This is a genomic window from Paenibacillus sp. GP183 (genome assembly GCF_900104695.1).
Taxonomy (GTDB): Bacteria; Bacillota; Bacilli; order Paenibacillales; family NBRC-103111; genus Paenibacillus_AI.
In genome coordinates, this window is record NZ_FNSW01000001.1 from 4,919,356 (window position 1) to 4,977,026 (window position 57,671).

The 57,671-nt window shown below is 47.9% G+C and carries 54 protein-coding genes, 1 tRNA gene and 1 pseudogene (2 of these 56 only partly in view); 51 read left to right on the plus strand and 5 right to left on the minus strand.

From position 1 onward, the window contains the following. Positions 1-2,540, minus strand: the 5' portion of a protein-coding gene (locus BLV33_RS24410) for a DEAD/DEAH box helicase (protein WP_090797866.1). Its footprint begins 1,858 nt before the window's first position; 2,540 of the gene's 4,398 nt are visible here — the first part of the coding sequence; the start codon lies at positions 2,538-2,540; the stop codon falls past the left edge of the window. A 279-nt stretch (positions 2,541-2,819) separates the two neighbouring features. On the opposite strand from BLV33_RS24410, the gene BLV33_RS24415 reads away from it, so the two are divergent. The 10 genes and pseudogenes from BLV33_RS24415 to BLV33_RS24460 all read left to right on the plus strand — a co-directional run bounded on the left by BLV33_RS24415 (position 2,820) and on the right by BLV33_RS24460 (position 10,247). Beyond that, a complete protein-coding gene (locus BLV33_RS24415; protein WP_090797867.1) occupies positions 2,820-3,041 on the plus strand; it encodes a helix-turn-helix domain-containing protein in 222 nt (73 codons plus the stop codon). 218 nt (positions 3,042-3,259) lie between these two features. Next, positions 3,260-3,583 carry an ArsR/SmtB family transcription factor gene (locus BLV33_RS24420; protein ID WP_253187156.1) on the plus strand — a complete coding sequence of 108 codons (324 nt, stop codon included), beginning with the start codon at positions 3,260-3,262 and terminating at the stop codon, positions 3,581-3,583. Between the two features lie 3 nt (positions 3,584-3,586). Continuing rightward, positions 3,587-3,987, plus strand: a pseudogene (locus BLV33_RS24425) (SRPBCC domain-containing protein). Between the two features lie 65 nt (positions 3,988-4,052). Beyond that, a complete protein-coding gene (locus BLV33_RS24430) occupies positions 4,053-4,481 on the plus strand; it encodes a hypothetical protein (RefSeq protein WP_090797870.1) in 429 nt (142 codons plus the stop codon). A gap of 171 nt (positions 4,482-4,652) precedes the next feature. After that, positions 4,653-5,315 carry a DUF6483 family protein gene (locus tag BLV33_RS24435; protein ID WP_090797871.1) on the plus strand — a complete coding sequence of 221 codons (663 nt, stop codon included), beginning with the start codon at positions 4,653-4,655 and terminating at the stop codon, positions 5,313-5,315. 70 nt (positions 5,316-5,385) lie between these two features. Beyond that, on the plus strand, positions 5,386-6,396 hold the full coding sequence (locus BLV33_RS24440; RefSeq protein ID WP_090797873.1) for an MBL fold metallo-hydrolase: 1,011 nt from the start codon (positions 5,386-5,388) through the stop codon (positions 6,394-6,396). Positions 6,397-6,424: 28 nt separating this feature from the next. Then, complete coding sequence (locus BLV33_RS24445) at positions 6,425-7,387, plus strand: phosphatidylglycerophosphatase A family protein (protein ID WP_090797874.1); 963 nt, start codon at positions 6,425-6,427, stop codon at positions 7,385-7,387. 298 nt (positions 7,388-7,685) lie between these two features. Beyond that, positions 7,686-8,768, plus strand: a complete 1,083-nt coding sequence (locus BLV33_RS24450; RefSeq protein ID WP_090797875.1) for a GerMN domain-containing protein — start codon at positions 7,686-7,688, stop codon at positions 8,766-8,768. A 113-nt stretch (positions 8,769-8,881) separates the two neighbouring features. Then, complete coding sequence (gene rph, locus BLV33_RS24455) at positions 8,882-9,640, plus strand: ribonuclease PH (protein ID WP_090797877.1); 759 nt, start codon at positions 8,882-8,884, stop codon at positions 9,638-9,640. Next, positions 9,624-10,247 (plus strand): XTP/dITP diphosphatase, encoded by a 624-nt coding sequence (locus BLV33_RS24460; protein ID WP_090797879.1) that lies wholly within the window; start codon positions 9,624-9,626, stop codon positions 10,245-10,247. Before rph ends, BLV33_RS24460 begins: the two co-directional genes overlap by 17 nt. Here the strand turns inward: BLV33_RS24460 and asnB are convergent. Then, a complete protein-coding gene (gene asnB / locus BLV33_RS24465) occupies positions 10,244-12,088 on the minus strand; it encodes an asparagine synthase (glutamine-hydrolyzing) (protein ID WP_090797880.1) in 1,845 nt (614 codons plus the stop codon). The genes BLV33_RS24460 and asnB overlap by 4 nt on opposite strands. Positions 12,089-12,266: 178 nt before the next feature. On the opposite strand from asnB, the gene BLV33_RS24470 reads away from it, so the two are divergent. The 3 genes from BLV33_RS24470 (at position 12,267) to BLV33_RS30525 (ending at position 13,021) form a co-directional block, all read left to right on the plus strand. After that, complete coding sequence (locus tag BLV33_RS24470; protein ID WP_090797882.1) at positions 12,267-12,617, plus strand: hypothetical protein; 351 nt, start codon at positions 12,267-12,269, stop codon at positions 12,615-12,617. A gap of 139 nt (positions 12,618-12,756) precedes the next feature. Beyond that, positions 12,757-12,870 (plus strand): DUF4023 family protein, encoded by a 114-nt coding sequence (locus BLV33_RS24475; RefSeq protein WP_090797883.1) that lies wholly within the window; start codon positions 12,757-12,759, stop codon positions 12,868-12,870. Between the two features lie 16 nt (positions 12,871-12,886). Continuing rightward, on the plus strand, positions 12,887-13,021 hold the full coding sequence (locus tag BLV33_RS30525; protein WP_290439066.1) for a hypothetical protein: 135 nt from the start codon (positions 12,887-12,889) through the stop codon (positions 13,019-13,021). An 85-nt stretch (positions 13,022-13,106) separates the two neighbouring features. Here BLV33_RS30525 and BLV33_RS24480 read toward each other — a convergent pair. Continuing rightward, a tRNA-Arg gene (locus tag BLV33_RS24480) sits at positions 13,107-13,180 on the minus strand. Between the two features lie 146 nt (positions 13,181-13,326). Between BLV33_RS24480 and BLV33_RS24485 the strand changes: the two genes are divergently transcribed. The 21 genes from BLV33_RS24485 (at position 13,327) to hemY (ending at position 37,212) form a co-directional block, all read left to right on the plus strand. Continuing rightward, positions 13,327-14,214 (plus strand): hypothetical protein, encoded by an 888-nt coding sequence (locus tag BLV33_RS24485; RefSeq protein WP_090797885.1) that lies wholly within the window; start codon positions 13,327-13,329, stop codon positions 14,212-14,214. Between the two features lie 121 nt (positions 14,215-14,335). Further along, entirely contained in the window at positions 14,336-15,637 is a 1,302-nt protein-coding gene (tig, locus tag BLV33_RS24490) for a trigger factor (RefSeq protein WP_090797886.1), read from the plus strand. Between the two features lie 214 nt (positions 15,638-15,851). Further along, positions 15,852-16,451, plus strand: a complete 600-nt coding sequence (gene clpP, locus BLV33_RS24495; RefSeq protein ID WP_090797888.1) for an ATP-dependent Clp endopeptidase proteolytic subunit ClpP — start codon at positions 15,852-15,854, stop codon at positions 16,449-16,451. 5 nt (positions 16,452-16,456) lie between these two features. Beyond that, complete coding sequence (gene clpX, locus BLV33_RS24500) at positions 16,457-17,725, plus strand: ATP-dependent protease ATP-binding subunit ClpX (RefSeq protein WP_090797889.1); 1,269 nt, start codon at positions 16,457-16,459, stop codon at positions 17,723-17,725. Between the two features lie 101 nt (positions 17,726-17,826). Next, the gene (gene ispG / locus BLV33_RS24505) at positions 17,827-18,924 is read left to right on the plus strand and encodes a flavodoxin-dependent (E)-4-hydroxy-3-methylbut-2-enyl-diphosphate synthase (protein WP_090797891.1); all 1,098 of its coding nucleotides are present in this window, start codon (positions 17,827-17,829) and stop codon (positions 18,922-18,924) included. Positions 18,925-19,089: 165 nt separating this feature from the next. Beyond that, the gene (locus tag BLV33_RS24510) at positions 19,090-19,881 is read left to right on the plus strand and encodes a divergent polysaccharide deacetylase family protein (RefSeq protein WP_253187157.1); all 792 of its coding nucleotides are present in this window, start codon (positions 19,090-19,092) and stop codon (positions 19,879-19,881) included. An 88-nt stretch (positions 19,882-19,969) separates the two neighbouring features. Beyond that, positions 19,970-21,688 (plus strand): ATP-dependent protease LonB, encoded by a 1,719-nt coding sequence (gene lonB / locus BLV33_RS24515; RefSeq protein WP_171909286.1) that lies wholly within the window; start codon positions 19,970-19,972, stop codon positions 21,686-21,688. A 99-nt stretch (positions 21,689-21,787) separates the two neighbouring features. Beyond that, positions 21,788-24,124 (plus strand): endopeptidase La, encoded by a 2,337-nt coding sequence (lon, locus tag BLV33_RS24520; protein ID WP_090797893.1) that lies wholly within the window; start codon positions 21,788-21,790, stop codon positions 24,122-24,124. A 26-nt stretch (positions 24,125-24,150) separates the two neighbouring features. After that, the gene (gene yihA / locus BLV33_RS24525; RefSeq protein WP_090797894.1) at positions 24,151-24,753 is read left to right on the plus strand and encodes a ribosome biogenesis GTP-binding protein YihA/YsxC; all 603 of its coding nucleotides are present in this window, start codon (positions 24,151-24,153) and stop codon (positions 24,751-24,753) included. 241 nt (positions 24,754-24,994) lie between these two features. Continuing rightward, positions 24,995-25,582, plus strand: a complete 588-nt coding sequence (locus tag BLV33_RS24530) for a non-ribosomal peptide synthetase module (protein WP_090797896.1) — start codon at positions 24,995-24,997, stop codon at positions 25,580-25,582. A gap of 244 nt (positions 25,583-25,826) precedes the next feature. Then, positions 25,827-26,228 carry an adenosylmethionine decarboxylase gene (speD, locus tag BLV33_RS24535; RefSeq protein ID WP_090797898.1) on the plus strand — a complete coding sequence of 134 codons (402 nt, stop codon included), beginning with the start codon at positions 25,827-25,829 and terminating at the stop codon, positions 26,226-26,228. A gap of 101 nt (positions 26,229-26,329) precedes the next feature. Beyond that, positions 26,330-26,863 (plus strand): S-adenosylmethionine decarboxylase, encoded by a 534-nt coding sequence (locus BLV33_RS24540; RefSeq protein WP_090797900.1) that lies wholly within the window; start codon positions 26,330-26,332, stop codon positions 26,861-26,863. Positions 26,864-27,016: 153 nt separating this feature from the next. Continuing rightward, complete coding sequence (gene hemA / locus BLV33_RS24545) at positions 27,017-28,423, plus strand: glutamyl-tRNA reductase (RefSeq protein WP_090797901.1); 1,407 nt, start codon at positions 27,017-27,019, stop codon at positions 28,421-28,423. A 44-nt stretch (positions 28,424-28,467) separates the two neighbouring features. Next, the gene (gene ccsA / locus BLV33_RS24550) at positions 28,468-29,298 is read left to right on the plus strand and encodes a cytochrome C assembly family protein (RefSeq protein ID WP_090797903.1); all 831 of its coding nucleotides are present in this window, start codon (positions 28,468-28,470) and stop codon (positions 29,296-29,298) included. Positions 29,299-29,303: 5 nt separating this feature from the next. Continuing rightward, positions 29,304-29,963 carry a precorrin-2 dehydrogenase/sirohydrochlorin ferrochelatase family protein gene (locus BLV33_RS24555; protein WP_171909287.1) on the plus strand — a complete coding sequence of 220 codons (660 nt, stop codon included), beginning with the start codon at positions 29,304-29,306 and terminating at the stop codon, positions 29,961-29,963. A gap of 43 nt (positions 29,964-30,006) precedes the next feature. After that, positions 30,007-30,960 carry a hydroxymethylbilane synthase gene (gene hemC / locus BLV33_RS24560; RefSeq protein WP_090797907.1) on the plus strand — a complete coding sequence of 318 codons (954 nt, stop codon included), beginning with the start codon at positions 30,007-30,009 and terminating at the stop codon, positions 30,958-30,960. Positions 30,961-30,974: 14 nt separating this feature from the next. Then, positions 30,975-32,516, plus strand: a complete 1,542-nt coding sequence (gene cobA / locus BLV33_RS24565; protein ID WP_171909380.1) for a uroporphyrinogen-III C-methyltransferase — start codon at positions 30,975-30,977, stop codon at positions 32,514-32,516. Positions 32,517-32,549: 33 nt separating this feature from the next. Continuing rightward, positions 32,550-33,545, plus strand: a complete 996-nt coding sequence (hemB, locus tag BLV33_RS24570; RefSeq protein WP_090797910.1) for a porphobilinogen synthase — start codon at positions 32,550-32,552, stop codon at positions 33,543-33,545. A gap of 163 nt (positions 33,546-33,708) precedes the next feature. After that, complete coding sequence (hemE, locus tag BLV33_RS24575; protein WP_090797911.1) at positions 33,709-34,779, plus strand: uroporphyrinogen decarboxylase; 1,071 nt, start codon at positions 33,709-33,711, stop codon at positions 34,777-34,779. Continuing rightward, on the plus strand, positions 34,776-35,705 hold the full coding sequence (hemH, locus tag BLV33_RS24580) for a ferrochelatase (RefSeq protein ID WP_090797913.1): 930 nt from the start codon (positions 34,776-34,778) through the stop codon (positions 35,703-35,705). Before hemE ends, hemH begins: the two co-directional genes overlap by 4 nt. Before the next feature lie 22 nt (positions 35,706-35,727). Further along, positions 35,728-37,212, plus strand: a complete 1,485-nt coding sequence (gene hemY, locus BLV33_RS24585; protein ID WP_090797915.1) for a protoporphyrinogen oxidase — start codon at positions 35,728-35,730, stop codon at positions 37,210-37,212. Here the strand turns inward: hemY and BLV33_RS24590 are convergent. Beyond that, the gene (locus BLV33_RS24590; RefSeq protein ID WP_090797916.1) at positions 37,177-37,836 is read right to left on the minus strand and encodes a Crp/Fnr family transcriptional regulator; all 660 of its coding nucleotides are present in this window, start codon (positions 37,834-37,836) and stop codon (positions 37,177-37,179) included. The genes hemY and BLV33_RS24590 overlap by 36 nt on opposite strands. Positions 37,837-37,912: 76 nt before the next feature. Here BLV33_RS24590 and hemL point away from each other — a divergent pair, with 76 nt between their 5' ends. Then, complete coding sequence (gene hemL / locus BLV33_RS24595; protein ID WP_090797918.1) at positions 37,913-39,211, plus strand: glutamate-1-semialdehyde 2,1-aminomutase; 1,299 nt, start codon at positions 37,913-37,915, stop codon at positions 39,209-39,211. A 77-nt stretch (positions 39,212-39,288) separates the two neighbouring features. On the opposite strand, the gene BLV33_RS24600 is transcribed toward hemL, so the two are convergent. After that, on the minus strand, positions 39,289-40,767 hold the full coding sequence (locus tag BLV33_RS24600) for a phosphodiester glycosidase family protein (protein WP_253187158.1): 1,479 nt from the start codon (positions 40,765-40,767) through the stop codon (positions 39,289-39,291). Positions 40,768-40,926: 159 nt separating this feature from the next. Between BLV33_RS24600 and BLV33_RS24605 the strand changes: the two genes are divergently transcribed. The 16 genes from BLV33_RS24605 to minC form a co-directional block, all read left to right on the plus strand. Further along, complete coding sequence (locus tag BLV33_RS24605) at positions 40,927-41,817, plus strand: RluA family pseudouridine synthase (RefSeq protein ID WP_090797921.1); 891 nt, start codon at positions 40,927-40,929, stop codon at positions 41,815-41,817. Between the two features lie 118 nt (positions 41,818-41,935). Beyond that, positions 41,936-42,895: a LysM peptidoglycan-binding domain-containing protein gene (locus BLV33_RS24610; protein WP_090797922.1), complete on the plus strand. Its 960-nt coding sequence runs from the start codon at positions 41,936-41,938 to the stop codon at positions 42,893-42,895. Between the two features lie 137 nt (positions 42,896-43,032). Then, on the plus strand, positions 43,033-44,079 hold the full coding sequence (locus tag BLV33_RS24615; RefSeq protein WP_253186956.1) for an ogr/Delta-like zinc finger family protein: 1,047 nt from the start codon (positions 43,033-43,035) through the stop codon (positions 44,077-44,079). Between the two features lies 1 nt (position 44,080). Then, positions 44,081-44,671: a hypothetical protein gene (locus BLV33_RS24620; protein WP_090788281.1), complete on the plus strand. Its 591-nt coding sequence runs from the start codon at positions 44,081-44,083 to the stop codon at positions 44,669-44,671. Between the two features lie 537 nt (positions 44,672-45,208). Next, positions 45,209-47,878: a valine--tRNA ligase gene (locus tag BLV33_RS24625; RefSeq protein ID WP_090797924.1), complete on the plus strand. Its 2,670-nt coding sequence runs from the start codon at positions 45,209-45,211 to the stop codon at positions 47,876-47,878. A gap of 68 nt (positions 47,879-47,946) precedes the next feature. Further along, positions 47,947-49,317 (plus strand): bifunctional folylpolyglutamate synthase/dihydrofolate synthase, encoded by a 1,371-nt coding sequence (locus BLV33_RS24630; protein WP_090797925.1) that lies wholly within the window; start codon positions 47,947-47,949, stop codon positions 49,315-49,317. Positions 49,318-49,324: 7 nt separating this feature from the next. Beyond that, positions 49,325-50,713, plus strand: coding sequence for a UDP-N-acetylmuramate--L-alanine ligase (murC, locus tag BLV33_RS24635; protein ID WP_090797927.1), 1,389 nt, complete (start codon positions 49,325-49,327; stop codon positions 50,711-50,713). A 160-nt stretch (positions 50,714-50,873) separates the two neighbouring features. Further along, positions 50,874-52,154: an SPOR domain-containing protein gene (locus BLV33_RS24640; protein ID WP_090797928.1), complete on the plus strand. Its 1,281-nt coding sequence runs from the start codon at positions 50,874-50,876 to the stop codon at positions 52,152-52,154. 118 nt (positions 52,155-52,272) lie between these two features. Further along, positions 52,273-52,515, plus strand: a complete 243-nt coding sequence (locus BLV33_RS24645) for a DUF4321 domain-containing protein (RefSeq protein ID WP_090797930.1) — start codon at positions 52,273-52,275, stop codon at positions 52,513-52,515. A 38-nt stretch (positions 52,516-52,553) separates the two neighbouring features. Beyond that, positions 52,554-53,267, plus strand: a complete 714-nt coding sequence (locus tag BLV33_RS24650) for a Maf family protein (RefSeq protein ID WP_090797931.1) — start codon at positions 52,554-52,556, stop codon at positions 53,265-53,267. Between the two features lie 105 nt (positions 53,268-53,372). Beyond that, positions 53,373-53,816, plus strand: a complete 444-nt coding sequence (locus BLV33_RS24655) for an RrF2 family transcriptional regulator (protein ID WP_090797933.1) — start codon at positions 53,373-53,375, stop codon at positions 53,814-53,816. A gap of 183 nt (positions 53,817-53,999) precedes the next feature. Then, complete coding sequence (gene radC / locus BLV33_RS24660; protein WP_090797934.1) at positions 54,000-54,689, plus strand: RadC family protein; 690 nt, start codon at positions 54,000-54,002, stop codon at positions 54,687-54,689. A gap of 70 nt (positions 54,690-54,759) precedes the next feature. After that, entirely contained in the window at positions 54,760-55,794 is a 1,035-nt protein-coding gene (locus tag BLV33_RS24665) for a rod shape-determining protein (protein WP_090797936.1), read from the plus strand. 23 nt (positions 55,795-55,817) lie between these two features. Next, entirely contained in the window at positions 55,818-56,681 is an 864-nt protein-coding gene (gene mreC, locus BLV33_RS24670) for a rod shape-determining protein MreC (RefSeq protein WP_253187159.1), read from the plus strand. Between the two features lie 4 nt (positions 56,682-56,685). After that, a complete protein-coding gene (gene mreD / locus BLV33_RS24675; protein ID WP_090797937.1) occupies positions 56,686-57,219 on the plus strand; it encodes a rod shape-determining protein MreD in 534 nt (177 codons plus the stop codon). Positions 57,220-57,290: 71 nt separating this feature from the next. Further along, positions 57,291-57,671, plus strand: partial view of a septum site-determining protein MinC gene (minC, locus tag BLV33_RS24680; protein ID WP_090797938.1) — the 5' portion only. Its footprint extends 273 nt past the window's final position; 381 of the gene's 654 nt are visible here — the first part of the coding sequence; it begins with the start codon at positions 57,291-57,293; the stop codon falls past the right edge of the window.

A 57,671-nucleotide genomic window follows, 5' to 3' on the forward strand; every position in this document is an offset into this window, starting at 1 on the left:
TGCCCTGCAAGAGGGGAAGGAAATGGATGGTGCTCCACCGTTACTGAGATTCGCTTTGATTCTATTTCTTCCAATAAGAACTTCACACTCTGTATGTCCAGGTGCTCTTCCAGACATTCTCTCATAGCTTCCTCAAATAAAGGAAATTGTTCCTTATAAGGCAGGGCCTCTCGCAAAAGCTCTTCACTTCGCAGGCGTCTCTGCCAGGCAGGCATGCGGGTGAAGCTGCGAGAGAGGAGCAGGGAAGTCTCTGCCAACTTGCGGAAGGATGCGGCAAACATGGAAGATTCCGCAGCAGCATCGATCACGAAAGCCTCCAATTGATCAAGTGAAAGAGTAAGGATACTTTGTAGAATGGCTTCATTGTATTCCTGAAAAATAAGCTCAATCCCGTTGTCTTTGGCATTGATATACATCGGCGCCAACCCTTGCTGCTTTAGCTTGCGATCCATCGCCATCAGCCAGGTGCGATTAACGGTACGTCCAAATAAACTGTAGATATTTAGATGCGTCTGATTGTGTTCATCGGCAAAAGTCTCTATAACTATATTCAAATCAGTTGGCACAGAGCCAACCGCAAGCTGTCTGCGCACCAAATCCACCAGATTCCTGCCTGCCTCTGCGTCAAAGGCATACTCCTTTCCAAGCCAATCCACTGTATCGAGCTCAGCTTGTGTAAGAGAAATGGTCTCGGCAGCTCCGGGATTCGGAGCCTCTACCCCGGCGGCACCGGAGCAAGCCTGCGAGCTTCGCAGATGGTCGCTCACGGCTCTCCAGAGCTCGCCGGTTTGCTGGCCAAGCTCGAACGACCGGCTGCCCGCTTCCCCGCGCCAGAAGGGGATCTCGCTAAAGCGGTTGGCGGCTTCACGTACGTAGACGCGATCGTGCTGGATTCGCACGATTTGCCAGGAAGCCGTGCCCAATTGGAAGACGTCGCCTATCGACGACTCGTGAATGAACTCTTCATCCAGCTCACCGAGATGAAGGCCGGTTTCGTTCAGATGCACGGGATAAGCAGTGCTTTGGGGGATCGTTCCGGCCCCGGTGATCGCCGCCATCGTGCTGACGCCTAACGGCTGCAGACGGCCGGTTTCCCGGTCCCATGCGATCAGCGGCCGCACGAATGGAAAGAACCCGGCGAGCACCTGCAGCATCGCCGTAAGGCGCTCGCGCGGCAGCGTGCGGTAGCTGTCGCTGTGCGACAGCACGCGGGTGAGCCGCGTGAGATCCCAATCATCACTCAAGGATACCATGGCGACGATTTGCTGCGCCAGGACATCAAGGCCATTGCGCGGAACGCGTATGGCCTCGATGTCCCGCGCTGCGATGCGCCGGCTGAGCACAGCCAGCTCAGGCAGGACCCCGCGGCTGCGCGCGAGCAGCACCCCGCGGCTGACGCCGCCGACGGCATGGCCGGCGCGGCCGATGCGCTGGATGCCTGCGGCAGCGGTGAGCGGCGAGTCGATCTGGATCACCAGATCGACATGGCCGACATCGATGCCGAGCTCCAGCGACGAGGTCGCGATCAGGCAGCGCAGCTCGCCGGCCTTGAGCTGGCGCTCGACCTCGAGCCGCTTTTCACGGGCGACGCTGCCGTGGTGGGACTTGGCGATCTGGTGGCCGACATGGTCGTTGATCCGCAAGGTAAGCCGCTCACAGAGCCTGCGGCTGTTTGCAAAAACAAGCACCGTGGTGCTGCCTTCCATCAGCTGCAGAATCCGCTCGACAATCGGCGTCCAGACGGCCTCCTGGTCGGCTTGAGGCCGGGCTGGCTCCGGCATCGTCACCAGCAGCTCATAGCGCTTGTCGGCGAGGCTCTCGACAATCGCCACCTCCCGCGGCCGGTCATCCTCCCAGCCGCCCAAAAACTGCGCTACCCGCTGGATAGGCTTCTGTGTGGCAGAAACGCCGATCCGCTGCGGCGGACGGGCACACCACACAGCCAGCCGCTCGAGGGTGATCGACAAGTGCATGCCCCGCTTGTCTGCGGCAAGATCGTGGATTTCATCCACGATGACCTGCTCCACGGTGCGCAGCATCTCGCGGGCGCGCGGCGAAGTGAGCAAGAGATACAGCGACTCCGGAGTCGTCACCAATAGATCCGGCGGCTGCCTCAGCATCGAGGCGCGCGTGCTCTGGCTGGTATCACCGGTGCGAATGCCGACGGTTATCCCGGGCCAATGGGTTTCTTCTGCTCCAAGCGTGCTCTGGGCACCAAGCTCTTCAATCTCTTCAAGAAAATGAAAGACATGCTGATGAATATCGTTATTTAGCGCTTTTAATGGAGTCACATATAACACTTTTACACCGGATGCTGCAAGGCTGGAGGAGATTTTAAGCTTGGCGATTCGATCCAGACAGGGAAGAAGCGCAGCTAAGGTTTTACCTGAACCCGTAGGCGAAGAAATAAGCGTGTGAGCGCTTTCGCCAATTTGGGTCCAAGCCTGGATTTGTACATCGGTCGGTTCGTGAAAACGGCCGGTAAACCATTCGCCAAGTACGGGATGAAAGCCAAACCTCTGAATGTCTGTGATCTTCATAATATCTCCTCTCCTATGAACTCCGATTTTCTTCTCATCCCTATTTCGCAATGAAAGCCATTAAATTATATCATAATTGGAACAATTTGAAATTTAGGGGGAGCAGGCCCGTACTCACAGTTGTCAAGATGCATCGTGAAAGGGTTTTTCTTGCTGAAGCAACGCCTATTTTTGCTTACTGCCGCACCATTAATAATCACGACTCATAAAATAAATTTGACTGTATCCCTTTACCTTGTAACTCCCAACTACCCGAGCAAGGAGGGGTGACACTAATCCATGAGCAGCGACCACAAAAGTAAATTTTTACTAACCAATCGGGAACGCGAGGTCTTTGAACTCTTGGTCCAAGACAAGACGACAAAGGATATTGCCGGGCAGCTTTTCATCAGTGAAAAGACAGTTAGGAATCATATTTCCAATGTGATGCAGAAACTAAATGTTAAAGGTCGTTCACAAGCGGTTGTCGAGCTAATCAAGCTTGGGGAATTAAAGATATAACTCCCTAGCGATGTCCAATAGGTTCTGCTCAGCTCTCTTAGCCCTCTCCCTCCGGATGGGAAAGAGGGCTATTTATATGGAAGTATTAGAAACACTATTGGGCATAAAATAATTCATCAAGGGACAACTTGACATGACACCAAATAGTGTCGTATTATATATAATAAATAGGAAACCATTAAGTGTCTTAATTCATGAAGAGCAAGGGGAGGGTGATATTGAACGAGATTGGACCTATAAGGGATGTTTATGACGCCGTTGCCGATCCAACTCGGCGTAAACTGCTTCGTCTGTTGGCAGACGCGGAAGAATTGCCTCTCAATGAGTTAACGATTCATTTTCAAATGGGTCGTACTGCAGTTTCCAAGCATTTGGCGATCCTGAAGGATGCCGGTCTCGTAACCAACCGAAAGGTTGGGAGGGAAACGCGTTATCGGCTGAATCCTGCCCCATTGAGAGAAATTGAGGATTGGGTATCGTTTTACAGGAAATTCTGGAGTGAAAGAATGGTGCTTTTAAACCAAATCTTACAGGAGGAATAAAACATGAATTTGAAAGTTTCACAGGATTTTCAATATACCAGCCCGATCGAGAAAGTATGACTCGCCTTAACGGATGCAATACGCTTGCGAAATGGATAATGGCTAATGATTTTAAACCGGTCGTCGGGCATAAATTTCAGTTTCGGACTGACCCGACTGAGTGGTGGGATGGAATTATTGATAGCGAAGTTCTCGAAGTGGACGAGCCTCATAAGTTATCTTACACTTGGGTTAGCGGCGGGATAAGCACTGCGGTTACATGGACTTTGCAGCACTCGGACGGAACGACCCATCTGCATCTTGAACAAACCGGATTCGAAAGTGAGGATCAAGCCTTCAACAGCGCGAAATATGGTTGGATGAAAATGGGCGGCGAGCTTGAAAAAGTGTTGGCAGAACTGTAACACGAACGACATCCTGTTGGCGCAATATGTAAAATGAAGTGATTACTCGGAAAGGAAAATCAAATATGCTAAGTATGAATAGCTATACTCAAGATTATGTTGATGAATGTCGCAAGAAAGTTGAATTACAGCTTTCAACCTACAAAAATATGGTTACAACCGCGAAGAAGCAAAATGATTCGAAGCTTAATTCGGCAATTGAATCTTTTGAAACTAATTTCTTCAATCACATGGTTTTAGTATTAGATCATTATTTTGTTCATAGAACCAGAACGTTAGAATTGAAGGACGGCAATCCATTAAATGAAGTTAGGATGCTGTGTGACTCTATCATGCTTTATGATAATAAAATGACCAAGGAAACAAAATCAATGATGTATGATCCGAACAAGTCTGTTTTAAAGTATAAAATCGGAGATGAAATTAAATTGAAAGAAGAAGATTTTGAACTTTTGTTCAAGGCTTTTTTTAGTGAAATGGAAAAAAATTTGTAAAATGAATAAGTTTATCGTCCAGTTACGCCATTCTCGATATTCGTATTGAGAATGGTTTTTTTTATCGGACAAAAAAGCAGCAGGGGAAGGAAGCCGCTTGTTATCGAGCTTCGCTATGTAATATGATATGCTGATATTAGGAATTACGAGTTCTAAGAGGGGGCTTTCCGCTTGTTCAAACGTGATTACTTCATGCGCCAAATCGAGCAATTAGCTCTTGTATTACATCATATTTTATTTCATAAAGAGCAAAAGCAATTTGAGGATGCAGAGCGCTTGCTCGATGAAGCTTGTCGTCATATTTTGGGACTTAATCTCAGATCGCTGCGGGCTTTGTCGATTCCTGACATACTTAAGCTGCTTACTTATAATGAAATAACGGATACAGGCAAGGCACTGGTCCTGGCAGACCTGCTTAAAGAAGAGGGAGACCTCCATCAAGCCCAAGATAATCCCTATGAAGCTTATATAAGTCGGGTCAAGGCACTTGACCTGTTGCTGAACCTGCATCAAGATTATCGCGATGGGGATGAGCTTTTGGATCAAGAGTTAAAAACGCGCATAGATGATCTGCTGGCCCAGTTCGGCAAGCTTGATCTGCCTATACCGGTTAAGGAAAAGCTGCTGGCTTATTATGAGGAAGGCGGAGCCTATGCCAAGGTTGAGGATGTGCTCTTTCATTTGTTGGAGGATGAGCCGGGACGAGCGGGAATTCGCGAGTTCGGCATTTCTTTTTATCAGCGGCTGCTTGGCAAGGAAACTGCACAATTGGCGCGGGGGAACTTCAGCCGCGAAGAGGCGAGTGAGGGATTGTCTCTCATGCAGCAAGAATGAATTTGGGCTATAGTTGTGGCATAATGTGAGAAGGCAAAAATTGGACTAATCGAAAGGAAACTATACAGCCATGATACATACAATTGAACATACCGACAGCATTCTGCAAATCAAGGTCCCGCTGCCGTTCCCGCTGCGCTGGGTCAACAGCTACCTCGTGTCGGGCAGTGCCAGCTACACGCTGATCGATCCCGGGCTGCACACCCCGGATGCGCAGCAGCTATGGCTCGCTGTGCTGAGCGAGCGCGGCATTGCCTTTGAGCACATCGAGCAGATTGTGCTCACCCACCACCATCCCGACCACTACGGGATGGCCGGCTGGTTCCAGGAGCGCACGGGCGCGCCGGTCCTCCTTTCGGAGGCCGGCTGGCAGCAGGCGCAGCTCCTGTGGGGCGAGGATCAGCCGATGTCGGCGCTGATCCTGCGCTTATTTGCCCGGCACGGTCTGGATGCCACCGGGCTGGAGGCCATGACGAAGCATATGGATGGCTTCGTCCAGTGGGTTTCCCCGCAGCCGCAGATCACGCTGCTGCGGGAAGGGCCTGTGCGCCTCGGGGACCGGGTGTACGAAGCCATCGAGACCCCCGGCCATGCCGAGGGTCATCTTTGCTTCTACGACGCCGAGGCGGAGGTGATCTTTTGCGGCGACCACGTCCTGCCGCAAATATCGCCGAACGTGAGCTTCCTCCCGGAGGTGGAAGCTAATCCGCTCGGCGCGTACCTCAGCAGCCTGCGTGAGGTCAGCAGGCTGCGCGTGAAGATGGCTTACCCGGGGCACCGGGAGCCTTGGCCCTTGTTCGGCGAGCGCGCGGCCGAACTGATCCGGCACCATGAGGAGCGCCTCGCGCTCATGGCTGCGTACTTGCGGGAGCCGCACACCGCGTACGAGGTGTGCACGGCGACGTTCGGGGCGCAGCTATCTACGCACCAGCTGCGCTTTGCGCTGTCGGAGACGATTGCGCATCTCGTCCTCCTGGAAGCGGAGGGACGCATTCGCTTGCAATCGCTGGCTCCCGCCGAATCCGCAGATTCAGATGCGAACGCCAATGCGGAGGTCATTCGCTATATAGCTGTTTCATAATGATGGATGTTGGACTGGAGGATATACCTTGAGAACTTTTTTGAAGGATAAAACGGAGATCTTGAATGAAATGAGGGAAGAAATTTTCCGATCATTTCCCCAAGTTGATATAGAAAATGCAATAGCCCGCCTTTTGGTGGAAGTCCGAGGGATCAAAAAAATCCCCTCGGAGCTCATTACCAACACCTTGCTTGGCGTTATGAGCAAAACGGAAACCTATAATGTGATGTCTACTCTCCTTGAGCTTGAGAAAAAAGTAAAGCACGATCCTGAGCTGCATGCCAGTATGAAGGATCCATCCTATAATCTGCATCGTACCATCGCCATGTCCATCTGCGGACTTTATGGCAGCGGAGCAAGCTCTTTATTCGGTTTTTTAGATTGCAAATTCCGTTTCTTTTTCCCCAACAAACGGCCCAAATCCTTTCTATCCAAAGGAATTTGCGCCATTGTCGCTTCCGCGGCAACGGTGGTCATTTCAGAAAACGTGAAAGAGGATTACACACAGATCAATCTGGAACTGCTCGCTTCCCGCGGCGTCCATCTTGATGACTTGGTTGATATTTTGGATGGTCTGCAGCGTCCTTACAGCCCATCATTGGATCGCCAGGTTTGCGTGGACCATACATTGGCCGTGCTGAAGAAGCAGCAGACATTCCATGCCATCCAACTGGCGATCAAAATCGATGTAGGGGTGGAAAAAGGGGAATTTAAAGACCAATACAATCATATCGTCGGCCATGATGAAGGGCTGTTCGGCGTTGATGAGTCGATCGCAATGGCGATTCCGCTCATGTATGGCACGATCGCGATTACAAATTTCGGCTATCTGGACAAAGCCAAGATCGGTATCATCCAGGAGCTCGACAGCGATCAGTCGGAAGGCATGTGCAACACCTTCATCGACGACATCGTATGCGGAATTGTAGCGGCAGCATGCGGCCGTTTGGCTCACAACAATATCCCAACCTTCAATAAACCTGTCCAGTAGACAATCCAACCTCTATCCGAATGAAGTCCCTATGAAGCGGGGCTGTCCCAAACGCCATGAAATTGGCTTAGGGACAGTCCCGCATATTTGTATTCAGAGGTGTGGCACTGAAGACAATCGGCAGAATTCTGTGGTTCCATCTTTGTGTTATAAACTATCGGATGTTGCTTGAAAGTTACCTTTTCCAACTCCAGAACTCTGGAAAAAGGTTTGTCTCTTTTATAGGACAAAAAGTAGTTATAAATCGGACAAAGTATCGTATATATAGTACTAGCAATTTCAAAGGAGGAAAAAGCGGATGTTACACCGACCATGGATTCGCATTGCTGCTTTGACAGGGGCAATTGTTTTACTGACTACCGGCTGCTCGCTGTGGGGTTCCAAGAAAGCGAATCAGATCGATCCACCGCAATCGGGAACGGGAGCGGAGGCGGTATCTAAAACTGTTTCAGGAACTGGTTCAGGTAGTGGCTCAGGAACTGGTTCAAGCAGTGGTTCAGGAGCTGGTTCGGGAACGGTGACCATTAACATGGCAGACAGCCAGAATCAAATGACCTTATTTGCCAAGGATGCCAAAGGTTTTGTTGCCCCAATCAGTTTGAGTCTACCCAAAACACAGTCTCCGGCAAGAACCACGCTGGAGTACATGGTGAAAGGCGGACCAGTGGACAGTCTATTGCCCTCGGGCTTTGAAGCTTTACTGCCAAAGGGAACCATCATCAAGGGCGTCAATATTATCACTGAGAAGAAACTGGCTGTTGTCGATTTTTCCAAGCAATTTTTAAGCTACACTCCAGGGGATGAGCGCAAAATACTGGAAGCGATCACCTGGACATTAACCGGCTTTCCCGCTGTAGAAAAAGTTCAGCTTTGGGTAGAGGGCAAAGTGTTAAAGGAAATGCCTGTCGGAAAAACGCCGCTTGATCAACCTATCGGCCGTACGATGGGAATTAACATCGAGAAATCTGAAGATGCAGACTTTGGCCAATCCACACCAGTCACTCTTTATTTTCTGAATCAAAATGATCCAAACTACAAATATTATGTACCTGTCACCCGAATGGTCAAAAGAACGGACGATGTCGTTACAACAACCGTCCAGCAGTTGATTAAAGGGCCGGATGCCAAAAAAGGTCTCAGCCCGGTGATCCAGCCAGGTACGGAAGTACGCAGCGTCAAAAAAACCGATAATCTGATTACCATTGATTTCTCGGGTAAATTGCTCGGTTCGGATCAAAAAGCATCAGTGGATACCTTGCAGTCCATCGTTTTATCCTTAACCGAGAATACAGGGATCAGCAAAGTGCAAATTATGATTGACGGCGCGGTAAAGGATGCTTCCGTTTCCAGACCTTCTCATGTAAATCCAGTGAAGCTTTAAAGTCCATTAATATTTGAAAGGGGGAGCCGGCTCTCCCTTTTTTGCTTGTTTAAGTGCTTTTCGCTGGTTACTTTGATACAATGAAGCATAATCGTTCTGGAGGAGGCAAGTACATGAGAAGTGATGGAAGAGCAAATAACGAGCTTCGACCGATGAAAATTACTCCCCATTATATAAAGCATGCAGAAGGTTCCGTACTGATCGAAGCAGGCGATACCAAAGTCATTTGTACGGCGACGGTGGAAGATCGGGTTCCTCCTTTTATGAAGGGCCAAGGCAAGGGATGGATAACGGCAGAATATTCGATGCTGCCCAGAGCTACACAGGTTCGAAATCAAAGGGAAGCAGCAAAAGGTAAGCTGGGCGGGCGGACGATGGAAATTCAACGATTAATTGGCCGCGCGCTCAGGGCGGTTGTTGATTTAGAGGCACTCGGGGAACGTTCAATCACACTCGATTGCGATGTGATTCAAGCCGATGGTGGGACGAGGACGACATCTATAACGGGTGCTTTTGTTGCTATGGCATTGGCCGTTAACAAGCTGGCTGACACCAAACATCTGTCCAGATTTCCCATAACGGACTTCCTTGCCTCCGTTAGTGTCGGTGTTATTGCTAACAGCGCCCGTTTGGATTTGCACTATGATGAGGATTCAATTGCTAAGGTGGACATGAATGTGGTGATGACAGGTCAAGGCCAGTTCGTGGAGGTTCAAGGGACTGGCGAGGATGCTCCTTTCAGCCGCCGAGAGCTGGATGAGCTGCTTGCCTTGGCGGAGTCGGGGATTCAGCAGATGATTGAGGAACAACGAAGGATTTTAGGTCCTATTGGCGATCGTATACGAGGTACCCAGCATGCGGCTTCAGAGTAATCTTGTTGTTATTGCCACTCGTAACCAAGGAAAAATGAAAGAATTTGCCAAGCTGTTTGGACAAAATGGCATTCGTGTGCGCAGCCTGGATGATTATTCGGATTTGCCGCCAATCGTCGAGGATGGCGCTACCTTTGCCGAAAACGCCAAAATCAAGGCGCAAACGATATCGGCCCATTTGCATGTACCCGTTTTTGCGGATGATTCCGGATTATGCGTCGAGGCATTGGGCGGGGGGCCAGGCGTTTACTCCGCGCGCTATGCCGGTGAGCATGCTACCGATGAGCAAAACAATGAAAAGCTGCTGCGCGAGCTGGAGAAGGTGACTGACCCCACCGCTGTTCTGCTTAGTCCAGCAACCTTTGTTTGCGCATTGGCGCTAGTCGACACGGCTGCGCACGAGACCATTGAAACCGAGGCTGCATGCAGCGGCTTCATCTTGAACGAACCCAGAGGAAGCGGAGGGTTCGGATACGATCCGCTTTTCTATATCCCCTCTATAGGCAAAACGATGGCTGAGCTGAAAGCAGATGAAAAAAACGAAATCAGCCACAGAGCCATGGCGCTGCGCCAATTTTTTGCTTTAATCTCGGAAGAGAGGGATTAACGTATAGACACCTTATAAGTCCTAAGCCATGTATCAATTTGAGCCAGATAAGCAAACATCTGCGGACCTGTCATCAATTGGCCGAACCAGGGCAAGTTATACGTAGACGCTTCGGAGCTTGCCAATTGGCGAACTTTAGCTGCATTGATAAAAGACAGCAGAGGGGAAGTCCGGTCATCGAGGATCTCCAGAACCCATTTTCGCACGGCCTCGAGGTAGTTCGGATTGTGGGTTTTCGGATATGGACTTTTTTTGCGGCTCAGCACATCTTCCGGCAGCAAGCCTGTCATCGCTTGGCGTAGAATTCCTTTCTCCCTGCCTCCGGCAGATTTAATATCCCAAGGTATATTCCATACATATTCAACCAGGCGATGGTCGCAAAAAGGTACGCGTACCTCAAGTCCGACCGCCATGCTCATCCGATCCTTGCGATCCAGCAGCGTCGGCATAAATCGGGTAATGTTTAAATAGGACATTTCTCGCATCCGGTTTTGTTTCTCGTTCTCGCCCGCCATTCTGGGCACCTCTGCTAGAGCTTGTTGATACCTGCTGCTTACGTATTGTTCTGGTTTAATCCAGTCTATGAGTTCGGGTGAAAGTAGATCGACACGATTTTGAAGACTTAAAGACCATGGAAACGTATTGGCTTGCAGGGCATCTTCCCGATAAAACCAGGGGTACCCTCCAAATATTTCATCGGCTGCCTCTCCGGAAACAGCAACCGTGTGTTCTTTTTTAATCTCTTTGCAAAACAAATAAAGCGATCCGTCCACATCCGCCATTCCCGGGGTATCCCGTGCATAAACGACTGTTTTCAGCGACTCTACCAGCTCAGGAGTGTCGAATTCGATGTTATGGTGATGGGTATTTGCAAATGCACTCATCTTTTTGATCCATGGTGCATCGGAGTTAGGTTGAAAAGCGCTGGCCTGAAAATGCTTGTCATTGTCGACATAATCAATCGAATAGGTATGGAGCTGATCTTGACCTGTTTCCTTATAATGATTAGCGGCTATCGAGGTGAGAGCGCTGGAATCCAGTCCTCCGGACAGCAGGGTGCAGATGGGAACATCAGAAACAAGCTGGCGCTGTGCCGTATCTATCAGAAGCTCCCTGATGCGAAGCGCGGTATCATTCTCATCGTCGGGATGAGGGTTGCTCTCAAGCTTCCAATAAGCTTTGATCGATAATCCATTGCGGTCATACACCATGCAGTGCCCCGGTTTTAATTCAAAGAGATTTCGATATATCCCATGCCCGGGTGTTCGAGCAGGCCCCATGGCAAATATTTCGGCAAGGCCTTCGGCGCCCACTTCTGTTTTGAAATCCGGGTGCGCGAGGATGGATTTTGGTTCCGAACCGAACAAAAACATTCCGTTCCAGTGAGCATAAAAAAGCGGTTTTACTCCAAGGCGATCCCTTGCCAAAAAGAGTGATTGCTCTTGTTCATTCCATGCTCCAAAGGCAAAGATTCCGTTGAATTTATCAATGCAAGCCCGCCCCCACTCGATAAAAGCGTTCAATAAAACCTCAGTGTCGCAGTTGGTTTTAAACTTGTAACCGCGCTGTTCCAGCTCTCTTTTTAACTCAGACGCATTGTATAATTCTCCATTATATACAACGGTATACGTATTTTCGCCTTGTTTTCGAATCATCGGCTGAGCGCCATTTTCAGGATCCATCACACTCAGACGCCGATGGCCCAAAGCGCAGTGTTGGGAGATCCATGTCCCGTATGCATCGGGCCCGCGAGCCATCAATGATTCTGACATATTTTCTAGAATAGACGGGTACTGGGTCAAGTCCTTCCGCCAATCTATCCATCCCGTAATTCCGCACATAGACTTCATCCCTTTCCTAAAGAGAGCGTGATGATAAAGGCTATGCAAACAGCCCTCATATAATGTCTGTCCAGCAGTGCCCATAAATTTCTCAGGGGTCCGGTTTTGTGTTTCATGGGCTGGACTGATACAATATAGGCATCCGAGCAATTATGACAAAAGATTTGGGGAGATTTCAATGAAACAAAGATATTCGAAAGCACAAATGGATTATCGGGCATCCAAAGAGCATTTTCTGCAGGTAAGCGAGCAGAGCGATAAACGGATTGCTTCTCTGCAGGAAGATGGCAATGAAGTTACTCAAGAGGAAATGGAAACCATCATCGAACGAACCGGACTCCATCGCGCTTATAATGATCTCATTCAGGCAGAAAACGTTTTAATCAATTGGAGTCAAACCGCCATTCGCAATGAAAAAGAATTCATGGAAAACCGTGAAACCTTCGAAGCCCTTTATGAAAAGGTGAAAACCGATCAAGAAGCGAGAGGCTCGCTTATTCATTTGGCCATGAAGTTAAGATTGGAATAAAAGGATAGTGAGATGCAGTCCGGCAGTTTCATGGCCGAGGCTGTATTTTTTTGTTGCCGGAGAGATTTCCAAAGGGGAGAAAAGTAATTCGGGGGACACTAAAGGAGTGTCGCAATCTACTTCTGGGAGGGCAAATGGCATGGACAGTCATTTCATTTCTAAACTTCATGAGAAGCAGAGAAAAGCCGAGAAGAACTTGAAGACGCAAGGGAAAAAGCATCCGGAGAAACAGCTGCCGACTCATCGACATTAGGGAAGGAGGGCACTTCATGCGCGGTAAAAAAAGTCTGGAGCAGCAGATGCAAAGCACACTCGCCAACAGCAAAGAAGCTCAAAGAAGCAAAGCCAACCTGAAGAGACCGAGCGAAACAGGCTTTCACGAACCGAATCGGCCTTCCATTTAACGGTTTTAGCGTTCACATTTTTGCCATTTAAAGCCGCAAAACAAGAACCACGACAGGTTGTCGTGGTTCTTGTTTATAACTATGACGTCCCAGGAGGGATTCGAACCCCCGACCGCACGCTTAGAAGGCGTGTGCTCTATCCAGCTGAGCTACTAGGACAGGAGCAAGAGTTATAGTATCACATCGATTTTACAAAAGTCAACCCTGAGATCCGAGGTTACTTTTTGCATTCCAATGTGCAATCCGTTACACTGTGACCATTGATGATGAAGAGTTTGGGGTGGATTATCATATCAGAGAATTCGATGGAAAATGTCATCCTATTTCCTAAAACCATTGACTTTTATGAGCAAGAATTGACACGATTTCTGCAGCTGGAACAATATGGGGAGGCACTGGGGCTCCTTGCTTTTCTTTTGCAGTTTCCTGATGTGGAAGCGAATAAACACGGCCAGTGGGAAGCGCTGCAGGAATGGCTGCAAACGATGGTTCCCGAAGCGGTTTTTGCTCCTATGGACATCATCGAGGAGGAGCTGGAAAATGAGGAGGGTCTGCTGCGGCAAGCGGTAGCCCAGAAAACCTCGGGGAACGCGGAATATCCGGAACAGCTCATTTACATGCTCGGCAACGGTTCCATAGAACAAAAGCTGATCGCAATCGAGCAGCTATGCTATGTGGAACATGAGGACGTAATCCCCGCCATAATCAATTGGCTAAAGCAATCGCAGCTGCATCCCAACATCCAATTTAAAGCTCTTCAGACCCTTAAGCTCAGAGGCGAGAAGGGGAAAGTCTGCATGCCCAAAAATGAAATTGAAATTTGCGTGGAGATTGAGGAGACGCCTCTGAATGAGGATGAGTTTCCTCAAGTGATTCGGGAAATGCTGGGACGTTTAAATGAAATTAGTGAAGTCGATCATCCAGACTTTTCATTTTTTTCGCAGGAGGCTTGGAATGAATTTCTCATTTCTGCTTACGGGACACCCCTTTACTCGCAATTATTACTGCAGGAGGAAGGTGCCGTAGACATATGGGCCTCATCGCTTCATGCTGTTTTGCAGGAGATGCTGTTTGGCAGCCTCGATCAGGAAGAAATCATGGAGAAGTATGGAATTACAGAGTCGATGAAACTGCGATGGAAGCAAACTTATGCGATTTTACGCAGCTTTGTGAAAGGTATGTATCCGGCTTGAAATGAAAAAGTATTATGTTATAATAAAATGGTTATATCGGCGGGTGGGCTTGTTTATTCATCCCAAGCCAGCCAGAACGTGAAAAAATGTCATGGTACATTTGCGGAGGGGAAAGCATAAAATGAAAGCAAGTTGGGAAAAAATAGAGAAGAACGTAGGCGTTCTTGAAGTGGAAGTAGGCGCTGAGCGCGTTACGGAAGCACTCGATAAAGCATTTAAGAAAGTAGCGGCTAAGGTAAACGTACCTGGCTTCCGTAAAGGGAAAGTCCCGCGTTCCATATTTGAAGCGAAATTTGGCGTGGAAAGCCTCTATCAAGACGCGCTGGATATTCTATTGCCGGAAGTTTATGTGGAAGCAGTGGAAGAAGCGGGTATTGATCCTGTGGACCGCCCTGAAGTGGACGTTGAACAATTTGGCAAGGGACAAACTTTGAAGTTCAAGGCCAAAGTCATGGTCAAACCTGAAGTCACTTTGGGAACTTATAAAGGTCTTGAATTGGAAGCAGCCGATTCTTCCGTATCCGATGAAGAACTGGACGAGGAATTAAAAAGGCTGCAGCAGCGTCACGCTGAGCTTGTTGTGCTTGAAGATGGCGCAGCAGAGAATGGCGATGTTGTGATTCTTGATTTTGAAGGTTTTGTAGACGGTGAAGCCTTCGAAGGAGGCAAAGCGGAGAAGCATTCGCTTGAGCTGGGCTCCAACAGCTTTATTCCTGGATTTGAAGAGCAGCTGGTCGGTGTGGTTAAAGGTGATGAGAAAGATGTGGAAGTTACGTTCCCGGAAGACTACCACTCCGAATCGTTGAAAGGCCAAGCGGCAGTATTCAAAGTGAAGATTCATGATATCAAACGCAAAAACCTTCCTGAGCTGGACGATGAGTTTGCAAAGGATGTCAGTGAGTTCGATACTCTTGAAGAGTACAAGCAAGATCTGAGGACACGCTTGCAGGAAAGAAAAGAGAAAGACCTGCAGGTTTCCAAAGAAACAGCCGTCGTGGAAAAGGCCGCTGCTGGCGCAGAAGTGGAAATTCCAAACGCCATGATCGAATCCGAGCTTGATGTGATGATCAAGGAATTCGAAAGACGCCTTCGTGCCCAAGGGATGACCCTGGATATTTACTTCCAGTTCTCCGGACAAAATGAAGGCATGCTGAAAGAACAAATGAGAGAAGATGCTGAAAAACGCGTCCGTAATAATCTTGTTCTTGAAGCCATCGCTGCAGCAGAGAATATTACAGCATCCGATGAAGAAGTAGATGCTGAGCTGACAAAACTTGCTGATTCCTATCAGCGTTCTGCCGAAGAGCTTCGTGACATATTCGCTTCAAACGGGAGCCTCGAAGGCATAAAGAACGATTTAACAGTGAGAAAAACGGTTGACTTCCTGCTTGAAAGCAGCAAGACAATTCCTGCAGCTGTTTAAAAAAACTAAACCTCTAATCGTCGGCTGCATTCAAGCTATAACCACGACTAGAGGTTTTTTATCCTCACAAACTACTCCATACTCGCCACAGAAATAACTCATACATAGCCCTGCCCGAAAAAATGACTTTGCATCTTAAACATGTTAATATGAGGATAATACTTCATATACTGAGGTATAAATATTTGCATTAGCCCATAAAGGAGTTGGTACAATGAGTCTTATTCCTATGGTAGTGGAACAAGAAGCTCGTGGAGAGCGTTCTTATGACATCTACTCGCGCCTGCTCAAGGATCGCATCATCTTCATCGGAAGCGCTATTGATGACGATGTGGCAAATTTGGTCATTGCCCAGCTGCTGTTTTTATCTGCTCAAGAGGCCGAGAAGGATATTCATCTTTACATTAATTCCCCTGGTGGTTCAGTGACTGCGGGAATGGGTATATATGATACCATGCAGTTTATAAAGCCGGATGTATCCACGATTTGTGTGGGCATGGCTGCAAGCATGGGTTCACTCCTGTTGACGGCAGGTGCCAAAGGGAAGCGTTTTGCGCTGCCAAATGCCGAAGTTATGATTCACCAGCCGCTGGGCGGAGTAAGAGGTCAAGCGACCGATATCAAAATCCATGCAGATTGGATTATCAAAACTAAGCAAAAACTAAATCAAATCTATGTGGATCGTACGGGTCAACCGCTCGAGAAAATCGAGAGAGACACCGATCGCGATAACTTTATGAGTGCTGAGGAAGCGAGAGCTTATGGGTTAATCGACAAGGTGATCACCGGAAACGATCTGAAAGTAAAGGAGTGATCGAATTGTTCAAATTTAACGATGAAAAAGGCCAATTGAAGTGTTCCTTTTGCGGAAAATCACAGGATCAGGTCCGTAAGCTGGTTGCAGGACCCGGCGTGTATATATGCGATGAATGTATAGAGCTTTGCACGGAGATTGTGGAGGAAGAATTAGGCCACGAGGAAGAGCTGGATCTGAAGGATGTTCCCAAGCCGATGGAAATCCGCTCGATTCTGGATCAATATGTCATTGGTCAGGAGCAAGCGAAGAAGTCGCTGTCCGTAGCGGTATATAACCATTACAAGCGGATCAATTCGCAGAATAAGCTTGAGGACGTTGAGCTGCAAAAGAGCAATATCGTACTTCTGGGGCCTACCGGAAGCGGGAAAACTTTGCTTGCCCAAACCTTGGCCAAGATTCTGAACGTGCCTTTCGCGATTGCCGATGCCACCTCTTTAACGGAAGCCGGTTATGTTGGCGAAGACGTTGAGAACATCTTGCTGAAGCTGATTCAAGCAGCAGATTACGATGTGGAAAAAGCCGAACGCGGCATTATTTATATTGATGAAATTGATAAAGTGGCCCGTAAATCGGAGAATCCGTCCATCACCCGCGACGTTTCCGGTGAAGGCGTGCAGCAAGCGCTTCTGAAAATTCTTGAAGGAACCGTAGCTTCAGTCCCTCCTCAAGGCGGACGCAAGCATCCTCATCAAGAGTTTATCCAAATCGACACCACGAACATTTTGTTTATTTGCGGCGGAGCCTTTGACGGTCTTGAGCAAATCATCAAGCGCAGAATCGGTAAAAAGGTCATCGGATTCAGTACAGATGGAACCAAAGCCGATTTGAAGCCGGGCGAATACTTGTCCATGGTGCTTCCTGAGGATTTGCTGAAGTTTGGACTGATCCCCGAATTCGTGGGACGTTTGCCTGTCATTTCGACACTCGAGCCGCTTGATGAAGATGCGCTCGTGCGTATTCTTACAGAGCCTAAGAATGCTCTTGTGAAGCAATACCAGAAGCTTTTGGAAATGGATAATGTGGGTCTTGAATTTGATCAAGAATCCCTGGATGCCATTGCGAAAGAAGCGATCAAACGAAACACCGGCGCCCGTGGTCTCCGTGCCATTATCGAAGCCATCATGCTGGACGTGATGTTTGAGATTCCATCCAGAACGGACGTTGCCACTTGCAAGGTGACCAAGGATACGGTTCAGAACAAGCTTGCCCCTGTTTTAACCACAACTGAAGTAAAGCCTGCGAGCAGCAAAAAGAAAGAAGAAAGTGCATAACCCAACAATTTCAAAAAAACTGTACACACAGCCTCCAATCCGGCAGTTCCTTCGGGAATCCGGAGCGGAGGATGTTTGGTGTCATGGGGAGAGACTCACTTATGTTTCATAGACGAGATACGATACCCGTCCGTGTGGGTAATTTGACCATTGGGGGCAGCAATGAAGTTATTATTCAAAGCATGTGCACGACCAAAACTGCTGATGTACAAGCTACGGTTGCAGAGATTCTTCGTCTTGAAGAAGCAGGCTGTCAAATTGTTCGCGTGACGGTTAATAACAATGAGGCTGCGGAGGCTATTAAAGAAATAAAGAAGCAAATTCATATACCTTTGGTTGCTGACATTCATTTTGACCATCGTCTTGCCCTGTCCGCTATCGCCAATGGCATTGACAAGGTTCGAATCAACCCGGGCAACATCGGCCGTCGGGAAAAGGTGGAAGCTGTGGTCAAAGCATGTAAAGAGCGCGGCATACCGATTCGAATTGGCGTGAATGCGGGTTCCTTGGAGAATCACCTGCTTGAGAAATACGGCTATCCGACTCCGGAAGCTATGGTTGAGAGTGCCCTCTTTCATATCGGTATACTGGAAGAACTGGATTTTCGGGATATTATCGTTTCACTCAAGGCCTCTGATGTGCCAATGGCAATTGCAGCCTATAGCAAAGCAGCTCAAACTTTTAATTACCCCTTGCATCTAGGCATAACGGAAGCTGGGACCTTGTTCTCGGGCTCAATCAAAAGTGCAGCAGGCATCGGAACTTTACTGAACATGGGCATTGGCTCAACCGTAAGAATTTCACTCAGCACCGATCCTGTTGAAGAAGTTAAAGTTGCTCGAGAGCTTCTGAAAACCTTTGGTCTCATTACGAATGCAGCGACCTTAGTTTCCTGCCCAACCTGCGGCCGATTGGATATCGATTTATTTTCAATTGCAAATGAGGTTGAGGAATATATCTCGAAGATTAAGGTTCCCATCAAAGTGTCCGTGCTCGGCTGCGCTGTGAACGGACCGGGAGAAGCGAGAGAAGCGGATATCGGCATCGCCGGTGCCCGCGGAGAAGGGATGCTTTTCCGCTATGGGGAAATGGTACGGAAGGTTCCTGAAGATGAACTCTTGAATGAGCTCAAGAAAGAAATCGATACTATCGTAAATGCTTACGAAGCCACTGGGGTTATACCCGGCCGTAAACATTAATGACTAAATTGGATAGCCGTCTGAGAAGCCAATGGGTTTCTTAGACGGCTTTTTTGTTGCATTTACAAACGCTCGTTTTCTAGGACGGTATAGCGGTTTATCCTTGTTTTGCGCATAATCGGGCAATAAGAAATGCATAATGAATAGAGATGAAAGGGGTGCATCATGTTGTTCCATGCTCGTAAAGTTGGAATCTTTACATGTACGATCCTTATGGCGGTTTTCATGGCCGGTTACCCGCTGTTGCATGCGGTAGCGGAGGAACCGATTGCACCGCTCCAGAAGCAATTAGCAGTAGTCATCGATGATTTCGGCAATGACATGGTAGGTACCGAAGAAATGTTTGCGATTCCCGTCCCGCTGACCATCGCCGTCATGCCGTTCCTGCCAACCACCAAAAGAGATGCGCGCCTCGCCCACGAGAAAGGACATGAGGTGTTGGTTCATTTGCCGATGGAGCCGTTGCGCGGTAAAAAAAGCTGGCTCGGACCGGGAGCCATTACAACAGACCTCTCGAGCGCAGAAATTCGTAAAAGGGTGGAAGCTGCTATTCAAGATGTTCCTTACGCGATTGGGATTAACAATCATATGGGTTCCAAAGCTACAGCGGATGAGCGAGTAGCGAGGATTGTCGTAGAGGTATGTAAGGAAAAAGGGATGATGATTCTGGATAGCCGGACAACCGACAAGAGCCTCTTGGCGAAGCTTGCCAAGCAAATGGCAGTGCCTTATGCGGAAAATGAGCTTTTCTTGGATGAAATTTTTACAGTATCTCACATCAGCAAACAAATGAACAAGATTCAAAAGCTTCTCTTGAAGCAGGATCAGTGTATTGCCATCGGGCATGTCGGTACGGCGGGCAAGAAAACGGCGCAAGTGATTCAGGCATCCGTTGCGTCGATTCAAAAGGAGGCTCGTTTTGTGTCCATTTCCAAGCTGATGAAGCTTGAACCATAAACTTATACAAAATTGGGATTAACGATCCTTAACGCGGGAATAATGGGTCTTATGAGGTTTTCTCATTATGAACCCAGGAGGTATGGAGATGAGCTTAAGTATCATTTTGATGTTGATTCAAGTATTTTTTGCTGTCGTGATCGGCCTCTATTTCTGGAATTTGCTTCGCAACCAACAGACGAATCGCTCTGCCGTTGATAGAGAGTCGAAGAAGGAGCTGGAGAAGCTGCGTAAATTACGCTCCATCTCCCTGACCAAACCTCTTTCGGAGAAAACCAGACCTTCATCCATCCAGGATATCGTCGGACAAAAAGAAGGTATTCGTGCTTTGAAAGCGGCGCTTTGCGGCTCTAACCCTCAGCATGTGATTATATATGGCCCTCCGGGCGTTGGCAAAACAGCCGCTGCCCGTGTTGTTCTGGAGGAAGCCAAGAAAAATCCGGAATCGCCTTTTCGTACGGAAGCCAAGTTTACGGAAATCGATGCCACCACGGCTCGTTTTGATGAAAGAGGCATTGCCGACCCTTTGATCGGTTCGGTGCATGATCCTATTTATCAGGGAGCCGGAGCCATGGGTGTGGCTGGAATCCCGCAGCCTAAGCCTGGTGCCGTAACCAAGGCGCATGGCGGCATTTTATTCATTGATGAAATTGGAGAGCTCCACCCTATTCAAATAAATAAGCTGCTCAAGGTGCTTGAGGATCGCAAGGTTTTTCTCGAAAGCGCCTATTACAGCTCGGAGGATACGAATATCCCCAGCTATATTCACGATATTTTCCAAAACGGCCTGCCTGCCGATTTCCGGCTAGTAGGCGCTACGACTCGTACCGCCAATGAGCTTCCTCCAGCGATTCGCTCCCGCTGTCTGGAGATTTTTTTCCGGCCGCTGCTGCCTGAGGAGATAGGGCTGATCGCAGAGAACTCTTTGAAGAAAATTGGCCTTATGGAGAGTGCGCCCGCTGTAGAAGTGATCAAAAAATACGCCACCAACGGCCGCGAAGCTGTGAATATTATTCAATTAGCCGCAGGTATGGCGATGACCGACAAACGTCAAGAAATCACCGCAGCGGATATAGAATGGGTGGTTAACAGCTCACAAATTCCGCCTCGTCCGGAGAGAAAGATTCCCAGCGAGCCGCAGATCGGCTTTGTCAATGGTCTTGCCGTTTATGGACCGAATTTGGGAACGCTGCTGGAGATTGAAGTGATAGCCATTCCGGCGCATATTCAGGGCCATGGAACTTTCAACATTACGGGAGTAGTGGATGAGGAAGAGACGGGAGGCGGCTCCCGCACGCTCCGCAGAAAAAGCATGGCCCGCGGTTCAGTTGAAAATGTGCTGACCGTACTAAGGAAGATCGGGATGCCGACATCGAGCTTTGATTTGCACATCAATTTTCCGGGCGGCATACCGATTGATGGACCCTCCGCAGGTATTTCGATGGCTGTTGCCATTGCTTCCGCGATCCATAAAACCCCTGTCGATAATCATCTTGCCATGACCGGAGAGATGAGCATACACGGCAAGGTGAAGCCCGTTGGCGGGGTTGTGGCGAAGGTGGAAGCTGCTTTTCAGGCCGGCGCAACGAAAGTCATCATCCCCAAGGAAAATTGGCAGGAGCTGTTTGTCGATTTGCCGGGCGTGGAAGTAGTAGCCGTTGATTCGATTGAAGAGGTACTCAAAATCGCGCTGAATCTGGATCTGCAAGATAATGTGATACAAATGCCCCTATTTCCGGAGCGAACGGTTTCCCCCTCTGCCTTGCCCATTTTACATGCCAAACCGCCTCAATCCTTAGACTCATAATATTGAACTGGGAGTAAATGGAAGCGCGAATTGGTGTTTTGATTTTAGTTTTGTTAAAATGTAAAGGCGTGCAGGAACAAATTCTAGGAGGTGCAGAGGATGGGACCGAATAAGCTTAAGGTTCGCAGACTTCCGTTATTGCCGTTGAGGGGATTGTTAGTTTACCCGAGTATGGTGCTACACCTCGATGTGGGGCGAGAGAAATCGGTCAAGGCTCTCGAAAGGGCCATGATTGACGACAGCATGATTCTGCTCTGCTCCCAATCCGAGATGAATATAGAAGAGCCCTCCATAGAGGACATTTATCAAATCGGCACCATTGCTAAGGTCAGACAAATGCTCAAGCTCCCTAACGGCACTATTCGTGTACTGGTTGAGGGCATGCTTCGTGCTGAAATAACAGAATTCCAGGCAAATGATGAATACTATGAGGTTACCGTCAAAGAGCTGCCTGAGCAGGAAATAACGGACCCGGAAATCGATGCGTTAATGCGGACTGTACTTGGCCAATTCGAGAATTATATCAATCTTTCCAAAAAGGTAACCCCGGAAACATTAGCTGCAGTTTCCGATATAGATGAGCCGGGACGGTTGGCCGATGTGATTTGCAGCCATCTCCCGCTTAAAATCAAAGATAAGCAAGAAATCCTGGAGACAGTAGATGTGCGTGAACGGCTTGAAAAAATGCTCAGCATTCTTAACAACGAACGTGAAGTGCTGGAGCTGGAGCGTAAAATCAGCCAGCGTGTCAAGAAGCAAATGGAGAAGACGCAAAAGGAATATTACCTGCGCGAGCAGATGAAAGCCATTCAAAAGGAGCTTGGCGATAAAGAAGGACGTGCCGGAGAAGTAGATGAGCTCCGCGCTCTAATGGCCGAAACCGAGCTTCCGGATAAAGTCAAGGATAAAGTCGAGAAGGAAATCGAACGCTTGGAGAAGATGCCCAACACTTCGGCTGAAGGCGGTGTGATTCGCAATTATATCGATTGGCTGCTGGGGCTTCCCTGGTCCAATCGTACCGAAGATGTTTTGGATATTGATAAGGCTGAGATGATTCTGAACGAAGACCATTACGGTTTGGAAAAACCTAAAGAGCGTGTACTTGAATACTTGGCGGTTCAGAAGCTTGTGCAGCAAATGAAAGGGCCGATTCTTTGCCTGGTGGGACCGCCGGGTGTCGGTAAAACATCCATCGCGAGATCCATAGCAAGGTCCATGAATCGTCAGTTCCTGCGCATATCGCTTGGCGGTGTTCGCGATGAAGCGGAAATTCGCGGTCATCGCCGCACCTATGTCGGCGCCATGCCAGGGCGTATCATCCAAGGGATGAAAAACGCAGGCTCGAACAATCCGGTGTTCCTGCTTGATGAAATCGACAAGATGGCGATGGATTTCCGGGGAGACCCGGCCTCTGCCTTGCTGGAGGTTCTTGACCCTGAGCAGAACAGCACTTTTAGCGATCATTTTATTGAGGTACCGTTTGATTTGTCCAACGTGATGTTTATCACTACAGCCAATGCCGTCCATAACATCCCGCGTCCGCTGCTCGATAGGATGGAGGTTCTCTACATTCCTGGCTACACGGAAATCGAGAAGCTGCAAATTGCGCTTAAATACTTGCTCGGCAAACAGAAGAAGGATCACGGTCTGCAGGTGGATCAGCTGATCGTTGATGAAGAAGCAATTATGAAACTAATCCGCGAATATACACGCGAGGCTGGAGTGCGGAATCTGGAGCAGCAAATTGCCGGCATATGCCGCAAAGCGGCCAAGCAAATCGTTTCCGATTCAACGCAGCCGGTTCATGTGACTATCGGAAATTTGAAGGATTTCCTGGGAGCATCCAAATTCCGCTACAACATGAGCGAGGAAAAGGATCAGATTGGAGCCGTCACAGGTCTGGCATGGACTGAAGTCGGAGGAGACACATTAGTGATTGAAGTCACGGTTATGGCCGGTACCGGCAAGCTGACATTAACCGGCAAGCTCGGAGATGTTATGAAGGAATCAGCGCAGGCCGCTTTCAGCTATACCCGTTCGCGTGCCGATCAGCTGAAAATAGCTCCTGATTTTCATGAGAAAAAAGATATCCATATTCATATTCCCGAAGGGGCTATCCCCAAAGACGGACCATCTGCAGGGATTACGATGGCAACCGCTCTGATCTCGGCATTAACGAACATCCCCGTGTCCAGACAAGTCGCGATGACTGGTGAGATTACGCTGCGCGGCCGCGTACTGCCTATCGGAGGATTGAAGGAAAAGGCGCTGGCCGCTCACCGTGCCGGTATTCGCAAAATTCTCATTCCGCAAGACAATGAAAAGGACATCGTGGAAATTCCCGAGAGCGTCAGAAACGAAATAACCTTTATCCCGGTCAGCCATATGGATCAAGTGCTTGAGCACGCTTTGGTCAAGACGGTCGAAGTCGGATAAAGGATCAAGAAAAGAGTGTGCAGGATATGAAGGTCAATCAAGCTGATTTCGTGATCAGTGCTGTTGGTCCCAGCCAATATCCACAAGATGCCTTGCCGGAGGTTGCTCTGGCAGGGCGTTCTAATGTGGGGAAGTCGTCTCTCATCAACCGGATGATTGCGCGCAAGAATCTGGCTAGAACGAGCTCGCAGCCTGGCAAGACACAGACACTGAATTATTACCGAATTAATGAGGACTTATACTTCGTCGATCTTCCCGGGTACGGTTACGCCAAAGTATCCAAAACAAAACGTGAACAATGGGGCAAATTTATAGAGAAATATTTGTTGGAGCGCGATACCCTGAAGCTGGTTATGCTCCTGGTGGATTTGCGGCATCCCCCGAGCAATGATGATCAGGCGATGTTTGAGTGGTTGACTCATCATGACATTCCTGTCTGTGTGGTAGCAACCAAAGCAGACAAAATCCCCAAAGGCAAGTGGGCCAAGCATGCTAAAGTTGTTAGAGAAACAATGGGGATGAGGAAGGACGATTTGCTGCAGGTTTTTTCCTCCGAAATTGGGCTTGGCAAGGACGAGCTTTGGACCATTTTGGAAAATGCGATTGGTTATGAAAGCAATACGGAATAATCCCTTTCTGATTGAAAAGCATGGATTGTGGTTACTTATGAAGAGAGAACCCATAATGTGCAGCAGGGAAACAGAGTTTTATTAGGAAAATGTTAAGACGATTCCGGTAAACCTGGGGTTTTCACTTGAATTTGCCTGAATTCAATGAAAAGCCCACAGGAATATAAAATTGTGATGTAGTATACTTATATACAAGGGTAATTCCACCCATGGCTTGAAAATAAAGAATCGAGGGATTTTTATGGCACATAGGTTAGCGACTGAATATGTCAAAACCTGCCTACAGTTAACGGAAGCCGAGATGTTCAGCTTTATTCAAATGTTTGTGGATCAGCAAGTGACCTTACAGGTTAAAGTTCTTGAGAACGGCAATCAGGAGATTGTTTTTCAAGACGATGAAGGTCAGGAGATTGTACTTTCGTTTGAACAGAAATCAGGCAAATATGTTTGTATGGGATCCTGTCGATTAAGCAACACCCGCTTGGCCAACTTGATGCGTATAGCTGTTTCCGAATTCAAAGGAAGCGCTATTGTAAACCGCATATACTCTACTTATACGATGATTTATTACTATGAGCTTGGCGCAGTTGTTAAAATTGTAGAAGCCAAAGGCACCATTGAAAACATCATATATCAATACAAAGATACACTGGGGCAGCTTGAACAAATGTTTCTCAAGCAGGAAATTGAACGGGAAATTGAAGGCGTTCATCAGCAGATCAATCATTTGCTGGATCTTCGCAATGCGCTGATTGAGACGAATATTCGCAGTCGAATTGACAGTCGATTAAGTCAATTGACTCAGCGTTTATTTTTACTTGAAGCTTGATTTTATTCATTAAAAACGGTGGAGCCCTGGAAGAGGGCTCTTTTTCTTTTCTCGAAAAAAAAAGTATTGCATTTCTGTTCAATAGATGTTATTTTTATTTTCGTTGACAAAATAATATAGGAACCAGGATTCACTCAGGACATTGAATGTTGCGAGAGATTTTACCCTCGGGAAGTGAATGACGTAGGTCCTAGCGGATGAAATTTTTTCAAACATTTTATTCCTAGGAAGGGGGAACCGGAAGGTGGAATACTCAACTTTCGGAAGACACGTTGCTGTAGATGCTTGGGGTGTAGACTTTGATCGTCTGAACAGCGCGGAATGGCTTCAAGCCCAAATGGTGGAAGCAGCAGAGGTTTGTGGAGCAACCGTGTTATCCGTTCAAGCGAAGCAGTTCGAACCACAAGGAGCAACCGTATTGGTATTATTGTCTGAGAGTCATCTCTCCATTCACACGTACCCTGAGAGAGGCTTTGCCGCATTGGATTGTTATACCTGCGGTGAAACTGTAGATCCTCAATTGGCGATCGACTTCATGGTATCCGTATTAAAACCGGAAAAAGTTTATGCGAAGAAACTTGTGCGCGGCATAGGTGAAGTGCTAGTGGAAACTCCAGAAATGAAGCAAGCAGCGCTTGTAAAATAAGATTCAGACAATGAGCCCGCGGAGAAATCCGCGGGTATTTGTTTGTCCCTGTTCCCATACAATGTACAGCGAGGCATGACCAAGAGCTGGAGGGACAGGGTATGAGAAGAAGACAGGCAGGCAGATTAACCGTCTATGGATTAGTGGTATTATTAAGTATTTGGCCGATATGGCAAGTGATCGATTCATTTCAATCCAAGATGAGCAGCACCAATCCGACCCATTTGCTGTATCAGGTTTCCCTGTTTCAGATGGAGCTGCTAAGCAGCTATCTGCAGCAAACCCGTGAGATCAAGGATTCTGCGGAGCTGGATTCACTTAAGCAATCCTTATATTCCGCGAATTATACCCATGAGAGGCTGGCCCTGGCTGTCGGCTCCGATCATTTGGCCGCGCTGTCCAGTATGAATCAGCTCATGCAATACGTGCTGAGGCTGCAGGTGGGCGGACACAGGATGCTTAAAGCAGACGAGAAACAAACGCTTCTGGATGCGGCTGCTCAGTTTCAGGATATATATGCAGCCTATGGAGAATTGATGTCTTCGCGAGGGAGCATTATTTCGTCTCAACAAGATAAGCTAGTTAAGAAGGACGAGTCCCTCAGTAATATGATTCGAAAAAAGCTTCTGCAATAAATGGCATGAGGGGTATATCCATAATTGGGCAGGTGAAAACTAAGCTTTAAGGCGGCTGCAGCATTCATAATTTATTCAAATATTTTGTCGGAATGCTTGTTTCACTGTGTTATAATAATGATTATTAATAAGGGCGTAAGGCAGGTGAACATGATGCATATTGTAGTAGTAGGCATAAATTTTCGAACAGCTCCAGTTGAAATTAGAGAACGTTTTGCTTTTTTTGAGCAAGATATGCCGCGAGCCATAGCGGAGCTCAAGGAAACGAAGAGTATACTGGAAGGTGTCATCGTGGCCACCTGCAATCGCACGGAAATATACGCTGTAGTGGATCGTGAGAACCTATGCAGCCATTATATTACCAACTTTATCGAGCGATGGTTTCAAATCCCCAAAGAACAATTCATCAAGCATTTATATATGTACGAGCACAACAAAGCAGTTGAACATCTATTCCGGGTGACAAGCGGCTTGGATTCCATGGTGGTCGGTGAAACACAAATATTGGGGCAGGTGCGGGATGCCTTTCTATTGTCTCAATCCTTGAAAGCGACCGGAACTTTTTTTAACACATTGTTCAAGCAGGCGATTACTTTGGCCAAAAAAGCTCATTCCGAAACGTCCATTGGCGAAAATCCGGTATCCGTCAGCTATGCGGCTGTTGAGCTAGGCAAACGGATCTTTGGCATGTATGCCGGTAAAACCGTGATGATTATCGGGGCGGGCAAGATGAGCGAGCTCACCGTCAAACATTTGTATGCCAATGGAGCAAGCAGGGTCATTGTAGTGAACCGCACGTTTGAGCGGGCTCTGGAGCTTGCAGAGAAGTTTAACGGCATAGCTTGTCCGGCCGAAGAAATGGTAGAGCGATTGGACCAGGTGGATATAGTCATCAGTTCTACAGGGGCCCCAGGTTATGTACTGACCCGTGAACAGCTGCAGCCGATACTTCAAAAGCGCAAATCACGGCCGCTATTTATGATGGATATTGCGGTGCCTCGCGATCTGGATCCGGATATTGGCGATTTGCCGAATGTATATCTTTATGACATAGATGATCTGGAAGCCATTGTTGCGACTTCCTTGCAGGAACGACGGAAAGAGGCGGCCAAAATCGATAAGATGATTGAATCGGAACTGCTTGTATTTGAGCAGTGGACCAAAACTCTTGGAGTTAGTCCCGTGATTGAAGCACTACAATCCAAAGCCAATGAGATTCACGAAGAAACGATGGGAAGCCTGCTCAAGAAGCTGCCGGAGCTGGATGAGCGCGAGATCAAAATCATTCGTAAATTAACGAAGAGTATGGTGAACCAAATGCTTCGCGATCCGATACTCCGTGTCAAAGAAATGGCCGGGGAGCGACACGGGGAAGAGGCTTTGGAGCTGTTTACCAAGCTGTTCGCGCTGGAAGACACGCTAGATGAGCAAGAGCAAGCTGCTGTTATGGTGCAAGCTAAGGAGATCAAGGCAGCAGAGTTGGCGGAAGTGGAACGGGCATTCGAAGAAAAGACGCCCGTATTCGGCTTGAAGCCTGCAGAAGCGCTTGTTCGTCCATAAGTCCATAACCGGCAGTTCTTCGAAATCATTCCAGGAGAGATGCCATGGTAACTCAAAGCTGGTTATATGATGCAATGATATATATGTATGCCCTGAGCCTGCTGTTTTACTTCTCCGATTTTGCCAGAGCGAATCGGAGCGCAAAACGGATGGGGACGGGGCTGCTTTCGTTTGTATGGATTTTACAAACCGTATACCTCTGCATGAGCATTTTTGGCCATGTCTCGCAATGGGCATTATCCAGATCGGATGTCCTCTTTTTATTTTCGTGGCTGCTCGTTGCCATTTCTCTGGGGGTAAATCGGTTTTTCCGGATTGAATTATTTGTTTTTTTTATCAATGTGCTGGGCTTTGCGATCTTGGCCTTGAATATATTCGGCAACCCCCATGTGACGCCAACCCTCAAAGGCTGGAATATCAATGATGAATTGCTGTTTATTCATATAACTATGGCTATAGGCAGCTATGCAGCCTTCACTGTAGCGGCCATTTTTTCTGGCATGTATTTGTTTCTCCACCGGCAGTTGAAGGAAAAACAATTTTCACCGAACATGATGAGGCTGCCTTCCCTGGAAAAAATCGAGGAATATACATATTTCGCGATTATTGTCGGAGCACCGCTGCTTCTGTTAGCTCTGTCACTAGGCGGTGTGTGGATCGCGCTGGAAGGCAATAAGGATTTATTTTGGGATCCTAAAGTCATTAATTCGGTATTCGTGCTTGCTGCCTACACCTTCTATTTATTTCAGCACCATTCGCTGCGCGTGTCAGGAAATAAGCTGGCAGCCTGGAATTTGGCGGCATTTCTGATTGTTGTGATTAATTTTGTCGTATCCAATTTGGTTTCCGGCTTCCATCAATGGATTTGGATGTGATCGGTATGAAGATGTACTACCCGGTTATGCTGGATGTGAGCGGCAAATCTTGCTTGATCGTAGGCGGGGGAAAGGTAGCACGGCGCAAGGCGGATTCTTTGCTTGAGGCCGGTGCGCTGGTCACGGTAATAGCCCCGGAGGTATCCGATAAGCTGATAGCGCAAGAAGGCCGCGGTAAGATTTTGCTGAAGAAGAGAGCCTTCCAATCTGGTGACACTGCAGCATATTCAATCGTAATAGCGGCAACAGATCAAGCTGAGTTGAACGAAGCTGTCTATGAAGAAGCCACTGCTCATGGAGCTTGGGTGAACGTAACCGACCGACCTGACAAGAGCAGCTTCATCGTCCCTTCTGTTGTCAGAAGAGGCAAGTTAATCCTGACAGTCTCAACAGGCGGAGCCAGCCCCTCCGTGGCAAGGAGCATTGCCAGAGAGCTGGAAGCTTCTTATGGAGCGGAATATGAAATTTATTTGGACTTTTTGAGTGAGCTTCGTTTGAAGGTGCAAGGCAGCGTCAAGGATATAGAGATCAGGCAACACATTTTTAAACGAGTGTTGGATTGGGACATCCTGGGAAAAATACGCGACGGCAGCTTTGAGCGGTGGAAACTGAAGTTGGATGCGGCATTGACGGAAGATCCAACGCTGGCTGATTTCTTGCCGTAGAGGCAGCCTGGACGTTCGGAGAAGAGCTGCAGGGGGAGAATTTATGAGAACGATTCGAGTAGGAACAAGGCAAAGTGCATTGGCGCTCACGCAAACCGGGCAAGTGGTGGAGGAGCTTCAGCGTCTTAGCGTCGACCATGGTATAGAATGCGAATTTGAGATCATTAAAATTATCACAAATGGGGATCGTATCCAGGACGTGACGCTGTCCAAAGTCGGTGGCAAAGGCTTGTTCGTCAAAGAGATCGAACAAGCCCTTCTGGACGGCGAGATCGACATCGCCGTCCACAGCATGAAGGACATGCCCTTCGAGCTCCCCGAAGGGCTCATCGTGGGAGCAGTGCCCCGTCGCGAGGATCCGCGCGACTGCGTCATCACGCGCGGGCACCGCTCCCTGGACGAGCTGCCGCGGGGCGCGATCGTCGGTACCAGCTCGCTGCGGCGCGCCAGCCAGCTGCAGAACTACCGACCCGACCTGCGGATCGAGTCGGTCCGCGGCAACATCGATTCGCGGCTGCGCAAGCTCGAATCGGAAGGCTTCGATGCGATACTGCTCGCCGCGGCCGGTTTGCACCGGATCGGCTGGCAGGATCGCATCAGCGCGTACTTGCCGCCCGAGATCTGCCTCCCTGCCGTAGGCCAGGGAGCGCTGTGCATCGAGTGCCGGGGCGGCGACGCCTTCATGCTGGACCTGCTCGGCAGGTTCCAGCACGGCCCTACCGCGCTCGCGGTGCGCGCTGAGCGGGCCTTCCTGGGCAGACTCAATGGAGGCTGCCAGGTCCCGCTCGGCGCTTACGCCAGCGTAAGCGAGGACAGCGGCAGCGGCTCGGCGGCGATGGCGCAGCTGACGCTCACGGGCATGGTTGGCTCGCCGGACGGCCGCACCCTGCTTAAGGAATCCGCTTCCGGCAACGATCCGGAAGCGTTAGGTCTGCTCGTGGCGAATCTGTTGATCGCGCAGGGAGCAGACCGGATATTGGCTGCGGCGAGGGAGTGAGCAAGGTGAGTCAGGTGAAGCAAGGCAAGGTATTTCTCGTAGGGGCCGGTCCAGGGGATCCGAAGCTCATTACGATCCGCGGAATGGAAGCGATTCGTAAAGCAGACGTCATCGTGTATGACAGGCTCGCCAGCCCGCGCTTGTTAACTTATCGAAAACCGGAAGCGGAGCTCATTTTCGTGGGCAAGCTTCCGGATAAGCATATGCTTAAACAGGAAGAGATCAATCAATTACTGGTCGATCTTGCCATGAAGGGCAAGATCGTCACAAGGCTGAAAGGCGGGGACCCCAGCGTCTTCGGTAGAGTCGGCGAAGAGGCCGAGCTGCTGGCTGATCATGGGATCACCTTTGAAATCATTCCCGGTATCAGCTCGGCGATTGCCGTACCGGCTTATGCGGGCATTCCAGTGACTCATCGGGATTTTACCTCTTCGGTGGCGATTGTGACCGGACATGAATATCCGAATAAAACGTATTCTCAACTGGATTGGGAGCATCTGGCCAAAGCCGTCGGGACGATGATCTTCTTGATGGGTGTAGCCAATCTGGAGCAAATTTGCCGCGAGTTGATTCGCTTTGGCAAACCTCCCCAAATGCCGGTTGCGCTCGTGCGTTGGGGAACATGGACGCAGCAAGCTACCCTCACCGGAACCTTGGAGGATATCGCAGAGAAAGTGAAGCTGGCCAATTTTCAATCCCCTGCCGTTATTATTGTAGGCGAAGTCGTGAAGCTGCGCGAGAAGCTGGCCTGGCTTGAAAAGAAGCCGCTTTTCGGGCGCAGGGTCCTGGTTACCCGGTCGAGAAGTCAAGCGAGCGAGCTGGTTGATCTCATTGACGAAATGGGCGGAGAGCCCGTTGAATTTCCCGTTATCCGATTGCAGGCGCCAAGCCGTCCTGAAGTGATACAAGCTCTGGATGCTGCGTTGACGAAAGATAAGCTGCAAGCTTATGATTGGGCGATATTCACCAGCGTGAATGGCGTTGATTTTTTCTTTCGCAGGCTGAGCGGGCTTGGACTCGATATTCGGACCTTGGTGAAAGCACGCATTGCAGCTGTTGGTCCGAAAACGGCCGAAGCATTGCAGGCAAGAGGTCTCATCGCCGAGGTGCTGCCTTTCCAATTTCAAGGCGAAGGCTTGCTGGAAGCGATTATACACGAACTTAAAGTGGGTCAGCAGGTCCTGCTTCCAACTGCAGATATAGCCCGAGACTACTTGCCGCAGAAGCTCAAGGAGCTGGGACTCGAGGTTACGGAAGTCGATGTATATGAGAATGTTCTGGATATGCAGGATGGAGAAGGCGTCGTTGACATGCTCCGCAACCGCGATATTCATATTGTTACTTTTACAAGCTCTTCCACTGTTACGAACTTGATCGAGGCCTTAACGAAGAAGGGGATCGAAGATCCGATCAGCTTGCTGAAAGGCATGAAAATTGCCTGCATCGGTCCCAAAACAAAAGAGACCCTGCAATCCTTCGGTCTTTCTGTTGATTATATGGCCAAAGAAGCAACTATTGCGTCACTGGCTGCGAGCATGTCCGGCTCTGAGATGTAGATCCAATCTTTTTGACACAAGGAGGAAGTTGTGATGAGTTTTCCTATCGTCCGTAATCGGCGTTTGCGCGGGTCTGCCGCTATTCGCAATTTAGTTAGAGAACACAGGATTTCCCTGCATGATTTGGTGCAGCCTATTTTTGTCACTGTGGGCAAGGAGATCAAGCACGAGATTCCTTCCATGCCGGGCGTGTATCATTTTTCGCTGGACCGTCTTGAGGAAGAAATTCAGGAAATTAGCAAACTCGGTTTACAGGCGATCCTGCTGTTCGGCGTGCCTGAGCATAAAGATGCTGAAGGCTCTTCCGCTTTTGATGAGGAAGGTATCGTACAGCAGGCCGCACGTTTGATCAAACAATGGAATCCTGATCTGCTCGTTATTGCCGATACTTGTCTGTGCCAATTCACCGATACCGGTCATTGCGGCGTCATTCACCATCATCCTGTAACTGGACAAGCTGATGTAGCGAATGATGCTTCCCTGGAGCTGCTTGTCAAAACAGCAGTTTCCCAAGCGAAGGCCGGCGCGGATATCATTGCCCCTTCCAACATGATGGACGGTTATGTGCAAGCGATTCGCGCTGGACTGGATGAAGCCGGATATGAGCACGTGCCCATCATGGCTTATTCGGTTAAATATTCGTCGGCCTATTATGGTCCTTTCCGTGAGGCGGCTCATTCGAGTCCCCAATTCGGAGATCGGAAAACCTATCAGATGGATCCTGCCAATGCGCGTGAAGCCTTGCGGGAAGCAGAATCCGATGTCATGGAAGGCGCGGATTTCCTCATGGTGAAGCCGGCCCTTGCTTATATGGATGTTATCCGCCTGCTGAAGGAGAATTTTGACCTGCCGATTGTGGCTTATAACGTGAGTGCCGAATACTCGATGGTAAAAGCTGCCGCCTTGCAGGGCTGGATTGACGAGCAGGCAATCGTGATGGAAACGATGACTGGCTTTAAACGAGCCGGCGCCGACATTATCTTGACTTATTTCGCCAAGGATATCGCTGGATGGCTGCAAAACGCTTAGACTTTCAAAAACCATTCTTGCTAAAAAACCGGGCGAGAATGGTTTTTTGTCAAGGTTTTGTCGCATTCATCAAGCTTCTATGAGTTGTGACAAGGTTATAATTAGGGCATAATGGAAACAGAGCCCAGCTATGCACGAACGCAGCAAAAAGGGAAGGTGCTTTATGACTTATAACGATAATTTTATTAAAGCCTGCCGCAAGCAGCAGGTAGATATTGTGCCGGTATGGTACATGCGCCAGGCCGGACGTTATGATCCTGATTATCGCAAAATCAAAGAGAAGTTCTCCTTGCTTGAAATATGCGCACAGCCGGAGTTGGCCGCTGAAATCACGATGATGCCGGTTAAAAAGCTTGGCGTCGATGCCGCTATTTTATATTCGGACATTATGAATCCGGTTGCTTCGCTGGGTGTTGATTTCGATATCGTCAAGAATATCGGTCCGGTCATTCATACTCCCATTCGCACACTTCAAGATGTAGAGCGTTTGCGTCCCATTGATGTGGGCAAGGATTTATCGCATATTATCCGCACGATTGAGATTCTACATAAAGAATTACAGGTTCCCTTGATCACTTTTGCCGGGGCGCCTTTTACGATTGCCAGCTATTTGATAGAAGGCAAGCCTTCCAAAACCTATATCATGACGAAGCAAATGATGTACAACGAGCCCAAGGTGTGGTTTGGGCTTATGGACAAGCTGGGTGATATGGTCATTACTTATCTGAAGGCTCAACTTGATGCAGGTGCAAAAGCGGTACAGATTTTTGACAGCTGGGTTGGCGCCCTGTCTCCTATCGATTATCAAACGTATGTACTTCCTACGATCATCCGCATTTTTAAACAGCTCTCTTCCTATAAAGAGCCCAAGATTTATTTCCCCGGAGTCAGCTCAGGCGAGCTGCTTCCTTATTTGCACGACATTGAGGCGGATGTCATCGGACTGGATTGGCGAATTCCTGTTGAAGAAGGGCGCCGGCGTTTGGGCGACCGTTTTGCGGTACAAGGCAATCTTGATCCCTATGTGCTTACAGCTCCGCAAAGTGTGATCGAACGCCAAGCCAAAGATATCATCGACCAGGGGATCCGAAAGCCCGGCTATATTTTCAACTTGGGTCACGGATTATATCCTGAAGCTTCCCTGGACAAGCTGAAGGAGCTGACCTCTTTTATCCATACCTACTCACGCTCCGCAATGTCTCAACAATCCGCAAAAAGTGGTGCTGCCAAATGACAAAGAAACGCATCGGTGTATTAGTGATGTCCTACGGGACTCCGGAAAGCCTGGATCAAATTGAAGCCTATTATACGCATATCAGACGTGGCAGTCCGCCGACACCCGAACAGCTTCATGATTTAAAAAGCCGCTATGAGGCCATAGTAGGCGGATTTTTTCCGCTAAGAGAAAATACGAATAAACAACTAAAATCGCTGCAGGATACCTTAAACCGGGAGCACCCGGAGCATGAATTTATTTGTTATCATGGTCTGAAACATGCTGCTCCTTTCATAGAAGACGGGGTGGCCGGTATGGTGGAGGATGGGATCACGGAAGCCATAGGCGTTGTGCTCGCTCCGCATTATTCAACGATGAGTGTTGGCAGCTATGTGAAGCGGGCAAAGGAAAAAGCAGAAGAGACCGGGTTGAATATGGAGTTTGTTATGAGCTATCACCTTCACCCCAAGCTTCTCGAAGCTTTAACGCTGCGTGTGAGAAAGGCATTAACCCTATTTGCCGATGCGAGGCCGGTAGAAGTTAAAGTGATTTTTACTGCACACAGCTTGCCGGAGAAAATTTTGGAGATGAAGGATCCTTATCCCGATCAACTTCTTGCTACGGCTTCGGCTGTCGCAGAGCGGGCAAGCATTACGAATTGGATGTTTGGCTGGCAGAGCGCCGGACGAACGGCTGCTCCTTGGTTAGGTCCTGATATTCTGGATGTTTTGCGTCAGATTCACGATGATGAGCACGTCAAGCATGTGCTGGTATGCCCGATCGGCTTTGTATCGGACCATCTTGAGGTTCTGTATGATATTGATATCGAATGCAAGCATTTAGCCAAGCAGCTCGGGATGCATTTGGAACGAACGGAATCCTTAAATACGGACCCCCTCTACATGGAAACCCTCAGCGACGTTGTTTTTGAGAAAGTGAAGTAAGGGGAGGAAGGAAGCAATCCCAATGACGACGAGTCCAAATGTAATGATCATCGGCGGAGGCATTACGGGATTAACAGCTGCTTATTATTTGCAAAAACAGCTGAAACAGGATGGATGGAATGCGCGCATATCGGTGGTCGAGCAATCAGGCTCATTCGGGGGCAAAATCCATACCCTTGAGCGAGATGGTTTTATCATCGAAAAAGGGCCGGATTCCTTTCTGGCGCGAAAGCGCCCGGTAATTGATCTGACTCGGGAGCTTGGGCTTGAGGATGAATTAAGAGGACAAAACCCAAAGGCAAAGAAAACCTATATCCTGCATCACGGCAAGCTGCATCGAATGCCTCCGGGACTTGTTCTCGGTATTCCAACAGAGTGGTCGCCGCTGATGAAAACCGGACTGATTTCACCGTTTGGGAAAATACGTGCAGCTATGGATACTTTGCTTCCCAAACGTGAGGACAAGTCCGATGAATCCCTCGGGCATTTTCTTGCGCGTAGACTTGGCAAGGAAGTATTGGAGCATATTGCGGAGCCTTTGCTGGCTGGTATTTATGCCGGTGACACGCATGCTCTCAGCCTTCAAGCTACATTTCCGCAATTTAAGGAAATGGAACAAAACAAACGCAGTCTCATCCTCGGCATGATGGCGAATAAAAGCAAGACCGCAGCTGAGAATACGGATCTGCCGCCGGCTGCTCAAAATTCCCAATTTTTGACTTACAAAAAAGGTTTGCAAACATTGGTGAATGCGCTTGTGCAAGCACTTGATGCAGCTGATCTCAGAACGGGCGAGAGTGTGAAAGCCATCCAGAGATTGGAGAATCGAATTGAAGTTGTGTTTGAGGATGGGCATTCAGAGATGGTGGATGGCGTTATTCTAACTGCACCCGCTTATCAAGCTGCGAAGCTGCTAGCTCATCTGCCTGCTTCCGAGAAACTGAAAAAGATCAATTATGTATCCGTGGCCAATGTGATTATGGCTTTTGATCTCAAAGATATTCCAATTACGATGGATGGTTCGGGATTCTTGATTCCTCGCAAGGAAGCTAGAACGATCACAGCCTGCACCTGGACTTCAGCCAAATGGCTGCATACCGCACCAGAAGGCAAAGTTTTGCTTCGCTGCTATGTCGGCCGTTCCGGCCAAGAAGATTGGGTCAATTGGGAGGATCAGGAGCTGGTGCAAAGTGTGCGGAAGGATATTGCCGAGTTGATGGGGATTCATGCTGAGCCGGAGTTTGTTGAGATTACGCGTATGCCCCATTCCATGCCTCAATACCCGGTTGGGCATCTGGATATGGTTGCGGAGTTTCGTAGTGAGCTGGCTGAAGCGATACCCGGTGTTTATGTTACCGGTGCAGGCTTCCACGGTGTGGGCATTCCTGACTGCATTCGACAGGGAAAAGATGCATCTCAGCAGCTAACACAATATTTGCAGCAAACTGCGGGAATATCGGAACCGGTTGGGTTAGCGAAGCTTGGACAAATCAAGCTTGAAGTCTGATGGGGAAATCTGCAGAATTTGTTTTTCTTCAAGATCGCGGATAACCTGCATTAAAGTGACCTTCTGCACACCGGCCATTTGCGAGATTTCGTCGTAGTTGAGGTCGAGTTTGATGGTAATCGTGCTGCCAATCCGAAGGCCGTGCTTATTGGCAAGCTTGATTAAGCTTTTGATTACACGTGTTCTTGCATCTAGAAACGTTAAATCATAAACGTGTTGATTCGTGTCACGAAGCCGATTGCCTAGCTCACGCATGATTCCCAGAGTAATGTCAAAATGCTCTCGGAGCAGCCCCAAAAATCTGTCGCCTGAAATGGCGATGAGGGTGCTGTCCTCTAATGTGCTGGCGGAGGCAGAACGAGGCTTGCCGTCGATCAGTGACATTTCGCCAAAGCTTTCACCGGTTCTACACATCGTGAGAATCTTTTCTTCTCCATTGGCACCCGTCGTATAGATTTTAACCGATCCGCCCAAAATCATGTAAAACTCGCCGCCCGGATCTTTTTCGGTAAATAATATACTGTTTGCCCTGACTGTTTTCCTGGAGCAAATTTGGGCGATGGCTTCCAGTTGTGATTTGTTTAACAAGGAAAATAGGGGTACCTTTTGAATGAATTCGATCATAACATCCCTCTATTGGTATGGAGTATGGATTTTCCCCTTTATTTTATCATAATAGATTAGGCGGGTGTACTTTAAAATGAAAAATTCGAGAAGAATCGACAATTTATCCGCTTCTGCATTTGAAGAAGCCAAGAAGTACATACCCGGGGGTGTAAACAGCCCAGTAAGAGCTTTCAAATCGGTAGGCCTTACCCCTCTTTTTATGGATCGCGGTGAGGGTTCTCGTGTTTTTGACATTGATGGCCGCTCCTACATTGATTATGTCGGTTCATGGGGTCCTCTGATCCTGGGGCATGCCCATCCCGATGTACTTAAGGCTGTCCTGGATACGGCTGCAAAAGGAACCAGCTTTGGAGCCCCAACACTCCTGGAAACGGAGATGGCCAAACTGGTCGTGGAAAGAGTGCCTTCCCTGGACATGGTGCGTATGGTAAATTCCGGGACAGAAGCCACGATGAGCGCACTCAGGCTGGCACGGGGGTTTACACGGCGCAATAAGATCGTGAAGTTTGAAGGCAGTTATCACGGACATGCCGATGCACTGTTGATCAAAGCGGGCTCCGGCGTTGCTACCCTGGGCTTGCCGGACAGTCCCGGTGTTCCGGAAAACGTAGCGGCTAATACGATTACGGTTCCTTATAACCATCTGGATGCCGTGCAGCTAGTTTTTGAGAAATTCGGCGAGGATATAGCTGCTATCATCGTGGAGCCCGTCGCCGGCAACATGGGTGTCGTTCCGCCGGAACCGGGATTTCTCCAAGGACTTCGCGATGTAACCAAGCGATATGGCAGCTTATTGATCTTTGATGAGGTTATGACTGGCTTTCGGGTACACAAGCATTGTGCTCAAGGGCTGTATGGCATCTCACCGGATCTTACCTGTTTGGGTAAGGTTATTGGAGGAGGGCTGCCTGTCGGCGCTTATGGCGGCCGCAGGGACGTCATGGAAATGATTGCGCCGGCCGGACCGATCTATCAAGCTGGAACTTTGTCCGGCAATCCGCTGGCAATGGCAGCCGGGTATACAACCTTGAAGCTTTTGGGTGAACCGGGCGTCTACGAAGACCTGGAACGTAAATCTGCGAGACTTGAGCAAGGCTTTGCAAGTAATGCGGCCCAGACCGGGATACCAAGCACAGTCAACCGAGTCGGCTCTATGATTTGTCCTTTTTTCACTGAGCAGCGAGTGATTGATTTTGAAACGGCCAAAACTTCAGATACAGGCAAATTTAATGCTTACTTTGCTTATTTACTGGATGAAGGAGTTTCTGTCGCTCCCTCTCAGTTCGAAGGGATGTTTGTTTCTGCAGCACATTCGGATGAAGATATTGAAGCGACAATTGAAGCCCATCGACAAGCGCTCAAATCATTTTAAGGAATTATATTCTTCACAACAAAGAAAGGGGCTGTCCCGCTGCCATTTTCATGGCTTTTGGGACAGCCCCCTTGAGTTTATGCTGTCGGTGTTGGAGAAGGTGCTGCTCCGGCGCCTCCAGGACTTGCTGCAGGTGTGCTGCTTGGTTTAATCGATGAAGTGGGAACGGGTGACTGCGCAGCTGGAGCTTCTGTCTTGCTTCCGTTAACTGCCGGTGATGATGAAGGAACCGTGTTGGTCTTTGGATCCATTGTTGGCTTGGGTGTTGCTGAAGCCGGTTTATCTGATACTGTTGGTTCATTGACAGCACCAGGTTTGGGAGTAATGCCAGGTGTTGACGATGGAACGGATGATGGAGACGACGATGGTATTGTCGAAGGTGTAGTCGATGGTGTTATTGAAGGTGTTATTGAAGGTGTTGTTGAAGGTTTGGCTGTGGACTTTGAAGCGTTATTTTTTTTATCAGCCATTTCCTTTAAAAACTCGGGATGGTCGTAAGAACCACCTGGATCAATGGTTTTTAATCCTTGCCAGATGTTCTTCACTTCAACCTTTGCCGGGTTGTCAAAAACAAGGAAGGCCGAAGGTAATCTCCGCTCTCCGTAGCGGCTGGACGGCTTGGTGATAAGCTCCTTGTTCACAACCATTTCCGAGGAGGCCCCACCGTCCAGGAAACCGGCATTGATGACTTCGTCCTCAAGAAAAAGATCTTGAACTTCTTTAAGCGTGGCGCCTACACTCGAGGTTTGCCGACCGTCTATGACGATAAAGATAACAGTTCCATCAGCTTTTTGACCTACAGCTGTTCTCGGAGCGCGGCCCCACCCGCCATCACCGCTGGTGATTAAGGGCTTTCCGTTGGCAATGACACGGGGATAAAAAGAAACAGCCTCCGAGACTTTGAGATCGAGCAGCTCGTTTAAACTGTATTTCCCGATGATCAAGGTACCGTCTTTAGTAAATCCAACGATATGCTGCTGGATAGAGCTGTCTTGGTCCGTAAAAAGGATGTTTCCGCCTGAGATAATAGCTCCGATAGGCGCAAACCCGTTTCCGAGACCTTCAGGGTCATCGAACCCCCCGCCATTTACACCAGCTACGGCTCCTGTGCGTTCCACCATTGCCGTGATGCGCTCGCCCTGACCTTGAGTGGCAGGCACTACGACGCGGATCGTGGTAGGATCATACACGTACATCTTTTTGCCTTTCCAAAGCTTACCCGATATGTCCTCAACCTTAATCAAGTTTTCTATTTTACGGCCTTGTTGGTAGTTTACTGCGCTCAGGTTTTGTCTTTCCTCAGCGTTAATTTCAGTTATACTCTGCATTTCAGTGACTAACACATCTCTTTTTTGGGCTCCGACAAAAATCCAGGCCCAATCACGATGCTGAGTAGTAATCACGGTCTTGGCCAGGAATAGACGAATATTCTCTCCCGGCGGTGTCAAAAATAAAAAACTGGAGGCGGCAAAAACACAGACAGCAATAATCAATAACACGCGTTTTAGCAAGCTCCAGTTGCGGATATTGGCAAATAATTGATAAGCAATACTCACAGTTGTAAATCCTCTCCTTATAGCATGAGTGAGTCCATATTTCATAGTGTCGAAAAATATACGCAACTTACATATTATCATATAAACTTATGCATTTGTTATTAAAAATTGTTAAAATATAGTGTAGAAGATTTTTTTAAGTGAGGAATCTGTAAACCTATGATCAGATGGAAGCGCAAAGGCGAATGGATGGAACTCGCTTTATATCATTCCGATTGGAATCCTGTCCAGCAAGATGCTGCGCAAGCTCTCGAGCAGCATTTGAATTTAAGGGTACCTCGCAAGCTTTTTAACAAGTTGTTAAAAGACGGTGGAATTAAACGGCAAGGCGACAGGCTGCTGGTTCGCGTTTTTCCTTCTGAAAGATCAGCCATAGCTTCCGAATATTCGGAGCTGGAAATTCTTTTTGAGGATGACTTTTGCTTGGTGGTAAACAAGCCTGCCGGGATGTCGATCCATCCTGCCGAAAAGGGCCAAAAGGGAACTCTTGCAGGAGCCGTTGCTTATTATTATGAATCTACTGGGCAATCATGCTCTATTCGGCATATCCATCGGCTTGATCGCGATACGACCGGTGCTGTATTGTACGCCAAAAATGAATGGGCACATCTTCTTTTGGATGAAGACATGCGGGAAAAACATATTGAACGCATTTATACGGCTTTGGCCTCAGGTATTTTCACAGCAAAAGAAGGATCTATTCGCGAGCCAATTGGATCGGACCGTCATCTTTCCGGCAAACGCAGGGTTACGCCGGATGGCGATGATGCGTTGACGCATTTTACAGTGTTGGAGCAAATGAAGAAAGCGGCTCATCTGCAGATCAGGCTGGAAACAGGCAGAACTCACCAGATCCGTGTTCACATGAGCTATATCGGTCATCCTTTGCTTGGAGACATTCTCTACGGCGGGACTTCTATCGGAATCGATCGGCAGGCGCTTCATGGAGAGCAGCTGCTTTTTTCACACCCGGTTTCCGGAGAACCCTTATCGATAACTGCCCCTTTACCCGATGATTTCCTGCAGCTTCAGGCCAAGCTTCGCGAATAATGAAAATCTAGTCATGCCATGCTCCCTTCACCCATATACTTTAGAGACAAACAAGTATATTAGAGTATTTCAGGCGTATTGAATGCGCTGGAAATTACATGAAGGGAGGACTGCGTTAGTGGCAGAACAACAACCCGGCTTGAGATTTGATATCTATGAGCGTGTGCATGTACATGAAGGGAATTCCGCGATAAGCGAGCTGAATGAGGTTGAACTCATTCCTCATATTCAAGTGCTGACGCAAGATGAGCAGGCTGTTTTAAAAGGGAATTTGCTCTTGACCGGGAGCTATGTAGATGAATCGGGAGAGGGTACTCGCAGCTTGGAGCATTTTATTCCGGTTGAAATCACGCTTCCACTGAATCGAATTAGCCGCGTTGAGGATATTGTGGTTGAGATCGAAAATTTTGACATCGATCTCCTCTCACCGCGAAGCCTGAACGTGACGGGTGTGCTTTCCCTGCAAGGCGTCGAAATGATTTCGTCTACACAAGACACCTGGCGTGAGGAAGAAGAAGTCGTTTTTGTCCATGAACCGGATCAGCCTCAGCTTGAAGCGGATTCGAATGAATCGATTGAAAGAATTGAAGCCGCAGGGGAAACGACATTTGCTGCTGTACAGCCACAATTTCAGCTGGTGGAAGAGAAGCTTGAGGTCTCAGTAGATGACAGCGCAGAGCTTGCGGAATTACATGAAATTGACGACAAAAAAGATCTCAAGCTCGCTTTTGGCAAAAAAGCGGACGAAGCAATAGAAGTCAAATCGTATGGCATCAAGTCGCTGTTATCCAAAGCGAGCTCCATCTTTCATTCCGACAAACGCAAAGAAGAAGAAGCCGCTTTAGCCGCTGAAGCCGAAGCTTCCAAGGGAGAGCCCGTAGAATGGCAAAAGCTGTTTCTGCAATCAGAGGCAGAAACGCAGGATTTTCGTAAAGTACGCATGTGTATCGTTCAAAGGGAAGAGACGCTTGAAGGCATAGCTAAACGGTATCAACTCAGTCCTAGGGAACTGCAGCTGTTTAATCGGCTCGGCGACCAGGACATCTCCCCAGGCCAAATTATATATCTCCCTAAATAAATGGGGATGGAATGAAGCTCAGGACTCATGTTCCTGAGCTTTTGTTTTTTTTCTACGACAGCAAGATTGACTAGCAGGAATTTCCAATCTTTTATCGAAAGTATAAAGGTCAGAATTTATTGTAGGAGATGACCTTAATGCTTGAGAAAAATAGATTGGGTGCTGCGCCCAGAGTTTACTTCAGACCTGAGTTTAAAAAATGTCCGCACTGTGAGTCAAAATTGCGGAGAACCCATACAGCATGGGAGAAAAAGATTGTCACAACAAACGGAATCATCCATGCATGGAGTATGGCTTATGCTTGCAAAAATCTAGATTGTACACATACAGGAGTTGCGTATAAATCTGCTGAAGCTGAGATGCTTAGCATGAAGCATTCCTCATATGGATATGATGTGCTTGCTCTCGTTGGAGAACTGCGCTTTAAGCAGCATCGAACAGTTAAAGAAGTTGCTGATGCGTTGAATGAACGAGGTATTCCAACGAGTGAAAGGCATGCTCAAAATTTGTACGAACGCTATCAGACGTTGCTTTCTGCGAGTTTGGATGATCATGTAAACAAAGTACTTGCAGAGACTACCGAACAAAATGGCGGCGTCATCTTATCGATGGATGGCGTTCAGCCTGAGAAAGGGAATGAAACTCTATATGTCCTACGCGAAGTATTCAGCGGCACGGTACTCGCTGCACAAAACATGAAGAGCGGAACGGCAGAAGAGCTGAAGACGCTCATTGAACCCATCATGGAGTTGGGCTATCCAATTGTAGGTATTGTAAGTGACGGGCAAAAATCCATTCGGCTGGCATTTGAGACCTTGTTACCGGATGTGCCTTACCAATACTGTCAGTACCATTATCTGAAGGACATAGCCAAACCCATTGTCGAAGCCGATCGTAAATTAAAAATGGAACTCAAAAAAAGCATGCGCGGGATTCGGGACATCGAACGAAAAATAGAACAGGCTGAGATCCAAGCATCCGAGACGGGGAAAACGGAACAGCCAGATTCGGAAACTGCTGAAATTACCGAAGCGCAGATTGCCAAGGGATATGTGGCAGCTGTCCGAGCCTTGCTCCTAGAAGACGGAGATCCACCATTGGAGCTTCCTGGATTAATGATTTATGAACGTGCACAAGCGATTCAGGCTTCTTTACAAAGATGCTTGAGTAAAAAAAGAGCCTAGTTTGCTTCAAAATATTATCAGAATATTCAGCAAAATAGATGAAATGAATCCTGTTTATGAAGCCGTATCGCGGCTAATGAAACCGATGGATTATATCGCCATTATCCTTACCCCTGGTGAAGATAAAACTAGCGAGACGGTTGAATGGGAGCTATCAATGTTACTGAATTGGGTAAAACAAACCTACACGCTTGAGAATGACGAACTCATGGTTAACAATTTACTCAACTTTTCCAAAGGGTTTTGGAGAGGTCTATTCACTTGTTATGATCATTATTACATTCCAAGAACAAATAATGACTTGGAGCAATTCTTTCGACAGACGAAGGCTAGTCACCGTCGAATTACAGGACTTCGTAACTGGAACAGCTACATCGTACGCAATGGTGAAATGATCGTATTGGTGAACGATGCGCTTCGTCAAGAGCATGTGATTTCACGACTGCGTTCCGTTTCCTTTAGTCGTTATAAAGCACGGAAAGCACAGTGGGACCAGCGTTTAACCTGTGTCATATTACGTAAAAAGTTTAATCGCAATACCGAAGGCTACCTCAACGACTTAGAGCATAAATGGAATTTATTGAACAGTTAGTTGATTATGCTGTCGTAGTTTTTTTACTTTCATGCAGGCCCATGGCATAAATATCGCGGATCACGTCCATAATGGAGATAAGCCCAAAAATATGTGAAATTATTGACTCCATCCCAAATGTTCGCTATGATATGTTGTAAATCATTTGTACAATATTTTGGAAACGTCGATAGGGAGTAGTAGATCGTTTGCCCTTCAGAGAGTGGAACTGTAGCGCTGAGAGGTTCCGCAGACAGCAAATGCTCGAAGTCGCCCTTGAGTTGTAAACGTGAACGATGCAGCTTGCCTCCCAATTGAAGCAATCTGGGTTCTAGCGTTTGCCGGCCACAGCCGTTATCTGTTTGAGAGTCATGCCCAACCCCTCTGTGGATTGAACATGAAATGAAGGTGGTACCACGGAAGCTAAACCTTTCGTCCTTTGCGGGGCGAAAGGTTTTTTGACGTTTTCATGATGCTTGGAATCCTCTCATGCAGAGGACATTGGGGTTTCAGCCTGTATCTCGCCATTTATTCTGAAAAATTCCCGGAGGTAATATCATGTCCGAAACGAATGAAACAAAAGTACAAAGTCAAATGCCGACTACCTATGACCCCAAGGAAGCGGAGAAGAAATGGTACGACTATTGGATCCAAAATGAATTTTTTAAAGCAGGCAATCGTCCGGACGCCAAGACGTATACCATCATGATTCCGCCGCCAAACGTGACAGGGATGCTTCATATTGGGCATGCGCTGGACTGTACACTGCAGGATATTTTGATACGCGCCAAGCGGATGCAGGGTTATGATACATTATGGATGCCGGGCTCAGACCATGCAGGAATTGCTACGCAGTCCAGAGTGGAGCAAAAGCTCCGCGAAGAAGGCGTGAATCGCTATGATTTGGGACGCGGCAAGTTCCTGGAACGGGTATGGGAATGGAAGGAGCATTACGCGGAAAGGATTCATGAGCAATGGGCCAAAATGGGCTTTTCGCTGGATTATTCACGTGAGCGATTCACGCTCGATGAAGGGCTGTCCAAAGCGGTTCGCGAAGTGTTCGTCAGCCTTTATGAAAAAGGCCTGATTTACCGCGGGAATTATATCATCAACTGGGATCCGGCGGCGCGTACAGCGCTCTCGGATATCGAAGTGGAACATAAAGAGGTACATGGACATCTGTACCACTTGGAGTACAAGACCAAAGATGGCTCAAGTTCCATCATAGTGGCTACTACACGGCCTGAAACCATGCTCGGTGATACGGCTGTTGCCGTTCATCCTGAAGATGAGCGCTATAAGCACCTCATTGGCCAATTGCTCATTTTGCCGATTGTAAATCGGGAAATACCTGTTATCGCTGATGAGTATGTGGAAAAAGAATTTGGAAGCGGTGCAGTAAAAATCACTCCTGCGCACGATCCGAATGACTTTGAAGTAGGCAAGCGCCATAACCTTCCGCAAGTGCTGGTCATGGACGAATCAGCCACGATGAACGCCAATGCCGGGCCTTATCAAGGGATGGATCGCTTTGCCTGTCGCAAACAGCTTGTGGCTGATCTTAAGGAGCAGGGTGTTTTGATCAAGGTTGAAGATCACATCCATCAAGTGGGGCATAGTGAGCGAAGCGGCGCAGTGATCGAGCCTTATTTATCCACTCAATGGTTTGTAAGCATGAAGCCTTTGGCCGATAAAGCGATTGATGCGCAAAAATCAGGCCAAGGCGTCCATTTTGTTCCGGATCGCTTTGAGAAAATATATTTACACTGGATTGAAAATATTAGGGATTGGTGCATCTCCCGCCAGCTCTGGTGGGGCCATCGTATCCCAGCCTGGTATTGCGCCGATTGCGGAGACATTACTGTAGCCCGGGAAGATGCTGCAGCATGTTCACACTGTCAAAGCACGAACATACGTCAAGACGATGATGTGCTCGACACATGGTTCAGCTCTGGGTTGTGGCCGTTCTCGACTCTGGGCTGGCCTGAAAAAACGGAGGATATGGAGCGGTTTTATCCGACCAGCGTCCTTGTAACCGGCTACGATATTATTGGCTTCTGGGTAACGCGGATGATTATCAGCGGTCTCGAGTTCACGCAGCAGATCCCCTTCAGGGACGTGCTGATTCACGGTCTGGTGCGTGATGAGGATGGCCGAAAAATGTCCAAGTCACTAGGCAACGGTGTAGACCCATTCGAGGTTATCGAGAAGTATGGCGCGGATGCCATGCGCTATATGCTTTCGACAAGCAGCACGCCTGGCCAGGATCTGAGCTTCCGCTGGGAACGGGTAGAGCAAGCGCGGAATTTTGCCAATAAAATTTGGAATGCTTCACGCTTTGCCCTGATGAATTTGGAAGGCGTGGCTGCAAGTGATATCGACCTTTCCGGCGAGCTTGGAACAGCCAACCGCTGGATTCTGCACCGCTTGAATGAAACGGTTCGCGAGGTCACGCGGCTTATCGATCAATATGAATTCGGCGAAACCGGCCGCTTGCTGTATAACTTTATTTGGGATGACCTTTGCGACTGGTATATCGAATTTAGCAAGCTCAGCCTTTATGGCACCGATGCGGCAGGCAAAAAGAAAACACAATCGGTGCTCGCTTATGTACTGGATCAAACCCAGCGTCTGATTCATCCGTTCATGCCGTTCATCAGTGAAGAAATTTGGCAGCATCTGCCGCATGAGGGAGACACCATCACGCTGGCCGGTTGGCCTCAAGAGAACAGCAGCTTTGAAGCGACTGGAGCCCTTCGCGAAATGGAGATTTTAATGGACATCATAAGAGTCGTTCGCAACATTCGAGCCGAAGTGAACGTGCCTATGAGCAAGAAGATTGAGCTCCTAGTCAAGCCTTCAAATCATGAAATGCAAGAGATCCTGGGTAGAAATGAAGACTATCTTCGCCGTTTCTGCAATACCTCGGTACTGGAGGTCAACACTGACCTGACTGTTCCTGAAAAGGCTATGACAGCCGTTGTGACAGGTGCAGAGCTTATTCTTCCACTCGCCGGATTAATTGACATTAATCAAGAGCTAGCCCGATTGGAAAAAGAGCTTCAATCGCTGTATACGGAAGTGGAGCGTATTGAGAAAAAGCTCTCCAATGAAGGGTTCACAGCCAAGGCCCCGGCCAAAGTGATCGAGGAAGAGAAAGCCAAACTATCCGATTATGCGGATAAACGGGATAAAGTGATAGGAAGATTAGCGGAATTGAAGGGCTAACGTTATAATTAATGGAATTGCCTAACAACACCCAAATTGTGATTCATATAGTAGAAGAGGATGAGACTATGAGCAAAGCTGCTGCGGGACTTGCCCCATTTCAAAGCGGGGAGGAAGCGGTCGATTGGATCGTGAAGCTGGTGCCTTTCGGCATCAAGCCCGGTCTGAACCGGATGGAGCTGTTAATGGAAAAGCTGGACCATCCGGAACGCAGGCTGAAATTTATCCATGTGGCCGGAACGAATGGAAAAGGTTCAACCTGCGCCTACTTAAGCCGGGTTATTCATGAGTGCGGATATGATGTCGGGATGTTTACATCGCCTTATCTGGAGAGATACACGAACCGCATCTCGCTTAACGGCCAGGATATTGAGGAAAATCATTTGATCAACTTGGTGAATCAACTAAAACCTATCGTCGAAGAAATTGCTGAGACCGAGCTCGGCTCTCCGACGATGTTTGAAGTATCCACGGTACTTGCGATTCTTTATTTTGCGAGAGTGGCTTTTCCTGATTTTGTTGTATGGGAAACCGGGCTTGGCGGGAGACTCGATTCGACCAATATCGTAACTCCGATTGTTTCCGTGATTACCAATATCGGTCATGATCATATGGACATTCTGGGCGATACCTTAGAGCAGATTGCGGCCGAAAAGGCAGGAATTATCAAAGCCGGCGTCCCTGTAATCACAGCTGTTGAGCAGCCCGAACTGCTTGCCATCATTGAGCAGGCGGCCAAGAGCAAACAAACAACCCTATATTCACTTGGCCGTCAGTTTCGGTATGAACCGTTATCGTATGAGCTCGATAAACAATCCTTTCATTTTTCCGGGCCTTTCCGTGAATTGAAAGGGGTTCCTGTCGCTTTGAACGGTGAGCACCAACTGAAAAATGCCGCAGTCGCGATCATGACTTTGGAGGTTCTTCGTCAATATTATGCCTTGATTTTGGATGACGAGCACCTCTATAAGGGACTTAGTGAGACGAAATGGCCGGGCAGGCTGGAGCTGGTTTCCCGGAGCCCGCGCATTCTTCTGGACGGTGCTCATAATCCGGAGGGCGCCGAAACGTTGGCAGCTGCGCTTAAACATATATACCGTTACAAAAAGCTTCATTTTATGATGGGAATGCTGTCTACCAAGAATCATACGGGCTATTTAAGGCATATACTACCATTGGCGGATAGGCTCATCCTTACAGAGCCGAACTTTCATAAAAAGGCAGATGCCTCCAAACTCGCCGAAGCAGCTCATAAGGTAATTCGCGAGCTTGGGCTGAAGGTGGAAGTGCTGATCGAGCCTGATTGGAAGCAGGCGCTGGAAACTCTTAAAAGCGGAACTGAGCAGGATGATCTGGCTGTCGTATCCGGCACGCTGTATTTAATCTCCGATGTTCGTTCTTGGGTTTACTATCAAACCGATTCTGAAAAAGGATGGTGAGAACAGCGTGAATCAAACCGAACACGTGCATTTTATCGGCATCGGCGGATACGGCATGAGTGCCATTGCCAAGGTTATGCTGGAAATGGGATACCGGATTTCCGGATCCGACTTGGTTGAGCAGGAGCTGACTGAAAAGCTAACCGCTAAAGGAGCAAAAGTATTTATCGGCCATGAGGCCCAGAATGTAAGCGGGGCGGATCTGATCGTTTATTCTACGGCTTTGTCCAAGGATAATGTTGAGATGCAGGCAGCTGAAGATTTGAAAATTCCGATTATCCACCGTTCTCAAATGCTGGGTCGTTTAATGAATGAACGAAAAGGAATCGCGGTCGCTGGAGCTCACGGCAAAACGACAACCTCTTCCATGATCGCGCTCGTCATGGAGCTTGCCGGACTGGATCCGACTTATATTATCGGCGGAGAAATTATGAACGTCGGCAGTAACGCCAAGGCGGGAAAAGGCGAATTTGTTGTGGCTGAAGCGGACGAGAGTGACGGCACCTTCCTGCAATATCATCCGACGCTTGCGCTTGTGAACAATATTGAAGCCGATCATCTGGAAAATTACAATGGCGATTTTGAAAATTTAAAGCTGGCGTACGCGCAATTTCTCAGTCAGGTGAAGGAAAACGGCAAAGCGATTGTCTGCCAGGACGACTCCCATCTGCGCGTGATGATTCCGCAAATCAAAAGCGAAGTCATCACGTACGGCATCGAGAGCGAAGCTGACTACACGGCTGAAGATATCCGACTGGGAGATCGTCAAGTATCGTTCAACGTACTTTACCGAGGATCATTGCTTGGTCAAATTCATTTGTCTGTGCCTGGCAAACATAATGTATACAACGCTCTGGCAACCATCATCACTTGTTTGGAGGCAGGTCTTCCCTTTGAAGCCATCGCAGCAGCTATTCATGAGTTCCGCGGCGCCAAAAGAAGGTTTCAAGTGCTTGGAGAAGTTGGGGATATCCTTGTCATCGATGATTACGCACATCACCCGACTGAAATTCAAGCTACGATCAGCGCTGCCAAAGCTACTGGCAAACGGATCATCGCTGTGTTTCAGCCTCAGCGGTATACAAGAACCTATTACTTATTTGAGCAATTCAGCCGTTCCTTTGAAAAAGCGGATGAGGTCATCATTACTGATATTTATTCGCCTGCAGGGGAGAAAAGAATTGAAGGTGTTGACTCGGAAAAGCTTGCCCAGCTCATCAAGCAAAACAGCAATTCAAGCGCCATCCATATCCCGACACGGGATGAAGTGCTGCAGTATTTGATTGATCATGTACAGCCCGGTGATTTGGTGCTGACCATGGGAGCGGGCGATATTTGGAAGGCGGCGGACGGTTTAGCCAAAGCTCTGCGAAAGAAGCATGATACAATCGGGTAAAGGGGAGACTGTTTAAGCAATTGGCTTAAGCGGTCTTTTTTGTTTGAAAAGAAGTAAAAGTTTTTCTCAACTTATTTTGCTTTGCTTCAACTTTGTTCATATTTGTATTCTCTTATTCATAGTCTAGTCATATAGAAGATTGGGACAAGGAGACAATGAAATGAATAAGGCGCGAATCACTTATCGTTTTGATCAAACTCGCGGTAACAACGGAAGCCGGGAAAAGGGAATTCCCATTAAAGAGGATAAGGTTATCCCATTATATCAAGACGAATTTCAACTCGTGGAGGAACAGACGAAGCCTGAGACGCTCCATACGTTCCGGGAGGAGTTCAGCAGTTGGAACAGCCCATATGAAACTGAAAGTGACCGAATTGAGCGAGTCATCAGGGAAAGCGCGTATGAGCCTGTGAAGAAAGCATCCGATCGTCCAGATGCACGCGGACCGGAATTGGACCCGGAATTATGGTCTTCTTGGAACCATAACGAGAAAAATGCGGGTCCTGAATCACATACCAGGATTGTCAAAGGCTCATCGGCAACACCGTGGTTTCGTATTGCAGCATCCGTTGCGGCGGCACTCATAACGGGAGTAGCGTTTGGTTTTTTCGTCCTTTCGATGTTTACGAACCGCGATCTGCCTGCAGATAAAAGCCCAGCAATTTCTCAAGCGAAGATAACCTCTCAAGCTGCACAAGGCAGTCAAGGTGCTCTTTCAGGAACTAAAGACACGGCTCGAGATCAGAACCCTGCAGATCAAGCAAAAGCAGTTTCTTCTTCCGTATCTACAGCCGGAACTGCTAGCTCAGCGGCAATAAACATAGCTGCAAAGAGCTATGCCTTCTTGCAGCATGGCGTCTTCAGTTCCCTGCAGAGCGCTCAAAATGCGCAAGCTAACCTCAAGAAGAAAGGCTTTTCGTCAGCCTTGCAGCAGGGAGACAAGACCACGGTATTCATGGCTTTTGCCGCTAATCGGGATGATGCTCTATCGCTTAGTCAGCAGATGCAGGATCAAAAGCTGGACGTTCTCATTAAAAATGTCGATGTGCCGGGGGTAAAGTCGATTCGCTGGAACGGCACCAAACCCGAGGCTCTCGCAGCCTACCTGGCCCAAGGTGATAAGATGATTCAGATGCTTGGCGGATTAACACTTGTGCATTTGGCGGAAACGAAGCAAACCACATTGGACGATTCCACTTTACAAGGCATTATTTCGGCACATCAAGCCTTCACTGCTCTGACTGCCACCTTAAACGAGGGCATGGATAAACAAATAAAAGCATCTATTGACCAGATGAATACAGCTATAAACAGCTCTGTCCAATCTATGGAAGCTTACAAAAAGAATCCTTCTGCGGCAATGCTGTGGCAAACCCAATCCACTTTGATGCAGTATATTCTTACGCAAAAGGAACTGCTTGCAGAGATTCGAATCTCTTAGTACCAATATGAGCACCAAGGAGTGAACCCTCACGGGGTAATCTTCTTGGTGTTTTTTTGTAGCCCTTCACTCCTAAATCTTGTATACTTTCTGATAGATGAACGAGAGGAAGGCAACTATGAAAAAAAGTAATTTTACGCTTATTGTGTGCTTGGTGATTGGACTTATTACCGGAATCATTTTAGGCCATTTACTGGAATCCGTTCCGGCTGCGCAATTTCTGACCAAATCGGTACCGATCAGCTGGGAGCCGAAGGCGGATTTGGATGTTTTGAAATATGACTTTCATTTGCAGGTTAAACTAAATCTATGCAGCATATTAGGTCTTGTCGGAGCCTTCTTTATTTTTCGCAGATTGTAATCCGGTTATATCTTCATTCCATGAAAGTGAGTGGGTTTATGCATTCGAGCCGCACCAAAGAATTAATCCTTGCCTCATCTTCACCACGAAGAAAAGAACTGCTGCAAGGGTTAAACCTGAATTTCAAAACGCATCCGAGCAGGGAAGATGAGTCCGTACCTGCGGGCACTAAGCCAAAAGAGATGGTTGAAATGCTTGCTTTGAGAAAAGCCAAGTCTGTCTCTTCACATTACGATAACGGATTGATTATTGGTTCAGATACAATTGTCGTTTTTGGAGATGAAGTATTAGGAAAACCGCAAGATGAGAAAGATGCTTATAGCATGCTTGCGAAGCTGCAAGGAAAGCAGCACATGGTATTTACAGGAGTAGCCATCGTTGCTGCTAGGAATGGACATGCAATTGGGGAGCCAATTGATCAAGAGGGGACATCTGATAATATCATATACCTTGGAAATACGGGTCAGTATCGTATCTTATCAGAGTCGACAAACGGCAATCCGGAAATTATGGTTGGTCATACGGTTAGCAAGGTGACTTTCAGACCGTTAAGCGAAAATGAAATCAAGCGTTATATTGAAACAGGCGAACCGTTGGATAAGGCTGGAGCATACGGTGTTCAGGGCATAGGAGCAGTTTTGATTGAAAAGATTGAAGGGGATTTTTACAGTGTGATGGGCCTGCCCCTTAATATCCTCTATTTGATGCTGCAAAAATTTGGTATTGATCCTTTTGAAGTAAATACAAAGTAAAACCTGCGGTATTTACATGTCTAAACGAGAGGAATATTGACGATTTGATCTGTTACGCTTACAATAACAGTATGCATAAAGCTCATCCAGCAAGGAGGGGAAGCCATGAACAGTGAATTTACCATTGCCGTACACAGCTTGGTATTTTTGGCGCATCAAACTGACAATATGGCGACCAGTGAACAAATTGCCTGTAATGTAGCCACCCATTCTGCACGGATACGCAAGGTTATGGGTTTTTTGCGCAAGGCCGGTTATGTTCGAACCAAAGAAGGCATTGGCGGCGGGTTTATTCTCGACTGTGACCCGAACAAAGTTACCTTGGCCGAAATTTATCGACTCACATCGCAGGGCTCACTCAAGCCAAATTGGTGCTCAGGCGATGAAAATCAGTCTTGTATGATCGCTTCAAATATGGAAAAGGTGATGGACTGCATTTTTGGAGATGCGGAAAAGCAAATGGAATCTTATTTTGAGAAGCATACAATTGGGAGCGTCCGAAGGCAAATCATGCAATTGGGTAATACCCAATCCATTATAAATATTTAACTCGATCTTTAATCAAAGCTCTCGTCCATAATGGCCGGGAGCTTTTTCTTTTTGCCAATTAACCCATTATTTTACTTAACAAGGGAAAAGTGACTTCTTTGGTATCCGAAAGGAGTCGAATAATGCTATAATGAATGGCATTATTAAAAGCTACACAATCTACCAAATGGAAGAGGGGAATTCATGGATTCAAACAGTCTTAACATGCGCGAGGTTCCAAATGAAGAAAGACCCAGAGAGCGCATGCTTCAATACGGGTCTCAAGCTTTAAGCAACGCCGAGCTGTTAGCTATCTTGCTCAGAACAGGAACATACTCGGAGTCGGCCGTAACACTCGCCCAACGTATATTGAGCGAATGTGGAGATTTTCGCAATCTTGTCGATATGAGCAAGGATCAACTGACGCAAATTAAGGGGATTGGCGATGCGAAGGCATTGCAAATTCAGGCCAGCATCGAGCTTGGAAGAAGATTGGCTCGCAGCATTCATAATGAAGCGGTCACGATACGCTCTCCGGAAAGTGTTGCGAATCTGATGAGGGAGGAGCTTCGCTATCTGCAAAAGGAGCATTTCGTTTGCCTTTTTCTGAATACGAAGAACCATGTCATCGGCCAGGAAACGCTTTCGATGGGCAGCTTGAATGCCTCGATCGTTCATCCGAGAGAAGTTTTTCGTGCTGCCATTAAACGAAGCAGCGCTTCCATAATATGCGTACATAACCATCCCAGCGGTGATCCCACCCCTAGCCCGGAGGACATTCAGCTCACGCACAGATTTGTCGAAGCCGGCTCCATCATCGGCATTGAAGTGCTCGATCACATCATTATCGGAGACTTCAAATTCGTAAGTTTGAAGGAGCAAGGATTTATGTAATATAATAAAAAGATGTACACGCACATATGAAAAGACTTAGACTAGAAACAACGGGAAAGGAGTATCATCTATGTTTGGAGGATTCACCAAGGATTTGGGAATTGACCTGGGTACGGCTAATACTTTGGTATATGTAAAAGGCAGAGGAATTATCGTAAGGGAGCCTTCTGTGGTTGCCATACGTACAGATACAAAAACAATTGAAGCAGTAGGCGATGCTGCCAAAAGAATGATCGGCCGCACACCCGGTAACATTCGCGCTATCCGCCCTATGAAAGATGGAGTGATCGCTGATTTTGAGACCACAGCGACGATGATCCGTTACTTCTTAAAACAGGCGCAGAAGGACCGTTGGTTGTTCCAGCGGCATCCAAACGTCATGATCTGCGTTCCATCCGGCATTACAGCGGTGGAGAAGCGCGCCGTTGAGGATGCAACCAAGCAAGCCGGCGCCAAGGATGCTTACACGATCGAAGAGCCGTTCGCGGCAGCGATTGGTGCTGATCTTCCCGTCTGGGAACCGACAGGCAGCATGGTTGTGGATATCGGAGGAGGCACCACCGAAGTCGCCGTTATTTCATTAGGCGGAATCGTAACCAGCCGTTCGATCCGCATCGCCGGGGATGAAATGGATGAAGCCATTACCCAATATATCAAGCGATCTTATAATTTAATGATCGGTGAACGAACATCGGAGCAGATCAAGATGGAAATCGGTTCAGCCCTGCCTTTAGAGCGACCGGAACCGTTTGAAATCCGCGGACGCGACCTCGTATCCGGCCTGCCCAAAACCTTGGGTATCACCTCGGATGAAATCACGGAAGCCCTGACTGACACAGTAAATGCTATTGTTGATGCCGTAAAGGTCACACTGGAAAAATGCCCGCCCGAGCTGTCGGCGGATATTATGGATCGCGGAATTGTCTTGACCGGAGGCGGAGCTTTGCTGCGCAATTTGGATCGTTTGCTGACGTCGGAAACGGGTATGCCTGTGATCGTTGCCGAAAATCCACTCGATTGCGTGGCTATCGGTACGGGACGAGCATTGGAAAATATCCATCTGTTCAAAACAAAATCCGGACCTACCACGAGGTACAAGCGTTAAGTTTAATATAGAAGGTGTTCATTTTGTTCAAGTTCATGGGGAATAAAAGATTAATATTTTTACTGACAGGATTGGTATGTTTTTTTATTTTGATGGGATTAACGCTTGGAAATCGCGCTCAAATGACCATGCCCGAGAAATTTGTCAAAGATACTGTATCCTGGACTCAAGGATTATTTTATAGACCGGCCGCATACATAGCAGGTTTCTTTGAGGACATCCGTCAATTGAGTGTCATCTATGAGGAAAATAAAACACTGAAGCTGACACTCACTCAATATGCGCGAGATACGCAAAAGCTCAATGAGCTTGAAGCGCAAAATAAGGTGCTTAAGGATGCGCTGGGCTTTACCGAGCGTCAAAAGCAAGCTAACAATTATAAATATCGCATAGCTGAGGTTGTCACTGTGAATGCGGATCCTTATAACAATACACTTTCGATTAATCTTGGACAGAAGGACGGAATCAAGAAGGACATGGCTGTCATGACCATTGACGGTTTAGTCGGCAGAATCAATCAGGTTTCGGAATTTTACTCGAATGTTCAGCTGCTGACGGAAATCAATGATACAGACAGCAATTCCAAGGCGATAGCCGTTACGGTCAAGGGAAGAGAGAGCCAATCCTTCGGGATGATCGAAAGCTTTGATGTGAAGACAGGCAATTTGGTGATGAACAAGGTCGACCAGGCTGACCCCATGCAGGTAGGAGATACCGTAATTACTTCGGGTCTCGGACTCGTATTTCCTAACGGCATTGAGATCGGAAAAATCGTGTCCATCGGTCTTGGTGAATTTGGCATTACGCATAAGGTGCTCGTGGAGCCGAAGGCTTCGTTCAGGCACATCCGCGAAGTGTATGTCGTAGAAGTTCCAGAAGTGAGGTGACCGGATGACAAGGCACTTGCTCTGGGTCGTCCTCCTAGTGATTTTTATATTGGAAGGCACCCTCTTCAGCTGGATCATTCCTGCAAATTGGCAAAAGCTGCATCTGGTTTTTGTAGCGCCTCATTTTACATTGGTTTTTGTCTTGTTTATCGGCCTTTTTTTGCATCGTCATACCGCTTTGTTCTATGGTCTTGTTTTCGGGCTCCTGCATGATTTTATTTATTATGGGCATATGCTCGGCGCCTATTCATTTGCCATGGGGCTGACCGGATATTTGGCAGGATTGGCCCAAAGAAAACAGCCGAATGTCATTTTCTACAATCTGCTAATTGTCGGAATCGGGCAGTTGATCTTCGAATTGCTGAGCTATGGCATAAACCGGTTGTTCAAAACGACAAATATCGACCTGGAATTCGCTTTTTTCCATTACATGCTGCCCAGTGTGCTGCTTAATCTGCTTTTTGCCCTGATGATCTATGTTCCAATTCGTAAGCTTATGGACAAAATAGAGCCCTTGCCGGAAAGCTTGCATGATTAAAATTCGTGATTGAGGCAGGAAAAGCGCGCCTACGAGCCGAAATGTATAGGTTGGGAGGTCGGAACGCGATTATGTCGTCTATTAAGCATCATGTAACTATAAAAGGTGTCAAGGACGGTTTGGTTTTTCTGCTGGATGATTCTTGCGAATGGGGCGTTCTGCTGAAGGAGCTGCATCATAAGCTGGAGAAGACTCATCAGCAAATTCTGACTGGGCCGATCATTCATGTGAACGTCAAACTCGGTAAAAGGAAGCTGTCGGATGAGAAGAAGGATGAAATCCGCAGCATTATCCGCCAAAAAGGCAATTTATTGATACAATCGATCGAATCAGATCCGTTGGAACAAGCGGCCTCTGCCGAACGTTCAATCAAACAGATCAGAGGGATTATTCGCTCCGGACAAACCCTTCATCATGACGGCAGCCTGCTGTTTTTGGGAGATGTAAATCCG

Bases quoted from the DNA above. Each gene is read 5' to 3' on its own strand.
- BLV33_RS24655 (WP_090797933.1), top strand. From the start codon at position 53,373: ATGAACAGTGAATTTACCATTGCCGTACACAGCTTGGTATTTTTGGCG.
- hemL (WP_090797918.1), top strand. From the start codon at position 37,913: ATGAAAAATTCGAGAAGAATCGACAATTTATCCGCTTCTGCATTTGAA.
- hemC (WP_090797907.1), top strand. From the start codon at position 30,007: ATGAGAACGATTCGAGTAGGAACAAGGCAAAGTGCATTGGCGCTCACG.
- BLV33_RS30525 (WP_290439066.1), top strand. From the start codon at position 12,887: ATGCGCGGTAAAAAAAGTCTGGAGCAGCAGATGCAAAGCACACTCGCC.
- rph (WP_090797877.1), top strand. From the start codon at position 8,882: ATGAGAAGTGATGGAAGAGCAAATAACGAGCTTCGACCGATGAAAATT.
- BLV33_RS24475 (WP_090797883.1), top strand. From the start codon at position 12,757: ATGGACAGTCATTTCATTTCTAAACTTCATGAGAAGCAGAGAAAAGCC.
- BLV33_RS24640 (WP_090797928.1), top strand. From the start codon at position 50,874: ATGAATAAGGCGCGAATCACTTATCGTTTTGATCAAACTCGCGGTAAC.
- BLV33_RS24555 (WP_171909287.1), top strand. From the start codon at position 29,304: ATGAAGATGTACTACCCGGTTATGCTGGATGTGAGCGGCAAATCTTGC.
- BLV33_RS24450 (WP_090797875.1), top strand. From the start codon at position 7,686: ATGTTACACCGACCATGGATTCGCATTGCTGCTTTGACAGGGGCAATT.
- hemH (WP_090797913.1), top strand. From the start codon at position 34,776: ATGACAAAGAAACGCATCGGTGTATTAGTGATGTCCTACGGGACTCCG.
- clpP (WP_090797888.1), top strand. From the start codon at position 15,852: ATGAGTCTTATTCCTATGGTAGTGGAACAAGAAGCTCGTGGAGAGCGT.
- yihA (WP_090797894.1), top strand. From the start codon at position 24,151: ATGAAGGTCAATCAAGCTGATTTCGTGATCAGTGCTGTTGGTCCCAGC.
- BLV33_RS24510 (WP_253187157.1), top strand. From the start codon at position 19,090: ATGTTGTTCCATGCTCGTAAAGTTGGAATCTTTACATGTACGATCCTT.
- BLV33_RS24530 (WP_090797896.1), top strand. From the start codon at position 24,995: ATGGCACATAGGTTAGCGACTGAATATGTCAAAACCTGCCTACAGTTA.
- ccsA (WP_090797903.1), top strand. From the start codon at position 28,468: ATGGTAACTCAAAGCTGGTTATATGATGCAATGATATATATGTATGCC.
- BLV33_RS24430 (WP_090797870.1), top strand. From the start codon at position 4,053: ATGCTAAGTATGAATAGCTATACTCAAGATTATGTTGATGAATGTCGC.
- BLV33_RS24485 (WP_090797885.1), top strand. From the start codon at position 13,327: ATGGAAAATGTCATCCTATTTCCTAAAACCATTGACTTTTATGAGCAA.
- BLV33_RS24540 (WP_090797900.1), top strand. From the start codon at position 26,330: ATGAGAAGAAGACAGGCAGGCAGATTAACCGTCTATGGATTAGTGGTA.
- lon (WP_090797893.1), top strand. From the start codon at position 21,788: ATGGGACCGAATAAGCTTAAGGTTCGCAGACTTCCGTTATTGCCGTTG.
- BLV33_RS24415 (WP_090797867.1), top strand. From the start codon at position 2,820: ATGAGCAGCGACCACAAAAGTAAATTTTTACTAACCAATCGGGAACGC.
- BLV33_RS24605 (WP_090797921.1), top strand. From the start codon at position 40,927: ATGATCAGATGGAAGCGCAAAGGCGAATGGATGGAACTCGCTTTATAT.
- BLV33_RS24625 (WP_090797924.1), top strand. From the start codon at position 45,209: ATGTCCGAAACGAATGAAACAAAAGTACAAAGTCAAATGCCGACTACC.
- BLV33_RS24460 (WP_090797879.1), top strand. From the start codon at position 9,624: ATGCGGCTTCAGAGTAATCTTGTTGTTATTGCCACTCGTAACCAAGGA.
- hemY (WP_090797915.1), top strand. From the start codon at position 35,728: ATGACGACGAGTCCAAATGTAATGATCATCGGCGGAGGCATTACGGGA.
- BLV33_RS24590 (WP_090797916.1), bottom strand. From the start codon at position 37,836: ATGATCGAATTCATTCAAAAGGTACCCCTATTTTCCTTGTTAAACAAA.
- BLV33_RS24630 (WP_090797925.1), top strand. From the start codon at position 47,947: ATGAGCAAAGCTGCTGCGGGACTTGCCCCATTTCAAAGCGGGGAGGAA.
- BLV33_RS24665 (WP_090797936.1), top strand. From the start codon at position 54,760: ATGTTTGGAGGATTCACCAAGGATTTGGGAATTGACCTGGGTACGGCT.
- hemA (WP_090797901.1), top strand. From the start codon at position 27,017: ATGCATATTGTAGTAGTAGGCATAAATTTTCGAACAGCTCCAGTTGAA.
- ispG (WP_090797891.1), top strand. From the start codon at position 17,827: ATGTTTCATAGACGAGATACGATACCCGTCCGTGTGGGTAATTTGACC.
- BLV33_RS24440 (WP_090797873.1), top strand. From the start codon at position 5,386: ATGATACATACAATTGAACATACCGACAGCATTCTGCAAATCAAGGTC.
- BLV33_RS24650 (WP_090797931.1), top strand. From the start codon at position 52,554: ATGCATTCGAGCCGCACCAAAGAATTAATCCTTGCCTCATCTTCACCA.
- BLV33_RS24470 (WP_090797882.1), top strand. From the start codon at position 12,267: ATGAAACAAAGATATTCGAAAGCACAAATGGATTATCGGGCATCCAAA.
- lonB (WP_171909286.1), top strand. From the start codon at position 19,970: ATGAGCTTAAGTATCATTTTGATGTTGATTCAAGTATTTTTTGCTGTC.
- hemE (WP_090797911.1), top strand. From the start codon at position 33,709: ATGACTTATAACGATAATTTTATTAAAGCCTGCCGCAAGCAGCAGGTA.
- mreD (WP_090797937.1), top strand. From the start codon at position 56,686: ATGACAAGGCACTTGCTCTGGGTCGTCCTCCTAGTGATTTTTATATTG.
- radC (WP_090797934.1), top strand. From the start codon at position 54,000: ATGGATTCAAACAGTCTTAACATGCGCGAGGTTCCAAATGAAGAAAGA.
- BLV33_RS24645 (WP_090797930.1), top strand. From the start codon at position 52,273: ATGAAAAAAAGTAATTTTACGCTTATTGTGTGCTTGGTGATTGGACTT.
- asnB (WP_090797880.1), bottom strand. From the start codon at position 12,088: ATGTGCGGAATTACGGGATGGATAGATTGGCGGAAGGACTTGACCCAG.
- tig (WP_090797886.1), top strand. From the start codon at position 14,336: ATGAAAGCAAGTTGGGAAAAAATAGAGAAGAACGTAGGCGTTCTTGAA.
- hemB (WP_090797910.1), top strand. From the start codon at position 32,550: ATGAGTTTTCCTATCGTCCGTAATCGGCGTTTGCGCGGGTCTGCCGCT.
- BLV33_RS24615 (WP_253186956.1), top strand. From the start codon at position 43,033: ATGCTTGAGAAAAATAGATTGGGTGCTGCGCCCAGAGTTTACTTCAGA.